41 protein-coding genes and 1 pseudogene are annotated in these 47,897 nt (G+C 41.6%); 22 read left to right on the top strand and 20 right to left on the bottom strand.

Annotated features, from left to right (window positions below):
• Positions 1 to 13: 13 nt before the first annotated feature.
• Positions 14 to 1,333: an IS4 family transposase gene (locus tag F7734_RS33560; protein WP_155748861.1), complete on the bottom strand. Its 1,320-nt coding sequence runs from the start codon at positions 1,331 to 1,333 to the stop codon at positions 14 to 16.
• A 340-nt stretch (positions 1,334 to 1,673) separates the two neighbouring features.
• Here F7734_RS33560 and F7734_RS33555 point away from each other — a divergent pair, with 340 nt between their 5' ends.
• From F7734_RS33555 to F7734_RS33545, 3 genes are all read left to right on the top strand, one after another.
• On the top strand, positions 1,674 to 2,156 hold the full coding sequence (locus tag F7734_RS33555; RefSeq protein ID WP_155748860.1) for a hypothetical protein: 483 nt from the start codon (positions 1,674 to 1,676) through the stop codon (positions 2,154 to 2,156).
• A 167-nt stretch (positions 2,157 to 2,323) separates the two neighbouring features.
• Positions 2,324 to 2,965, top strand: a complete 642-nt coding sequence (locus F7734_RS33550) for a ParA family protein (RefSeq protein WP_155748859.1) — start codon at positions 2,324 to 2,326, stop codon at positions 2,963 to 2,965.
• Positions 2,958 to 3,335 carry a hypothetical protein gene (locus F7734_RS33545; protein ID WP_155748858.1) on the top strand — a complete coding sequence of 126 codons (378 nt, stop codon included), beginning with the start codon at positions 2,958 to 2,960 and terminating at the stop codon, positions 3,333 to 3,335. The genes F7734_RS33550 and F7734_RS33545 overlap by 8 nt, the downstream gene beginning before the upstream one ends.
• A 64-nt stretch (positions 3,336 to 3,399) precedes the next feature.
• Here the strand turns inward: F7734_RS33545 and F7734_RS33540 are convergent, their stop codons facing one another.
• The 8 genes from F7734_RS33540 to F7734_RS33505 all read right to left on the bottom strand — a co-directional run bounded on the left by F7734_RS33540 (position 3,400) and on the right by F7734_RS33505 (position 7,432).
• Complete coding sequence (locus tag F7734_RS33540; protein ID WP_155748857.1) at positions 3,400 to 3,726, bottom strand: type II toxin-antitoxin system RelE/ParE family toxin; 327 nt, start codon at positions 3,724 to 3,726, stop codon at positions 3,400 to 3,402.
• The gene (locus F7734_RS33535) at positions 3,710 to 3,997 is read right to left on the bottom strand and encodes a type II toxin-antitoxin system Phd/YefM family antitoxin (protein WP_155748856.1); all 288 of its coding nucleotides are present in this window, start codon (positions 3,995 to 3,997) and stop codon (positions 3,710 to 3,712) included. Before F7734_RS33535 ends, F7734_RS33540 begins: the two co-directional genes overlap by 17 nt.
• Before the next feature lie 153 nt (positions 3,998 to 4,150).
• Complete coding sequence (locus F7734_RS33530) at positions 4,151 to 4,474, bottom strand: type II toxin-antitoxin system HicB family antitoxin (protein ID WP_207714279.1); 324 nt, start codon at positions 4,472 to 4,474, stop codon at positions 4,151 to 4,153.
• Positions 4,461 to 4,730, bottom strand: a complete 270-nt coding sequence (locus F7734_RS33525) for a type II toxin-antitoxin system HicA family toxin (protein ID WP_155748855.1) — start codon at positions 4,728 to 4,730, stop codon at positions 4,461 to 4,463. Before F7734_RS33525 ends, F7734_RS33530 begins: the two co-directional genes overlap by 14 nt.
• Positions 4,731 to 5,251: 521 nt before the next feature.
• Positions 5,252 to 5,641 carry a hypothetical protein gene (locus tag F7734_RS33520; RefSeq protein WP_155748854.1) on the bottom strand — a complete coding sequence of 130 codons (390 nt, stop codon included), beginning with the start codon at positions 5,639 to 5,641 and terminating at the stop codon, positions 5,252 to 5,254.
• A 19-nt stretch (positions 5,642 to 5,660) separates the two neighbouring features.
• Positions 5,661 to 6,083, bottom strand: a complete 423-nt coding sequence (locus F7734_RS33515; protein WP_155748853.1) for a restriction endonuclease fold toxin-2 domain-containing protein — start codon at positions 6,081 to 6,083, stop codon at positions 5,661 to 5,663.
• Between the two features lie 198 nt (positions 6,084 to 6,281).
• Positions 6,282 to 6,833 carry a DNA cytosine methyltransferase gene (locus tag F7734_RS33510; protein WP_347566333.1) on the bottom strand — a complete coding sequence of 184 codons (552 nt, stop codon included), beginning with the start codon at positions 6,831 to 6,833 and terminating at the stop codon, positions 6,282 to 6,284.
• Between the two features lie 392 nt (positions 6,834 to 7,225).
• Positions 7,226 to 7,432 carry a hypothetical protein gene (locus F7734_RS33505; RefSeq protein ID WP_155748852.1) on the bottom strand — a complete coding sequence of 69 codons (207 nt, stop codon included), beginning with the start codon at positions 7,430 to 7,432 and terminating at the stop codon, positions 7,226 to 7,228.
• A 237-nt stretch (positions 7,433 to 7,669) separates the two neighbouring features.
• Between F7734_RS33505 and F7734_RS33500 the strand changes: the two are divergent.
• Positions 7,670 to 8,896: pseudogene (locus F7734_RS33500) on the top strand (NAD(P)/FAD-dependent oxidoreductase); the annotation flags it as partial.
• 429 nt (positions 8,897 to 9,325) lie between these two features.
• On the opposite strand, the gene F7734_RS33495 reads toward F7734_RS33500, so the two are convergent.
• The 4 genes from F7734_RS33495 to F7734_RS33480 all read right to left on the bottom strand — a co-directional run bounded on the left by F7734_RS33495 (position 9,326) and on the right by F7734_RS33480 (position 17,820).
• Complete coding sequence (locus F7734_RS33495; protein ID WP_155748851.1) at positions 9,326 to 10,813, bottom strand: ATP-binding protein; 1,488 nt, start codon at positions 10,811 to 10,813, stop codon at positions 9,326 to 9,328.
• Positions 10,813 to 13,632, bottom strand: a complete 2,820-nt coding sequence (locus F7734_RS33490) for a TnsA endonuclease N-terminal domain-containing protein (protein ID WP_243147227.1) — start codon at positions 13,630 to 13,632, stop codon at positions 10,813 to 10,815. Before F7734_RS33490 ends, F7734_RS33495 begins: the two co-directional genes overlap by 1 nt.
• A 325-nt stretch (positions 13,633 to 13,957) precedes the next feature.
• On the bottom strand, positions 13,958 to 15,607 hold the full coding sequence (locus F7734_RS33485; protein ID WP_155748850.1) for a PfkB family carbohydrate kinase: 1,650 nt from the start codon (positions 15,605 to 15,607) through the stop codon (positions 13,958 to 13,960).
• A 275-nt stretch (positions 15,608 to 15,882) separates the two neighbouring features.
• Positions 15,883 to 17,820 (bottom strand): hypothetical protein, encoded by a 1,938-nt coding sequence (locus F7734_RS33480; protein ID WP_155748849.1) that lies wholly within the window; start codon positions 17,818 to 17,820, stop codon positions 15,883 to 15,885.
• Positions 17,821 to 19,166: 1,346 nt separating this feature from the next.
• On the opposite strand from F7734_RS33480, the gene F7734_RS33475 reads away from it, so the two are divergent.
• Positions 19,167 to 19,439 carry a hypothetical protein gene (locus F7734_RS33475; RefSeq protein ID WP_155748848.1) on the top strand — a complete coding sequence of 91 codons (273 nt, stop codon included), beginning with the start codon at positions 19,167 to 19,169 and terminating at the stop codon, positions 19,437 to 19,439.
• Here the strand turns inward: F7734_RS33475 and F7734_RS60970 are convergent.
• From F7734_RS60970 to F7734_RS33465, 3 genes are all read right to left on the bottom strand, one after another.
• A complete protein-coding gene (locus F7734_RS60970) occupies positions 19,426 to 19,596 on the bottom strand; it encodes a hypothetical protein (protein WP_166482305.1) in 171 nt (56 codons plus the stop codon). The genes F7734_RS33475 and F7734_RS60970 overlap by 14 nt on opposite strands.
• 177 nt (positions 19,597 to 19,773) lie before the next feature.
• On the bottom strand, positions 19,774 to 21,375 hold the full coding sequence (locus F7734_RS33470; protein WP_155748847.1) for a helix-turn-helix transcriptional regulator: 1,602 nt from the start codon (positions 21,373 to 21,375) through the stop codon (positions 19,774 to 19,776).
• A 14-nt stretch (positions 21,376 to 21,389) separates the two neighbouring features.
• Positions 21,390 to 21,746 (bottom strand): HNH endonuclease, encoded by a 357-nt coding sequence (locus tag F7734_RS33465; protein ID WP_347566332.1) that lies wholly within the window; start codon positions 21,744 to 21,746, stop codon positions 21,390 to 21,392.
• Between the two features lie 284 nt (positions 21,747 to 22,030).
• Here F7734_RS33465 and F7734_RS33460 point away from each other — a divergent pair, with 284 nt between their 5' ends.
• The 4 genes from F7734_RS33460 (at position 22,031) to F7734_RS33445 (ending at position 25,684) form a co-directional block, all read left to right on the top strand.
• Entirely contained in the window at positions 22,031 to 22,171 is a 141-nt protein-coding gene (locus F7734_RS33460) for a hypothetical protein (protein WP_155745917.1), read from the top strand.
• Positions 22,172 to 22,715: 544 nt separating this feature from the next.
• Complete coding sequence (locus F7734_RS33455; RefSeq protein ID WP_155745916.1) at positions 22,716 to 23,087, top strand: hypothetical protein; 372 nt, start codon at positions 22,716 to 22,718, stop codon at positions 23,085 to 23,087.
• A gap of 36 nt (positions 23,088 to 23,123) precedes the next feature.
• The gene (locus F7734_RS33450) at positions 23,124 to 24,830 is read left to right on the top strand and encodes an IS1634 family transposase (protein WP_166481969.1); all 1,707 of its coding nucleotides are present in this window, start codon (positions 23,124 to 23,126) and stop codon (positions 24,828 to 24,830) included.
• A gap of 461 nt (positions 24,831 to 25,291) precedes the next feature.
• Positions 25,292 to 25,684 carry a hypothetical protein gene (locus tag F7734_RS33445; RefSeq protein WP_155748846.1) on the top strand — a complete coding sequence of 131 codons (393 nt, stop codon included), beginning with the start codon at positions 25,292 to 25,294 and terminating at the stop codon, positions 25,682 to 25,684.
• Between the two features lie 34 nt (positions 25,685 to 25,718).
• On the opposite strand, the gene F7734_RS33440 is transcribed toward F7734_RS33445, so the two are convergent.
• Genes F7734_RS33440 through F7734_RS60965 form a run of 4 tightly spaced genes read right to left on the bottom strand, consistent with a single transcriptional unit; the run spans position 25,719 to position 32,109 of the window.
• Positions 25,719 to 26,042, bottom strand: a complete 324-nt coding sequence (locus F7734_RS33440) for a hypothetical protein (RefSeq protein ID WP_155748845.1) — start codon at positions 26,040 to 26,042, stop codon at positions 25,719 to 25,721.
• Entirely contained in the window at positions 26,035 to 28,521 is a 2,487-nt protein-coding gene (locus tag F7734_RS33435) for a CHASE2 domain-containing protein (RefSeq protein WP_155748844.1), read from the bottom strand. The genes F7734_RS33440 and F7734_RS33435 overlap by 8 nt, the downstream gene beginning before the upstream one ends.
• Before the next feature lie 29 nt (positions 28,522 to 28,550).
• Positions 28,551 to 29,492, bottom strand: a complete 942-nt coding sequence (locus tag F7734_RS33430; protein ID WP_155748843.1) for a DUF1822 family protein — start codon at positions 29,490 to 29,492, stop codon at positions 28,551 to 28,553.
• 31 nt (positions 29,493 to 29,523) lie between these two features.
• Positions 29,524 to 32,109, bottom strand: coding sequence for a HEAT repeat domain-containing protein (locus tag F7734_RS60965; RefSeq protein WP_166482304.1), 2,586 nt, complete (start codon positions 32,107 to 32,109; stop codon positions 29,524 to 29,526).
• 306 nt (positions 32,110 to 32,415) lie between these two features.
• Here F7734_RS60965 and F7734_RS33420 point away from each other — a divergent pair, with 306 nt between their 5' ends.
• From F7734_RS33420 to F7734_RS33365, 13 genes are all read left to right on the top strand, one after another.
• On the top strand, positions 32,416 to 32,556 hold the full coding sequence (locus F7734_RS33420) for a hypothetical protein (RefSeq protein ID WP_155748842.1): 141 nt from the start codon (positions 32,416 to 32,418) through the stop codon (positions 32,554 to 32,556).
• Between the two features lie 719 nt (positions 32,557 to 33,275).
• A complete protein-coding gene (locus tag F7734_RS65580; protein WP_279239791.1) occupies positions 33,276 to 33,398 on the top strand; it encodes a hypothetical protein in 123 nt (40 codons plus the stop codon).
• A gap of 258 nt (positions 33,399 to 33,656) precedes the next feature.
• Complete coding sequence (locus F7734_RS33415) at positions 33,657 to 34,976, top strand: IS4 family transposase (RefSeq protein WP_155748861.1); 1,320 nt, start codon at positions 33,657 to 33,659, stop codon at positions 34,974 to 34,976.
• A gap of 3 nt (positions 34,977 to 34,979) precedes the next feature.
• Positions 34,980 to 35,558: a hypothetical protein gene (locus tag F7734_RS33410; protein ID WP_155748841.1), complete on the top strand. Its 579-nt coding sequence runs from the start codon at positions 34,980 to 34,982 to the stop codon at positions 35,556 to 35,558.
• A 158-nt stretch (positions 35,559 to 35,716) separates the two neighbouring features.
• Positions 35,717 to 36,904 (top strand): hypothetical protein, encoded by a 1,188-nt coding sequence (locus F7734_RS33405; protein WP_155748840.1) that lies wholly within the window; start codon positions 35,717 to 35,719, stop codon positions 36,902 to 36,904.
• Positions 36,905 to 36,909: 5 nt separating this feature from the next.
• Entirely contained in the window at positions 36,910 to 38,361 is a 1,452-nt protein-coding gene (locus F7734_RS33400; RefSeq protein ID WP_155748839.1) for an NB-ARC domain-containing protein, read from the top strand.
• Complete coding sequence (locus tag F7734_RS64120; protein ID WP_243147226.1) at positions 38,355 to 39,611, top strand: hypothetical protein; 1,257 nt, start codon at positions 38,355 to 38,357, stop codon at positions 39,609 to 39,611. The genes F7734_RS33400 and F7734_RS64120 overlap by 7 nt, the downstream gene beginning before the upstream one ends.
• A gap of 318 nt (positions 39,612 to 39,929) precedes the next feature.
• Positions 39,930 to 40,289 carry a hypothetical protein gene (locus tag F7734_RS33390; RefSeq protein WP_155748838.1) on the top strand — a complete coding sequence of 120 codons (360 nt, stop codon included), beginning with the start codon at positions 39,930 to 39,932 and terminating at the stop codon, positions 40,287 to 40,289.
• 394 nt (positions 40,290 to 40,683) lie between these two features.
• Entirely contained in the window at positions 40,684 to 42,018 is a 1,335-nt protein-coding gene (locus F7734_RS33385; protein WP_155748837.1) for a radical SAM protein, read from the top strand.
• Positions 42,019 to 42,285: 267 nt separating this feature from the next.
• Positions 42,286 to 44,352 (top strand): hypothetical protein, encoded by a 2,067-nt coding sequence (locus F7734_RS33380; RefSeq protein ID WP_155748836.1) that lies wholly within the window; start codon positions 42,286 to 42,288, stop codon positions 44,350 to 44,352.
• The gene (locus F7734_RS33375; protein WP_155748835.1) at positions 44,349 to 45,716 is read left to right on the top strand and encodes a hypothetical protein; all 1,368 of its coding nucleotides are present in this window, start codon (positions 44,349 to 44,351) and stop codon (positions 45,714 to 45,716) included. Before F7734_RS33380 ends, F7734_RS33375 begins: the two co-directional genes overlap by 4 nt.
• A gap of 9 nt (positions 45,717 to 45,725) precedes the next feature.
• Complete coding sequence (locus F7734_RS33370) at positions 45,726 to 47,240, top strand: hypothetical protein (protein WP_155748834.1); 1,515 nt, start codon at positions 45,726 to 45,728, stop codon at positions 47,238 to 47,240.
• Positions 47,241 to 47,252: 12 nt separating this feature from the next.
• Positions 47,253 to 47,897 (top strand): hypothetical protein (locus F7734_RS33365; protein WP_155748833.1); only part of this gene is annotated, 645 nt, incomplete at its 3' end.

Genomic DNA, 47,897 nt, shown 5'->3' with positions numbered 1-47,897 from the left:
CATTTGTCACAAGTTAAGGCTGCAAGGCAGTTGTCAAGGGGCTTTTAGAAGAAGCTTGGAAGAAAAATTGGTCAGTGCCTCGCTGTTTTTCAGGAAAGGATGCAATGATTAACTTAATATTTGGTTTTCGTTGTCGTTTAACAATCCCCAAATCTTGATTTTCCGGGGAAGCAAAATATTTAACTGGGTCAGTAGCCTTACCTTTTTGATAAGCAACGTAAAAATGATAAAGACCGCGATAAATCATCTCTAAAGAAATTTGGTCAAAGGGTAACTCTAGCTCGTCAGCTACAGCATCGCCTAAATCAACTAACACAGCATAAAATAACCAAGTACCCCAAATTTGCAACTGAATACCGTTAAGAGAACCAGTCCATAAATAACTTAAACCTAAGAGACGTTTGACAGTATTAAAAGCATCTTCAATTCTCCATCTTCGTCGATATAAATCTGCCACGACGTAGGGAGGTAAAACAGTAGGGTCAAGTACGCTAGTTAAATAAGAATGCCAAGCTTTCTCTGAACGAACTTCAACCAGACGTAAGGTAATAAATGGAGTTGTTTTCGTGCCAGACCCCAAACGTATCAAACGGTCTTTGAGAGCATAACTATCCGTAAACACTTGCTCAACCTTAATTGATGCTCCCTTTTTCAAACGAGTAATAAAGTGAACTTCTTGTTCAATTAATTGTAGCCAAAAGCTAAAATGATAAAATCCTCTATCCAGTAACAGTAACGTCTTGGCTGTAACTAAATTTAAAATATTTGACTCAAGTTTAATATCAGAAGCTCTCGGATTTTCATTAAACCAAACCTCGATGGGTAATCTGGTCATTAAATCTATTACTGTTCCCATTTTTCCTGCTAGTTGCCCTTTGGGAACATTGTCTAGGCTTTTGAGCTTACAAAATAACGCTTCTAAAGTTGAACAGTCTACTATCCAAATCTTCTGAAACTTAGACAGGGTAAATTGAATACTTTCAGGAATTGGACGGCTATTTCTGGTATACCAAGCTGCTTTTAAATCTGGCAATAAATCCTTAAAAACTTTCTCGAATAATTGAGCAGGAAATGTTAAAAACCGTTGGGATATTGCTTGTTGACTAACAGTCTTGGGACTACACCACAAAAAACCTTCTCTAGCTAACATTCTTGTCAGTTCTGTGACTCCCGCTACGTCTCGCCACAGTAAAGTTAGCACCGCAGCTACCATAAACGGTAAGTTGAGAATTCTGTCTCTTAAACTCAATTGACGATAGTAATTTTCTTGTGCGGTGATGGCTGGAGTAAGTAACGCTTCTAGCTGCTGGGCAATTACCTCATCTTGCACCATTGGTCGTTGTGTCTTTTTTGCGTGATCTCGATTGGTCTTTCGGCTTTGGCTCATGGTTTTCTACAATCACTCAATTACTTGTCTTAACTGAGTTTCACATGATTTTTTAGATTGGCAAATATTGCCGGAAGAATTATCAATAATGATAATCAAATAAAGGGTTGGGGGAAGAGGCGAGAAACGCTCACCTCTTCCCCCAACGACACGATTATCATTTTTATTTAACTTTATTTCTACTCAAAGACGTATTGACAAATTTTACTTACTTTTAACTTGTGGCAAATGATTTCTGCCCATAGCTTTGTTACTGAAGGAAGTACCGAAGGAAGGTAAGCAGAGGATGTTAGATGAGTTTTGGGAAAAAGCCAAAGAAAAGTCAGTCCTGTTAGAAATGCCTGGTTCCAAAAAACTCGATCGCTTGCGTGGAATTAAGCCAGAGTCAAGTGCTTTTAGAATACTGGCTTTTTTGGCACAACAAATGGAAAAGCAGACCCCGGTCATTATTCGGGAGCACGATTATAATTACTCACCACGTCAATCGAGAAAACAGACAAGCGAACTTCCAGAATACGATGCTTTGGCGGTTCAAGATTATACCTTTGGTTACGAGACAGATGGTAGACGTGGCTTGCGTTCTGGAGTGCAAATTGAGGGAGGGATAAACCAAAATTCCCCTCTTAAGGTAGCAATACACAGGTTAAGTCAGCAACTCAGTAAGTTTAATGTAGGTCCTGCGAGTAAGTTATTTAACTATGAACCAGAACATGGAGGATACCGTCCTAACTTTGAACTGGGGATTGTTCTCTATGCAGTAAATACTTGAGACTTTACTGATAGTGTCTTTGATTTTCACCACTTGTAGCAAGTTGCGTGAAATTTTTCATGTATGGGCAAAAACGTTCCAGCCACAGCCTACAACAAGTGCATCTTTCACTGCATAATATCTGTAAGTGACAGATTAACAAACTCACGAACTTACAGACTTACAAACTGACGAGCGTGAAAATCCTGACCATAGCAAACGGAAAAGGTGGCGCTGGCAAGACCACAACCGCTGTCAACCTCGCCGCCATCCTCTCAAAAAAATTCAACACTCTGCTAGTAGATGCCGACCCGCAAAAATCTGCATCATGGTGGGGCGATCGCGGCGAAATGCCGTTTGAACTCTCCACCGAAACTGACCCCAAACTCCTAACCAAGCTGCGTCAAATTCAAGGATACGACCTGATAGTCGTAGACACCCCACCAGCTTTGCGGTCTGATGCTTTAAAAGCAGTCGTGCAAGCATCCGATTATTTGGTTCTACCCACTCAACCCGCGCCAATGGATTTAACAGCGCTGATTGAGACAGTGAGGTTAGCGATCGCACCCATTGGCGTCACCCATCGCGTACTCCTCACCAAAGTTGACCCCAGAAGCCTTAACGATGCGCTTGATGCTCAAAAATCCTTAATGGAATCAGGCATTCCAGTGTTCAACGCCTTTGTCCGCGCTTACAAAGCCCACGAACGCGCCCCCCTAGAAGGCGTACCCATTACCCAAGCCAAAGGCAAAAACGTCAAAGAAGCCGCATCCGATTATCACCGTGTTGCCGATGAACTCTTGCGCGAGTGGAGAGCAAATAATGACTAAGAAACGAAATCTTTCCGATTTGGTGAGAGAAGAAACTCAACGACAACCAGAAGAACCAACCCCACCACAAGCCGCCCCCCCATCACCAGTAGCATCAGTTCCGACTCAACCAGAACCAGAAACTCCAGAAAGCAATATCCCCAAGTATTTGCAACTGGTGCGTAAAGAAGCGCGACTTCGAGAAGACCAAATTGAGCAATTGACAACCTTAGCGAGGAAAATCAACCGACGCCGTAAAGGAGGAGAGAGGATAACAGAGAACACCCTCATCCGAATTGCTGTTGACCTATTGTTGAGCAAACAGCAGGAGTTAGCTGGTATCAATGAAGCCGAACTTTACCAAACGCTAGGTCTGGAAGTACCAGAGTAACAAACTTACAGAGTTACAAGCTAACAGAGTTACAGATACTTTCCAGATGACGTGAAAAGTCAGGTTATAGGGTCTCTTCTAAATCCTCACTTTCTAAAGGTTTCCGCGCTGTATGGCGAACGGCCAAGACATATACCGTTTCTTCTTCATCCTGAACCAGGAAAATGATGCGGTACTTTTTTTGGTAAATCAGGTGGCGAATCTCTTGGGGAAAGTTGTCTTGCTCTGGTATTCTAGCACAACGCCCTTGAGAATCCTTTAGCGAGTAAATCGCGGTCATCAAGCCATTAAACCATCTGTTAGCCGCAACAGGGTTTCTCTCCGCTAACCAACAATACGCTTCTTCTATCTGCTGGCTGGCCCGTTCAGTGACGTCAACCTCGAATGCCATGTTTTTGCCGCATTCTCGCTTCAAACTCTTCTAGAGCAACGGTCTTACCCTCTTCTACATCCTGTAAGCCCTGCGAGATCGCTTTAACCGTTTCCAGGTACTCAATACGGTCAAGAAGGGACTGATATGCTTGGGCGTCCTGCACCACCAGCTCTGCCTTCCCGTTAATGGTCAACACTACAGGTTCCTTTGTCTCTTTCATCTGCTCAAGAAACTTCGGCGTATTCCGTTTGAAGTTGGAAAGCGAATCGATGTCTCGGCTAATATCCATATCCTACTCTTGCACTAAATATGATGCAAATTTAATGCTAACTGATTTCGAGGGGATAAGCAAGCTCCTTTTCCTTTACCAAGCGTTAAGTCTGGAAGTACCAGAGTAACAAACTTACAGAGTCTCAAGCTAACAGAGTATGAGTTAACTCATTTAACTAACATATAGGGACAAGCTTTTTTCAACCAATGAGTTAAGGCTTTGCCCCTCTTTTTTTGCTTTAGCCACAATTTTTTTGTGTAACATCGGGTCAATCCTTACCATGAATTTACCTGAGAATGGTTTATCGGGCTCCTCACCGCGTTCTCTACAAAAATCTAAATAATCTTCCACTGAATCAGCAAAAGCTTGCTTTAGTTCGTCTACACTACGACCTTGAAAAGTAATCACGTCCCGAATATTAATGACTTCACCGTGAAAAATTTCTGCCTCATCATCAAATTCAACAATTGCCTCATATCCTTTATACTTCATCATTTTGAATCCCCGCTTCTGTTAAAAACCGCCGCATCGACTTAACAGCACCTTTGTCAGTTTCTTTTTCAGGGTGTGGTCTGTGAAACGTAGCTCTTACATCATTAAGAGCAAATCTGACTCTCGATCCTCTTCCCTCTGATACCTCTGCACTAAGAGCAATTAGGAGAGACTCGATATCACTCCATAAAATATCGGATCTGATGGGGTTTTGAAAAAGAGCATCAAGAGTTTTTTGGTGTTTACTGTTAAGTTCCATTCTTATAGTATCACTAGATGATACTATAATGAACTAAATTGGTTACATTTTGCACGCATCTTAAAGATTAAGGTAAGGAGGGGAGAGGATAACAGAGAACACCTATCACCGAATTGCTGTTGACTGGGGTGTTGGGCAAACAGCAGGAGTTAGCTGGTACCAATGAAGCCGAACTAACCCGTAGCACTAAGTCTGAAAGTAACAGAGTAACGAACTTACAGAGTTTAAAAAGCGAGAAGACTAAAAAAGTCGCCGTCTATTGGCGACTAGTCATGTAATAAACAAAATTAAGCATTTCTACTGCTAATTTTGTTTAGGCTTCTTAACAAACTCAACTGTTATTAGCCACAAAGACATCTCTTTTTTCTGGTACTGCTGGTACCATTTTGCAAGCACGAGCAGAATTCATCTCCATTTTGAAATTCCCGAAGCTTGTTGTAACGTGCTTGCCTAGTAAAGCTGTTGTGGACAAATGACCAATGACGAGGACTGACTAGTTCACTTTAATTGTGACGACTTACTTATAGCAATGGCTGGGGAGTACTAATAAATGAATTAATAATTTCTGACTTTGTTGTGTTTTGCTTTAGTTCAATATGGACATTATATCCTTGGTCATAAAACACTAACTTCTGATTTTGAGTCACGAGTGAACGCAGCCAAACTGCAAAAAATGCACAATCTTCTAAATAGCCATCTAGGCTTACACCTTGCCTGTCTCGGTGTAAAGCCACTTCAAGCATTTGCCCATCACCAGCTACTGAGATCGATCCTTCAAGGCAATAATAGTCATCTGGGTTAGTGATTTGCTTTAGTTGAATATTTGACCATTTTTTCAGAAGACAGTTAGCAAAATCTGACTGATTAATTTGCCAATCCGTTTCTTCTGGCGGGGTGATTAAGTATTCCATCGACTAACCTCTTTACCTATTAAAATCTGACCACAACATGACCTTGTATATTATATTTTTTGAGTAAATTCTCAAAAAATGGCACTGCTTCTTGAATATTAACAATTACTTGTAGTGACTCTACTGGCGTATTCGGGTCATTAATCACTGCTGCATAACGCCTAAATTCGTTTTCTACGTCATTAACTATTTTAGTACGGATAAAGGGCGGAATGTTAGACCCACTTACATAAGGGCTATTTGTAGGGTTATCAACAAATTTGGCTTCAAGTAATTCTCCGGTTTGAGTGTTTATCCCATCAGCCCATATTTGTTCTCCTCCGTCTTTAACTTGAATTTCTTCGGTGCCACAATATTTAATTTGAAATTGATAACGTTGACTGTAGGTGGGGGTTGATCTTTTGGGTAACGCTTTTATCCAATTTTCGATACTTTCACTCATTAATTGCCCACATCAGCTATGGTATATAAAGATTTTAGTACTAAAGTATTAATATTACAGTAAATAAAAAATTATTAAATTTTGATTCTTGGTGAGTCGATAGGCGGTCTTATCCTCTCTACTTTTTCCGCCGACTTCTTACCAGAAACGTTTCGGGTAATTTTCCCTTTCTGGGACTCTTGGCATGAGCAATTATAACTAAACAGCACCTATCATTCTCCTGCCAACTGTCTGAGGAGTGCAAATTTTGAAGTCATTAAGTTTAAAGCTTGCTGGCATCTCTGGACGGTCATGACTGGAAATACCGTGCCTCTCCCAATACTCAAGAGTCACCCACTTGTGCCAAATGAGTGCTTCAGAGGTATGGGTTGGTTCGGGAAAAGACCAATTAGCATTTAAATCGGAACGGAAACCCACTATAAAAACCCGTTCTCGCTTTTGGGGTACACCATAATCAGCCGCATTAAGCAACCTAAAAATCACCCGATAACCAAGGTCATCGCTGACACCACTGTTGTGATGGCGTTCCAGCCGAGCCAAATGGTCAACCCAAAACTCATCCGGTTTGGACTGTAGTTCGGGGTGGGCAAGCTGCAAAGTAATATACTCAAAATAATTGAGAAAATTTTGACGCAGCAACCCCCGCACATTCTCAATTAGGAAAGCTTTAGGACGTAACTCGCGCACCGCTTGAAAAAACCGGGGAAACATATCCCGCGAGTCTTGATGAGCACCATGTCTACCACCAATGGAAAACGGCTGACAAGGTGGACCACCAGCCAGTAAATCTATTTACCCATTAACAGTAGAAAAATCACGCATCTGCAACATCCATTTCATGGACGTGCCAATCCCTAACAACACACATCCTCCGGTGTTGATTTTCCCGGATGGTGTGACAGCTGTGCTTATCGCTTTGCTAACAACGCCATCCCTATCGCCCACCTTACACTCACCTTCTTAAAAAACTTTTTATGTTATAACAAACTACCGAACTCACAAACTTACAGAGTTCCAAATTAACAGAGCCAGCCGGATTTATCCGTAGAGTGTCCCCGCTTCCGGTATGGACTCTTGAACTCGTATCTTTATCTACCTGTTATGGAGCCTAAGTTCTGTGAGGAATGCGATCGCTCAGCTAGTTAGGGCGAATTGTCTACAAAGCTTCTTGATTCTTCATTTTGTTGGTTAATAGCTTGTCGTACTACCTCAATATCTAGTTCAAGTACCCGTGCTATTTGTTCTACGCTTAATCCTTCTTTTGACAGTTTTGGAACTGTTTCTAACTTTGTTTCCTCCCTAACTTCTTGATAAAATCTGGTTTGTCGCCATTCTGTTAATCCAAACATCGCTTCCAACTCCTTTAGTGCGGGGTGTTGACGTTTCTATCCGGAGAGACGAACCGCCAATGTGTAGCTGATAACAACTCATGCGAATCGCAACACCGAACTACACAATGCTAGTTATTGGCGATCTCCTGAGGTAAAATCCTTCGCACAACTATAACCGTCCTTCCTAATAACATATATAAATATATTTGTCAAGTTACATGAAAATGCATTTGTCCCGTTAAAATAAACACGATAGACAAGCTGTGCAAGTTTATGACCGTGTTTGAGGAAAGCAACGCCAAAATGAATATTGATGGCAAAGTTATCCGCATGAAAGATGCACCGAGAGTGCTGCAACAAACGGAAGGCGGTCTGTTGACTGACACTCGTTACAGCGAAAAAACTCGTCTGTTTGCGGCTTGGCTCAAAACCATCATCAATACCATCGCTCCTGGCAATCTTCGTTCTGATTTTGAGCGCGATTTGCAATCTCACTTGATGGATGAGTTGGAGCGCTTGGATTTAGATCCCTATTTCAGTGAAGATGGTGAAACTATCGATCTGCACTCCTTCCTGACTCAAAATCCTAGCTTCCGTGCAAAGTGTTCTCAAGGATTGGATATCTTCCTTGGCGACATCATGACCGAAACCAGTCACGACTTGTTGCAACTCAAAGGCGGAATGGATCAACTGATTCAGCGCTTGGCAACTTCCATCAAAGCGGACATCCAATGCAATGCTGAAGTGGTTGCTTTGCGTGTGGAAAAAGATTATATCCAGATCGCTTGGAAACAAAACGGTCAAATCCACATCAAGAAATGCGACTACGTATTATGCACCATTCCCTTCAGTGTACTTCGTAAAATGGAATTGAATGGTTTTGACGCTCGGAAATTAGACTCCATCCACAACACCGTTTACTGTCCCGGTACAAAGGTAGCATTTCATACCAAGGAAGCTTTCTGGGCAAAAGAGGGTATCAAGGGCGGTGCTTCCTTCAGTGGTGAAGGCGTGCGTCAAACCTACTACCCAAGTGTGAAGTTCAATCCAGAGCGTGGAAGCGTCATGTTGGCAAGCTATACTATCGGTGATGATGCCGATCGCATGGGCAAAATGTCCGAACTTGAGCGTTTTGACTACGTACAAAATACTGTGAGCAAACTTCACCCAGAACTGAATGTACCAGGTGCGATCGTAGACAAAGCATCCATTGCTTGGGGTGAGTATAAGTGGAGTGCTGGCGGATGCACCATTCATTGGGATGACAGCGAATCCAATTACTTGGCAGCGCAAAGACCCCAAAACACCCTATTCTTTGCGGGAGAACATTGCTCTAGATTCCCCGCTTGGTTGCAAGGTTCCATTGAGTCAGCACTGGAAGCTGTCTGCGATATCGTGAAGCACAAGCAAGTTACCAAGTCCACTGCTGTTACCGCAGCTAATACCATTTCTCGCACCAACCGTCAGTTGGTAACAGTTTAGCAGTGACCAGTGAACAGTGACCAGTGACCAGTAATCAGTGACCAAAGCCCAAAGCCCAAAGCCCAAAGCCCAATGACCAAGATGGAGGTAAATATTAAGAAAATTTAACAGTTTGTCTATGTTTTAAACCCTTTGGTTCTTACCCGCCACGTGCGGGTTTTTTGATGAGTGGGCATAAGACTGTAGGAAATATAGCGGTTCTCACTGTGATTTGAATCATAATTTGACCAAACGGACACGATATGCTTCAAAATCACTTAGGACAAGATATGCTTCATAACTTGAAAAATGAGTTTTAAATAAAAATGATAATCGGATAGGGGTGGAGAGAGGGTTGAGCGACGCTCAACCCTCTCTTATAAAAAAGAAAAAGGGAGAGCAAGCCAAGGGCATCCTCTCCCCCTCGCCTATGATTATCATTCTTGAGAATTAAAGACTCGTACTTTTTCCGACCGCATCTCGTTGAGGTTTGCGTTGTCCAACACGCGTACCCGACTTTTTCTTGATGTTTGGGGAAGCTTGCTCTTGTGCTGTGGGCTGTACAGCAGGGGCTGCAGCACCGTTCGTCAGCTCCGTTGCAATTGGGTCAGGAATCTCTTGTTCTTGCGGCTTGAGGGTAATTTCCGACTCCTGTTTTGATGCTGTTTTCTTGCTCTTGCTGCGAGTCTGCTTTTTCTTTGGGGCGGGTTCTATCGGTGGAACGTGGAGTGTTGCGTCTGTATTTAGAGGCGGTGCGGCTGCATTGGTTTTTTTGCGGGTACGCTTTGCTGGCGGTGGCGGTGGCTTTTGGGGTGAGTCAGCTCCAGTTTCAACGGGCGAGGTTTCATTGGGGGCTGCACTGGTGGGTATATCTTTTGAAGGATCTCCGATTTGTAGTAAATGCCACAAGTGTTCCCGTCGGCTTTCCATGTAACTGAGTTTTTGCTCCCCTTCGGTAGCGTCTAGAGCCATGCGCTCACATTGGGCTAAAGTTAGGGTGTGTTCGTGCAATCTTTGTAAAGTTAGTGCGTTACTTCCATCATCTAAAGCTGCTGCTACGGCTCGAATCAGCCAATCTTTAAGTACTCCAACACAACCAATGGAATGTTCGTAGAAATAAAGCCAACGCTGCATTAAGTCAGGAATATCGGTTTCCATTGGTACTTGTTTGAGGAGCGCCAGTAGTGTAGCTTGAAAATCCAGACGGTCTGTTTCGTTTTGGTACAAGTAGCGCTTAAAGTGGAGATCCAAACCGCGTCGGGATGCCTGTCCGCTTAAATTTCGGAAATTAAGAAGTTCGTAAGTACCAATCAGAATGTGCAGCACGCCTGTAACATTCGTCATGGATTTAATCCAATCCAGCTGGTCTAAAAGTTTGCCAGCGCTACTGCCAGTACCAATCTTCATCAAATGTTGCGCTTCATCGAGAATCACTGCACGCACGCCACGTTTGACCATAGCTTCTTCCAATGCATGACGCAGTTCTGGGGAATCATTAAATTGCGCTGTTTTGCTGCTGCGTCCGCGTCCTTTCTTCTCCCATGTCTCGGTCGCTTCAATGTCTACGAGCATTCGACGCTCGTAGAATGGCTCGCCCAAAAACTTCAACGCCGTGCGGTAGTAGTCAGTTCGATTAAATACTCCACCATCTGGTGGTCGGGTTTCCATAACTAATAGAGGCAATTGAGGTATGTGACGGTTTATGCCTAAATCGTTGGATGCTGTATAGACAATCTCGTTTTCATTTAACCGCTTGGCAACCTGCCGTATCATGGTCGTTTTTCCAACACCAGAAGGACCATAGACCAGTACGTGAGCGAATCCCGCAGGTTCTCTAATCGCACGCAATAGATGTGCGTCAACTCTTGCCAACTGTGGATGTAAGACAGCATACTCCTTAAATTGTGTTAGCAGTCTTTGCTTGTCAATCTCGGGCATTAGCGGTATTCCTCTAATATTGGTATTTGTGTTACATCCAACACTTGTGTATTTAACTCAGACTTAGAAGCAAATGTTACCTCTTGGGCATTTGTCATCAAAAATTCTGTCGGATACAGTTGGTTGGATTGCGGTACAACTTCTATTGAGTTGGAATTTTCAACCAAAACTTTACTTTCCAAATCGCGCAATCTTTGCACAAGTATTGCTTCATGTTCTTGAGCCGACGCAATAAAGTCGGCTAAACGTTTGGCATTCAAATTCGTAGAAACTGCGTTGCGTTTGGAATTTTGTCTGATTTCTTGTGCGGCTAAAAGTATTTCTTTTTCTGTACGTCCGTTAAAAATACCGTAATATTGCGAGATGCATTTCACCCAGCGTCCCTCAACATAAGCATAGGCTATCCCCATATCAAAAGGGTCGTAGCGCACTGGTACGTCAGTTTTTTCTACGGTTGGGTTGCGGAAAGCATCGCTCCAATAGTAAAGATAATTAACTTTAATCCCTTGTCCTGGCTGAATGCGTGCCTTACCTTTGGTTGTACCCGGACGCGTTGTCATCAGGAAATCCTCGTCATAGGTAACTATAAGATGCTCGCGTTCTCCAGCGATTGATAATCCTTCGTTATAAACAACACACGGGGATGCGCCTAACCCCGAATGGCGGTGGTCGTCGTAAATTTCGTAAGCCCACTTGCACAGGTAAGTATATAAATCTCCCAAATTCCAAACAGCTAACTGTTTTGGGTCAACAGTTTTGGTCAGTTGCCTCGGCTGCTTGCTAGCTTGAGTGTTACCCAGTAAGTTGTAGATAAACTCAGTATTGGTTGTACCAAATAATCGTTCAATTACTGAGCCAAAACGGGGTTTGCCACCAGGACGTACCTTTTTAGTGCAGTGATAGCGGGCAAGTAGAGCGTCAAAATATATACTATTGAATTCTTTGGCTCCATCGACCACTAGTGTTGAGGGAAAACGACCAAAGCGCTGGACTAAAATACGCAGACCCATCATGCAACTTCGGTAAGATGGAGGGTCAAATGTCAAATATATTGCAAGTATCCGACGACAATATGCGTCGGTTAATAGGGTGAGCCAGGGCTTGCCGAGCAATCTTCCTGTAGCGATTGAGCGTAATTCGATATCAAGCTCCGTATGGTCTATATGTACTATTTCAAACGGACGTACACCGTGAGGATGCGTGTTTTTTTCTAGGAACCATACAAAAGGCTCTATTGCATATGCGGCTTTTGCACCTTTACGCTTTAAAGTTTGTTCGTGGATTGGGCGTTTTTTTAGACGTTGATAAAAAGTACGACTGCTGAGAGGTTGTATGCTCAAGTTACTACAAGCTCGGGCATATGCGCGATATACTGAGGCTGCTGTCGCTTGTCTTGGTGTCTCAAAATGCTCTTTAATAAATTTATCTAATAATTCACTTGAGGGAGTTGGTGCTTTTGGTTGGCGATTCCCTTGTTTGGTTTTACGCGGTAGCAGACCAACATAGCCACAACCATAGGTCGCTTCTGCATCACGAAACTGCTGCGCCCATCGACGCAAGGTACGAGGGTTGGTGTCAGAATAAATATCAGTATGTCCTTGAAAATATGCTTGTACTATATTAAATTTTCGATTTGCTTCCTTTAAGTCAGCAACAGAAGCGGTATCCATTAAAGCACGTACAGCTTCATTTGTTGTGCGCTGTGCTTGGTCGTGAACTTTTATCGTGCCACTGTCAAATAACTGGAGAAAAAATGGTGTTGGTAACTGTATTGGAAAGCCAGACTCTGGTATTAACGTCGTTGTTTTCTCACCTTTATTAGCTAGAGTCCACAACTGTGAATCCCACATCAAAAGCGTATTCGGCAAGAGTTTTGCCGGATGTATGCTGCCTACTAAAGTAGTGTCCGATACAGTCGTAATGTGCGTATAAGCATCATGGGTTTGTTGGTCGGGCCACAATTGCGTCCGCCAATGCTCAATGATGTGTACTGACGATAAATTTACGTATATCTCCTGGGTTGCCATCATTATATATACATCATTGGCACATACTTCTACCAACTCTCCTAGCAATGCTGCAATTGTGATTCCAGGGTTTTCTTGTACTAAGGAACGAATTGGTTCTGAGTAAAAAGTTATCAAAGAGGATTTGTTTCCATAGTAATCCTCCAAAAAAATCAGGTTTTGGGTGAATACGGGATTTAACTCGGCATCAGTGCGGACACAATATTTTAGACCAAATTGTGATGCGTAAGCCTCTCCTGGGGGACAGCGCCAACAACCAGACTGTGTTTTTTGATAGCGTCCGGGGTATTTTTGTCCTAACTTCTCTAATTCCGACGCTGTTTTCCACTCCTCCCAAATTGCGCCATCTGAACGCAATACAAAAAAATCTGGAGTATGAAAGTGCCCTATGTTACGCCCTGAGGAGTTTTTATACTGGATTTTGAAGGGTGGTGGTTGGTCGTAGAACTCTAAAACTTTGGGGTCGTGTTCCATGTGGTAAATTGCCCACAATTCCACTGTTCTGCTCTCGAATTGAATTGTCACACCCATCTTTCTGCTGGGGTACACGCCACTGACATTTTTGTTTCCGGATTGTACTCTACGCGACGGTGGGGACGACCGAATGGTGGCAATCAAATCAATTGTTTGTGCCGAATAATGTTGTTGGCACAACCAATACTCAAACTCATCTGAATTCATCGCTTCTTCACTCTTGAGTACCTTTAAACGTTGGTCAACAAGCGAGTTTTCAACCCACGCTTGTTGACTAAAAAACAGTAATAAAGCGTTTTTTGAACCATAACTTGTCAATTTTGAAGCATATTGCGTCCTAAAGTTGACGAAAAACGAGGTTTTTACGCTGGTACTTTTCTTGGGCTGGGTTTTTCAACTCTAGGACACAGTATGATTCACAATTTCGACAACGGTCACGATTTGATACAAAATGTAATTTGGCGATGCACGCTGTAACCCTTGATGTTACGTTGCGTTGGTCAAGGTATGGTTCAAAATTTTGGTCAGGAGGTGGTTCAAATCACACTCACTTGAATGAAGTACAGATTTATCTGTGTTCATCTGCTACAGACTGCGGTTCCTTAATTATTTGATGTATTGCATCCAATTGAAAACCGCTATATTACGCGATGACTTTTTGTGACAAATAGTCTCTTAATAAATATTGATCGGGGAGATTTGATCTGGCTCCAAATTTCTTTGATGCCTCTCTAGACATGATAAACCCAAAGTCAGCACATGTCTCAATGTCTTCTCCTTCTAATATTCCATATAAAAAACCAGCTGCGAGTGCATCACCAGCACCCGTAGTGTCTTTGGAAAACTCTGTTATATTTGACACGTTAAATCTCTGAGGTAGATGACAAAAATGCCTTGTGCTAGTGTTTTCGATACTAGCTACATAAATGCGGTTTTGATATACGTTGTTCGAGCGCTTTTGTGAATAATCTTTAATAACAATAATCATAGGGTGTGTTATACCTCTTTTAATCATCCAATCTAAAAAAACCGGGATTTCTTCCTCTAAAGACATATTTGTTCTAAATTCCTCTATTTCATTCTTTTCCTTAGCACGCTGTAATAGTTGATTTAGTTGTTGAGCATACAAGAACATTATGTGTGTCCTTGCTAAAATTTCACTTAGTTGATTGAGACCTTCTGCAACATATATAGCTCCTGGTGTGAAAGATACTATTATGTCGTCTATTTTTTCCTCCTTAATTCGTCTCAAGATACTTGACTGCAACTCCCTTTCAGGTGTCCCAGTAAATGATGTTAAATGAAGAATCTTCGCTTCTTTAACTTGCGCTACCACCTTTTCTAGTTCTTTTTCATTATTGGCTCTAAGTATTCTTGATAAATGGTCGTTAATACCTGGAGTTACTGCGATTAGCCTTTTCCCAGTAAACCTTTCAACCAATATTAATGTCTTGCCTGTTTTTAGATCGGGATAAGATACATCATCTTCCATAATGAGTAGTTTGCTATCCACAGAAAATTCCTGAAAAGACTTTTTTATTTCGTTGCCCTCAACATCATCCTTTATACAACCTACTATAGCCGTTTTCTTACCTAGTCTTGATAATCCACAAACTGTATTTGCACCAGAACCTCCAGCTGAAGAATGTCGATTTGTAACTACAGACTCATGCTCTGCCACAATTCTATCTACTTCTAGAAAAGAGTCGTAATTATTTGCACTTATAGTTATGACATCAATTTTTTTATTTTTTTGTTCTTTTATTATGTCAATGATTCTTTTGAAGGCATCAAGTTGCTTTGACTCATCCATTGGTTTATATGGTTTATCTTTAGTTTTTGTTTGAATAACCGGAATTTGACCTTCAGAAAGATGTTCTAGTTGAATTGCAACTTTCCCTTCCTCAAAAGCCCTTTGAAACACGTCTTGATTGTCTGGAGTTGCGTAGCCCAATCCATCGTAAAACCCAATAGCAAATGAGATCGCTGCCTTATCCCCAATGGGCTGATTCATTCCAATCGCATAATTAATATATTCACTGATTGCAATAGCTGGTTTAGCAGAATGACAGGCATTAAGCAGTACGCATTCTACATAATCTGCGTGCAACTGAAACAGTGATGCTAGTCCTTTTGCTGGAACGGGCTTGTTTTCTCCTGAGTCGTCTTCTAACAGCAAGCTGCCATCTTCGAGCCCGTGTCCGCAAAAGTGGACGATTTGCGGTTGTTCTTCTGCAATAGCGCGGCGAATATCCTGAGGGCGGACAGCAGTCCTGACTGTACGTTCGCTCATTTTGTGAGGGGGGGACGAATTAAAACCTTACACACTAAGGTTTTAATTCGTCCCCCCCTCACAAAATGAGCGAACGTACAGTAAAAAAGTCCCAATTGACTACCAATGGATAATCAATTTCAATACCAAACTGTAAAGAGAATTTTATACAAGTGTTTTTTGTTACATCCATGGTCAGAACCTAGATTTTTAAGCGGGAAAGGGGAATATTTGAGGAATAGGTAGGGCGAGCAAGCGAGCGATTACGCCGTCCATGCGCCCAAGCGATCGCTACGCTACGAACCGCCTCGTTCTTGAAAAGCTGTTTCCAAAGTAAACGGTAAGCAACCAGGATTAGCAGCTGCCCACTCCAAGGCTTCTGCAATTAAGCTATTGCACTCTGAATCAAGGTAGAATTGCATTTTGGCAATCTTTAACAGACTAGAGCGTTCAGAGCCGCAAATAAATCTTCCTGTCATCAATCTGTACTCTTGCAAAACCTTGTTGGCGTATGCTCCCGCTTGGAGCCGCAACCTCGTGGCTCGCTTAATCTCCTCAATTGCTGCATCAGATAGTGGATCTGCATTGATGATCGCACTGGGAGTTGTTTCGCTCTGTTGTGGTTTGCCATTCAAAGTAGGGGTTTTTACAGCGGGTGGTGGCTGCGTTCCCCTCTCGGACTCTCCCCTAAATTCAGTTACCTCAGCCGCCACCCGCCTTTGAGGGGCGGTGGCGGCGGGAGGTAAACATAAAACCTTCATATAGGGGGAATGCTCGTACTCATCGATTTGGCAAGGGTTTTGAGCATTCTTCAATTCATCAGTCATGGCAGATGTACCTGCACAATGCGCGTAATCGCCCATCTGGCAATCTTCGCAGCTATTTTCTATCCAAGGATCTGCTACATACCGTGTTGGATGCCATAAGTGTAAATATTTGTGTAAAGTCTCTTGACTGAGAGACTTGTTGAAGCGTTGTTTGTAGGCTTCGCGGATGAGTTTCGCCCGGTTTGTGGCTCCATCCGGCAACCCACCATTCCATTCCAGGGTTTGTACTACCACTTGGATGCGCCGTTGGGCTTTGAGGCTGCGCTCTAAGTTCATTTCCTGGCGGCGATCGCAGCGCTCAAAGGTGACTATATTGTTTTTGGTGTTGGTGTGACCGCGAAAAGCGATCGCTTCTGCGAATGTGGCAGAAAATGTACCCTCCAGTCGTTGCGGATAGGATGGGTAGGCAGAATAATAATCATTACGCTCGCTGCATCGCATCCAGTGGAGGACTCTGGTTTTGATTTCGTGCTGGTGGCGGCAATACTGAAGATAACCGGGGGCGTTGGTTGCTGTGGATACAGCATAGTCAACTAAATCATCACCTGACAAACGCAAAAATACTATGCCATACCCAACAATAACTGGCAGGATTTCGTTAGTCTGCCCGAAACCAGTCCATCCAGTGGCGATGATTTTCTCCCAATCTCTGCGCCATTTTTCTGCATCTTGTGATGTCTTTTTGCGGTATTTCTCTTTTACATGGCGCTTATAAGCTTTTTCTATCGCTTTGTTTAGATGCTTCAAGTCTTGCTTATAGGCAGCGCGATCGCAATGGTCTAGGAATGTAGAAACATCATTACCAATTGCTGAGAGTTCGTCATCCAGCAAGAAAGATTTGCAGCCCGCTTGCAGGGGAACTCGGATGGCGTTGAAGTCCGTCGGGCGATCGGGACAGTAGGCTTTAACATTGGGAAAGATTTCCAAATGCCCTTGGCGCACCTGAAATCCCGCATCTGTTAATGTTTGTTGCAACGCACAAGCCAGCCCAAAGCTGTGTACGGGTTCTTCTAACGGCAGAACTAAATGGTAACCCCCGCTCTCGCTGGATTGGCTAGGCACTACATCGACTATGCCAATATTTTCTAGCGCTGCTTTAATTTTCTTTACAGATTCCAGGTTGTGGTAGTCGCCGCCAGTATCGAGGTCAATAGTGGCGTACAGCGTTGTTGTATCGAACCGAATACCAACAAGTTTGGTATTATCTTGGTGAAGTTCCCACAGTTGGGATGGCTGTAGGCGATAGTTAATTGTGCGCCAATCAGGCGAAGCTCCAAATAGTGGTACGGGCGCGATTATCGCATGGAATCCGTGGTAGAAGCGATTGACATATCGCTGTCCCACTGGGTCTGCTGGTAATTGCCCCTTAATTGCTGGCTGAGTCTTTACACGTCTTGTACGTTTCATCTTTAGCTATCCGAATATTTGTGGCAAATTTCGGATAACCACTAATTGCTTTGGAGATTAGAAAGCTATAGCCTAGAATTGATAAAGAAATTTAAATTAGTTTGTTTTGCTGTTGGTTGCCCAACTAGCTAAGACGATTAGCAGTCGTCTTTTTTGGCTCGGTGGTTATCCCTTCTAGCAAGCGGGTTCCTTTTGGTTATCCCTTCTAGCTAGCGGTGAGACCAAGCACCTAGCGGTTATCTATTCTAGGCTTTAGATTCTGAGACCAAGCACCTAGGGGCTATCCAACTTTTTTTTCTTTTTGGGTAAATAATGTCCCCGAGTGAGATGACGGGCAGTAAAGCTGACAATTCATACACAAAACCCCTTAATAAATGCATTTCAAGCAAGTTTACCCCCGCTACAGCCTGGGTCTTAAGCCCCACTTGTTTTGACACAGGCGGACGTGGGAGTCGTTCTAAATATCATGCCATATTGTGAAAACAAGCTAAAATTGCCGTTTTTAGTACTTTTTCCGGGTATAAAATGCTGAAACCCTTATGGAACAAGGATTTTTTAAAAGTTTTTGTTAGGGGATTCTAGAGTTTTTGTTAGGGGATTCTAGAGTCTTTGTTTTAAAGCTCAAACATATACTGGGCAAGGTTTTGAAGCCAATTTTTTGAATTTTTTGGGTTAAAACAAAACTAGAAAAAAAACCAGGCGTTCACAGTCGCTCCCTGGGCATTGGTAACAAGTTAAAAACGAGTTACTTTTGTCAATACGTCTAAGTATAGATATTAAGTTACATATTAATGATAATTACAAATAAGAGAGGGAGGCAGAGGCATCCGCAGGCTGCCTCTACCCCCCCCGATTCACGATTCTTATTATCAAGAACTATCTTAATCTTGAAGTCTTCGATCCTTTCTGTGGGACTGGAGCTTTTCTTGTGGAGATGGAATTCGTTGGAAAACTAAATATAAGAGATTCAAAGCTTTTGTTTTTTTTAGAAGGGAGCTAATAGCAGATCTAGAGAGTTGCTTAAATTTCGGGTTTTGTCGTTGAAACATCAACGTTTAAAAACTGCCCGTACATGAAATGCTAATTTTTTGTAAGTCGAGGAACTCTAAGTTTTGAGATTAACTGCGTGGAACTCTATCACCAGGTATCCCCCAGAACTGAGGATTTTTCATTACAGGAGGTGATGTTTAACCAACAATCGCGCCGGGAATGCCCTTTCAGCAGAGCGAAGTGAAACCAATTGGTGACTCTAATATTGCCCACTGTTTTGGTACAGAATTTTTGAACACTTTGTTCTGTTTGTATTTAGTTAGAAATTTTGCAACACTAGTTTTGTAGGTGTGAGTATGGTTTTTAGAATAAAAGTTGATCGTGAAAACTTTGACGCTGCCGAGTCTAATGGAGCGGTTGATGGACTTTTTCAAGGGCGGCTGGGGTTATTCGCTTATGTTGAACTAGGCTCAGAAATGGATTACATTCCTCAACCTAGGGACAATCCCAGAACTGAGTACAGAGTTTTCCGAAGTTGCAATATATTTTTCGCTGCCAGTGTTGAGCAGCTAGATGCAAATGAATTTGACGGCGAGACGTTCAACGTCACAGTCATTATCTACTGCTAATGCTGGCAGCATCATTACTGGGTATAGTGCCCTTGCGTTCCCGGCGGCGTTGTACCCGAATAGGTTGAATTTTCTCAATGTTTGCATAAATGAAATCTTCCAGTTCCTCTGGTCGCACCTGGACGATTTCTCCGGTTTTTAAATAAACGGTTACCATATGTATTCTAGGTCTAGTAATTTCATTTTACAGCTGCTGCACGGGCGAGCGCCAATCACTGTAAACCAGAATTTAGAATCCCCGGATGGTCGTTAAGATTCCTTGAGTATTAATACTTAATATTTGATGTTTAAGAGCTGACAATTCTGGTAGAAACAAGAATTGTTGAAGGATGTCTTAGGATGTCTGGTTAATAAAGAGCAGTGCTTGGATGAGGGCGGCTTGTTGTGAATTGATAGTGCGATCGCCTCGTTCAATAAGTGAGATAAGATTTTGGGAGACACCCAGAAGACCAGCCAGCTTAGCTTGGGACCATCCCTTAGCAATACGTGCTTCTCTCACTTGGTTGCCAGTCAAACTAATGTCTTTTGGTAGTGTATCCTTGGTTTTGGGCTGTACTCGTTTTGCTTTGGGTTTTACTGGGGATGCTGTTAGTTCGGGGATAGGGGCTGGGGGTTTGATGGTAAGCTTGGCATCCAGTAACTTATTGAAGTAGCCCTTAGGTTTTTTTTCCTTACAGTTTGGTCTTAACCGTTCGGGGTAGGTTTCCGCGTCAAATACAATTTGCCAACCCAGTTCGAGTAGTAGCTTCAAAGCATTATCCCAACGCTGCTTTAGGCTAAAAGCTTTGGCTCGGTCAACTTTGGCTTGAGCAATAACCGTTGTGGGTAATGCAATTTCCAATAGCTCCAAGACAAAGTATTCTCCATTAAGCCGAACGCGACTATTTAATGTCAAATATATAGCCAGCCTTAATGCAAGTTCTTCATGATAGGGGTCAATTTTCAAAACTTGCTGAGCTAAGTAGCCAAACTGATATAGAGCTTCCCTTGATTCGGCTCCTGCTTGGTTTAAAAAAAGTTTAGTCCAAGCCCCTGGTTGGACAATGAGCTTAACTTCCTCAGGCTCCTCTATTTTTAAGTGTAAATCTACCTGACCGTATGATGCGATCGCGATATTCCACATTCGCCCAATAGGTGTACTGGCATTTATACCACCTTTTTTGTTTCTGCCTTCTATCCATACTGCTTTCACTAACAAACAATCCAACGCAAACGCAGTTTTTGCTATTTCTAAAAGTTTTTGGTGTTTGGGTAAATCAGTTCGCTTATCCCAACCCATTTCTTTTATCAAATCGCTAGCGTTGAGAACAAATAAACTTTCCCAAGGTCTTTCCTGCTTCATTGTATAAGCAGCAAAGATTAAGTGCAGTTTGGCACTGGTAAACCCAAACTTATCGATAATTTGTAGGGCTTCATTCCAAGGAAGTAAGGTTATATCCCCAGGTGTTGTAATATAATGCTCAATATAATTTTTAGAATTCTCTTTAGCTTTATGTTGTGAGTAGGCTCTTCCATCTTCATTTGGTTGCCAAACCTCTTCTTTTTTAATTTGAGAGTTAATGCTAGAAAGCATAAGTGCTGCCGTAGGTATAGCTTCAAATGATTGTGATTGAAATAGAGAGCAGGAGTGAGTTTTAAAATTTTGAATGTTGTTATTTATTATATCATAGATATTTGGTTGGAGACCTTCGGGAAATTTATCGGATTCTAAACTTATTAAAGAAATGTTGCTCTGGAATACTTGATTAAAGATATTTTCAAAGAAATTTGAAGTAGAATCTATTTTTTCTGACGAGTCTTCCGGATAATTTGTATCGGTATGTTGAAGAAAATGTAAAATTTTATTAGATAAATTTTGTCTGACATCATCTTTCAGATCGAGAAATAATTGAATGATTTTTTCATCCAGACTATCGCTATTAGAATGACTAGACATTTCTTTAAATATCCTTAAAATAAAGATAGTTGACCGGGCGAAACATTACTTCTTCTTCTAGTATGGTAGGCAAGATGACAAGCGCTGCACAAAGCACGCAAATTCTCTAATCTATTGTCCTCTGGTGTGTAATTTTGGTGGTGAACTGTTAGCATTCGTGCTGCTCTTTCCGAGCGAGAAAGTTGTGAAGCATCATCGCTTGGACGCAAGCATTGCAACCCGCATTTAGTACATCGCCAATCGGATTTCTCTTTAATTGCAAGGGCGATTTCATCCCAATTTTGAGGATAGCGATCGCCCAAGGAACACCGCCCATGGTGATGCTCCCTCTGGTAGCCGCCTCTAGGGCGATCGCGATCTTTAACAGCCATCAATACAAGTCCTCGTATATGCCGCTCCAAAAACATTTGTGATTATACCTGCTTTTGACAAGCGATTATTTAAAAAAGGTTGGCAGTGCAAAAGTCTACCTAACCATTAGGAACTGTACGTTCGCTCATTTTGTGAGGGGGGGACGAATTAAAACCTTACACACTAAGGTTTTAACGTGATTCTGGATCTGACGATCGTGATACCGTGTAATACTTGGAAAAAGATTTGTCAGCTTAACGGTGTATTACGCGGTACGAGGGAAATCAAACGTTCCGTGTAATACATGGAAATACAGAGAATTCACAAAAAAGACTGCGATCGCTCGATCGCGCAAGCCTCCCCCGGCTTATCGCTTCGGCGCAAGCCGCTCATGGTGCTTATCGCACTGACTTTCGGTGTAATACACGGTGTAGAGAAACAATAATGTTCTAAGAGTGGTATTACCCAGAAACCTTGATTTTACGTGCGCTGTACAACCTGAATTGACAATAAAGTTTTACCCTGAACTGAACTCACACCTTTTTTAGGGGGATGCCAATGACAATAAAGTTATCACCTAGATTTACCGGAATTGCCCTTTAACAAAGGGTTTTCTACCCAAAAGCAGCGGAGCAGTGTCTTTTTTAGTAGGGTTTCAGTGTCAGACTTTATTGCTGTGCGTTTGCTCCTGGTTGAAAGGGTGAGAGGAATTAATGCCTTACTGTGTAAGGTTTCAACGTGATTGTGGATCTGATAGTGGTGATACCGTGTAATACTTGGGGAAGGGTTTGTCAGCCCAACGGTGTATTACACGGTAAGAGGGGTCAGGTCTTTCCGTGTAATACATCGAAGGAGGCGATAAGCGAAGCTTAACGGCTCAAGCCGTATCGCGCAGAAATATGCCCTGGGTGTAATTCTTCATATTACGTCCGAAAGATACCGATTAAGGGTTAAAATTACGGTGTAATACACGGGAGAAGAGTAGAGTAATGTTGAAGCGGGACATTCAAGGGAAGTTCGCGCTCAAGGACGATGATTATCGTCAAGTGCGCTCACTAAGATTAACTGATGATACCTGGAAAGCTTTGGGGATCGCAGCTGAATGTTTTGGTATGACTAGATCTGATTACTTGGAACAGGTGCTTAGGGACAATGCTAGTCCAAGTATTACATGGGAAAAAGAGCCGATAAATCAAGCCAAAACTACTGTTGTTGAACTTGCGACTACGCCACTGTTGGTGGCAACACTTGAAACCTTACGTGACCAAGTTTTACTACAATTGAAGTTAGGTAAGCAAGCTCCAGGCTACAAAGCAGCACTTAAAGCCCTGAATCATTTTATTGCAGCACTAATTAGCTAGTATACACAAGAATCCGAATAGATTAGAGGAAAAACAGTGGAAATAAGTTCCGAGCGGATAGACGATATTCCGTTAATCGTGGAATGGCTCAAACAGATGGATCTAGCCAAATGTATTGACCAAAAACTGAGGGAACCCCACGGAAACCACAAAGGACTGAGCTACGGACAATTGAGTGTATTGTTATTAACATATATCATCACCGAGTCAGACCATAGGTTGTCTGCTGTGGAACCTTGGGTGCAAACACATCGAACGATTTTAGAGTTAAGTACGGGGTGGTCGATAGGGGAAAAAGATGCCAGTGATGACCGATTAGCAAGGGTAGTCGAAGAGTTAGGGTTGCAGTCACAAGCCAGGTTGGAAATAGAAGTAAAGCTAGGACGGCATCTAATTCGTGCCTACGAATTGCCGACTGTTGTGGCACGAGCTGATACAACTAGTTTTAGTGTGAATCATCAACAGGGAGAATCGCCAGAAGAAAGTCTACTGCGTCATGGGTACTCCAAAGATTTTCGCCCAGACTTGCTGCAATACCGTCAATTACTAGCAACCCTTGACCCAATGGGAATGCCTTTGGTCAGTGCCACCCTAGAAGGGAATGGAGCTGATGATCCATTATATTTTCCTACCTGGCAACAAATGGTAAAGGTGATTGGACACAAAAATTTTGTCTTCATCGCTGATTGTAAAGCAGGCTCGATTGCAACCCGCGCCACCATTGCAGCAAACCGAGGGATTTACTGCGTTCCTGTACCCATGAGTGGGCAACACCCCCAATATCTGAAGCAATGGGTACTCTCCCCGCCAGCAGAAACTGTGGAGATTCGTTTACCGCGACTTGATGAAGAAGAACCTGCTGTGGGAAAAGGCTTTGAAGTAGAGTTAGGCAAGTTTTGGTTCAACGAAGAAACTAACAAGTGGGTACGTTGGCATGAACGCTACTTAGTAGTTTATTCCCAAAGCCTTGCAGCATCTATTATCCGTGGTCAACAGCAACGCATTAACAATGCACAAACTGCTCTGGATAAATTAGCAGCCAAACCAGGAGAGGATCGCTTTCAACTCACCCAGAAAGTAGAAAACATTCTCACGCGCTATCGTGTCAACGATTTTTTCTCAACCACAATTACAGAAGAAATCACTCACCAAACTCGCCATGTCGGACGGGGACGACCATCAAAAAACTCTCCAACTGAGTGCGTGACTAAGATATGTCTTCAACTTCATATACATCCGATTGATACTGCGATTAAGGAAGCAGAAACCTTGGCAGGATGGCGATTGTATGTCACCAATGCCCCGACCACTCGACTGACCCTACCACAAGCTGTAATGTATTACCGGGATGAATGGCTTTTGGAGCGTGGGTTTCACCGTTTTAAAAGAGGTTCTTTGCCAGCCTTACCCATTTACTTCCAAAACGAAGACCGAATTACTGGCTTAATGTTCATTTTGAACATAGCTTTGCGCGTATTTACAGTAATGGAGTTTGTGGTACGGCTGGCTCTTGAGCAAACTCAACAATCTTTAGCTGGTCTTTATGATGGCAATCCAAAGCGAAAAACCAATCGCCCATCTGCGGAGCGAATGCTTAAGGCTTTTTGCAATTTAACTCTCTATTTTCTCCCTGATTCTACCATCTTCATCACGCCTCTGTCCGATCTGCAAAAACAAATTCTCTCCTTAATAAAAATGCCTGAGTCCCTTTATCAGCTAGAACAAGTGCAAAGCCCTACATAATTACGTCTTCCCCCTATAAAATCAGCACTCCTTGACAATAAGACACGGAATTGAATGTCCCATTTCAACATCAGCCCCCACCGTGTATTACACCGTAAGTCCTATTTGAATAGCGCTCTTCTTCCATGTATTACACCGAAGAGCCTGTACTCTTAAAATCTTTTTTGTGCATTCTCCGCTCTCCATATATTACACGGATAATCTGCTTCCTTTGTTCCGTGTGATACACCGTTAAGCTGACAAATCTTTTTCCAAGTATTACACGGTATCACGATCGTCAGATCCAGAATCACGTTAAAACCTTACACACTAAGGTTTTAATTCGTCCCCCCCTCACAAAATGAGCGAACGTACAGTTTTTAGTTGAAATCTTTATTTGACAAACCGAGTTCTTACTGTACAGTCCACTGTACAGTCCACCGGACAGTATTGAAGACAACAGTAGATAGAGTGCGAGTTGTATGGTGGACAAGCCACAAGACAAGGTCAAAAATTTGACTGGACAACCCGAAGAAAAAAATATTTTTGAAAAATTTTCTATAGAAGATTTTCAAAAAAAATATGGAATTAACAAGCGATCGGTTTATTCTCGCATGAGATACTTCCACATTACAAGTTGGTTGGAGTATTGTAAGGCGTATCTTGACGAAACACAAGTACAGTACATGGATGAACTGCACCAACACTCCGTACATTCTGAAAAAATGGATAGTTACTTTATGGACGAACCATCCGGACTGAGTGAGAATGAGTCTGCTATTACAGTCGCCGAACCGCAAGGTGTGCCAAATAAAGTACTAAAAAATACATTTTTATACGTAAATCAAGAAGTGCGATACGGCTGTACTTCGTAATCGCACAGCGAGAGAGCGCCCACCTACCCCCCCCCTACAAGACGAATGGCAGACAAATGGGTAAACAGTCCGAACATATCTCCATTTTCATAGTGAGGTTTAATGTACTGACTGGGGAAGTCAGACGACCCCCTGTATCAGTGCGCCGACCAGGTTTTCCAGTGTCGGGGGGTGGGGGGGGCGGCGCTTGGAATATCAATTGTCTGTTTAATTGTTTGCTTGGGTTAAGAGTTGAGGTTTGCACAAGAATGACAGGTTTGGCAGACTGTGCCTGTCTATGATGTGCAAAATCCACCAGTGCTAGAGCGATCGCGAAACCAAGTTTCATTTTTTTAAGAGGTAACTTTATCTCAGTCATGGTTCAAAATTACAGATGTATGCTGCTGTCGCTGGCTCTGGGAGCGAGTATAGACTAACACACTGCTACCTGTGACAACTATTGCCAAAGCTGACGGGACGAGAGGTACCCAAATACCGTAGGTGAAGAGACGAAAACAAAGAACGTACAAAACCAAGAGCACCCCTCCTCCCGCCATTCCCAAATGTAGTGGTGACCGATAGCGCCAGACGAGGATGCCTCCCACTACCGACCAGCCCCAGACCCAAAGAACTTCGCCCCAAAAAGGCCAAACAGATAATAAAGGTCGCTTATCCAAAACCGCACTGAGAATTTGACTCACCATCTGCGCCTGAACAATTACGCCTGGTATTTCCTGCTTAAACCCCTGACTATCCCTATAAGGGGTACTTATATAAGCATCAGCGCTTCGGGCTGTGATACCGATGAGGACAATTCGGTTTTTCACTTCTTCTGGCTTAACTGCACCCTTAAGAACATCTGTAAGCGTGGCTGTTGGTGCGATTTCTTCTGGTGAACGACCGTAAGAGCGGTAATTGAGCAATATTTGATAGCCCCGCGCATCCACTTGTTGATAGCCACCCATATGCGATCGCAACCGTTTGAAAACGACGTTGCCTAATTGTAAATCCCCTTGAGGGGTATACTTGGCAGAAATGCCATTTTTTTCCAGGTAGTGGAATGCTAGTTGAGCGCTGAGGGCGTAGGGTGCAGTACAAGGGGATGTGAGACTTATCATTGCTAATAGATGGCGACGAAGAATGGCATCGGAGTCTCTCACTGACTCACTAAACCCTTGGCGTTGTACTGGAATTTTAGGAGGCGGTGAAATGCCAGGGTTGTTAGCCTCAGAGTCGCTGACCTTGCATATGGCAAAAAAATTCTTATTTTGCTTAAGACGAGTATCTAACTCTTCCGGCGTAGAGTTTACTGAGGGGAAATCGCGATAGATATTTAAGCCAATGGCTCGCGGTTTATACGTCTCCAGTTTCTGCAAAAGTCGATCAAGTGCGCTATCTGATAGTGAGCCTCGCCTCTCCATCCCCGAATGGTCTTGATACTGAATATCTTGTTCATTAACAGTAATTACCAGTAGCCGTGGGTCTTGCGGTTCATCTGGTCGCAGTTGCATTAACTGGTCGAAAGCCTTTAGCTCCAGTGTTTGTAGCATCCCTAGGTACCGCACCCCCATCACCAAGCTGGCGATCGCTACACTCGCCTGGAGCGCTGTGCGGAAGATACGCCCGAATTGAAAATAGGGCATAGGGCGTGGGGCATGGGGCATAGTAAGAAATAATTTATTGCCCATTGCCCCTTGCTCATTGTCGATTTTTATACGTCCTGGTGTACGCAGTTCATGATGGCTACTTAGTGAAAATTGATATTTGGACTCAGTTCTACCGCACAACTCCTGCCAGGTTAGAGGTACTTCTGCCGGATTCTGGCAAATCACTGGACACCAGCTGGCACAGGGAAATTCATTCTCTAAACCGTGCAACCTTTCTCGGGAATCGCGTACCGCCAAATAGAAAGACTCGCCATCGGCAAAGGTCGTGAGAAAGTGCTTTAAAAATTCCTGTGCCACTTTATCTGGTACTGGCTCTCGCATGACAATTATTTGCGGGATGTGCAAATCAAGTAGTTTTCGTGCTAAGCCCAATCCATCACAGGAGTTAAAAATGGCTAGCTCTAACCCGCGAGCAACGACTTTCTTTAAGGCATACTTGAGTTCTGAAATTGTTAAGCTATCCGTTTTATTAATGTAGATTCGACCTGTGTCACCTTTGGTTGAACTATGACCGGCGAAAAACAGTATGTCCCAGGGTTGCTTCCATAACTGGTCGTTAATCTCCTCAAGTTTAGGCTCTACTAAAGAGGTTGTTGCTGCATTGGGTAATTTTTCTAGCAACTGCCTGTCTTTCTCAATATCAATGTCAGCACTATTGCCCAAAATGGCTAAGATTCTAACTTCCTCTCTATGGGTGACTACCTTAGATTTTAGTCGTTCGTACTCTAAAGCACTTAGGACGACTTCAGCTCTAGGGTATATTTCAAGTAAATCCCACAGATGCCAGGGAAGTTTCTGTAGCTGGCTAATTTTGGTGCAAACTAGCACCCGTATTTCGTCAGAGGGCATTAATTGTTTGAGCCATTGCTCTCGAATCGGGCGAAACGACTCGGAGTTAAGCCAGGTGTTCAGGCGATCGCGCAACACTTGAGCTGAGTCGTTACAGGTCTCTAACCGCTTGTCAACGGAACCATCGTAAATAACTTTTTCAAGTTTCATTCTGGCAGATACCATTAGACTGCGGTAGTTTGACTGCCAACGTTCATAGTAGGTTACTAGTTCTGGTGCTGGAGGTAACAAGCCAGTGATTGCTGTTGAGGGGCGGGCTTCTTCTTCTCCAATCTCCAAAGTAACCCGAAATCCCAGCGGAGCAAAATCACCATCTAGTTTCAAAACAACTAACTTCGCCATGCTCGGTACTGGTATGCTTACTGTTCGCCTCAAATTAAAAATGCTTCGGTAATGCTGACATTATCCAAAGCAACTTTGACGTTGAAACGTTCTCCTGGTTCACCACTGAACTTGAATTGAATATTCCTGTTGTTTCTTGCTATGGCTTCTCCTACAACTGCCCCCTCCTCATCTAAGACTATCAGCTCGAGAGCGTGTGGCAGATGGGTTTGATATTTATTGGGATATACCTCCACCCAGACGTTCATTCTTGAATCGGCTATAGGTATCAGCTTCACAACAAGAACTACCTGCTCTCTAGCACTTTGCTTCCTCAACTCAATCAGCTTGGCTCGCCTAACACCAGCTGCTGAGTTGTCAGGTTCATTGACTCTCAACTCCCAAGTACTACTACAAGCACTTCTACAACAAACAGCTAACTCGTTTGATTCCAGATTCAAAAGTGTTTCCACCGTATGCCAACACGCGTCAAAAACATTCTGCAACCATTGGCTCAAGTTCACGGGTGTGAGGAGTTCAATTAAATATTCCAGAGATTGCAATTCGTTTATTCTTAAATTGCCCGATAATGGAGTTTGGGAAAATCCCAGAATTCTTGCCTCTTCAAGTGAATCACTAATCTGTACAACTACATAACCAATCCTGTTTTCCCTGACTTCTATTGGAACCGGGCATACCTGTGCCTCTGGCCATACCGGGCGGCACTCTAACCTCCCCATATTTGTTACCCATAAATCAGCAATATTCATGCAACTCTGTATACTATGGTTCCAACTGTCACTTGCCTCCAAATCTGTCTGAATACCTAGCTTTTGCAAGTATGAATGCACTGTAAAAACTGCTAAAGTATTTAACAATACCTCATTAGCTTTCTGGAAATTGTCATGATTTTCCCAAAACTCTTCAGCAATAATATGAGCTTTGGGAGGCAGAGGGAGGGTTGCACTTAAGTGTTCTTTTGAGTAAGTCATGAACTATTTACTTCATTTAATATAGTCATTATTACTTATGCCAGGAGTCCTTAAGGGTGGGAGCGAAGTGTTTGACACAAAAATTGTAAAAAGTATTCAGTTTTGAAATTGGAATTCTCCAATCTTCTGAAATATCTTTCCAAGATTCTCCGGCATCCCGTCGTTTCGCCAATGCTTGAAAGTTTGCTTCTGGATGACCCGGTATGTGTTTGCTTTTAATGTCTTCAAATTGTACTAATGTATCTATAGCATTAGAAGACAATTCTCGCTCCTCTCTTGTGGAAGAGGAAGTGAGATACTTTCTTAGCAGGAAATTTACCCATGTTATTACGTTGTCCTGTTTAGAATCGTCATTACGAATTTTCTGACAAATTTCTGATAAAACTGCATCAAGTGCCCGATTGTAAACATCAGGGGAGACTTTATCTTTCCCATAAAGTCTGCTTGATTTCGTAATTCCATCAATCAGTTTTGTTAAAGCTATCCTTTCCTCCTTACTATGCGGTGGATGAAGTTTTACTTCAAGCAGCAGAGCGTTTAGCTCTTCGCTGTTCTTTGGATTGACTTCCCCGATTTGCCCCAAGAGACTCTTGGTAGCTTGCTCGCGGGTCCACTCATCCTGACTCGTACTTAATAAGTTAGTTAAAGCTTTAATGGCGTCGGAGTTGCCAGCCCCAATTTGCTCTAAGCTCTCGGCAGCTTGCTGAAGAAGCCACGGGTCTTTACTATTAGACAGCAGTTCTAGCAAGGTATTGATAGCGTCTGAGTTTTCTGGGTCGATTCGCCCCAAGCTAGTCGCTGCTTGACAGCGGGTATAGCTATCCTGACTGTTGTGCAGCAGATCGGTTAACCCGTTAACGATCTCCTTGTTATTTGCACCGATTTCACCCAAGAATTTAGCAATTTGCCAACGGGTATCATCTGTATTAGTGTACAGTTGTTTGGTTAATGCATCAATAAAGTTTTCCTTTTGCTGCTTTGGTACATCTTCTCGCTCCAGCCAGAGAAAAATTAGCTCTAGCCACTGCGGCTCAAAAAATAAACGGCGGTTATCTGATTTGAGGAACTCTTTAAAGTCCTGTATAGCTTGGGCTGCGAAGTACTCTTGGAAGGTGGGATGAAAGAAGGCATAAACTTTTTCATCGGGATTTTCTGCCGCAACTCCCACCTGATTCAGCCAACCTAGCTGTAGCGCCAGATGAAACAGGGAACTCTCATCATCGGGTTCGCCTAGTTCCGACGAGATGAAGCGATGCTGCAGTCGAAATTGGGATGATTTTTGGGCGATCGCTCTTCTTGCCAATCGTCCCAGTGCTGCGTTCAATTCCTGGCGTTGAGTCTGGTTGAGCGTCCATCTTTCTTGTTTCCATTCATAGAGTGCTTCAGCAAACTGCTGGTAAAGTGCGACTTTGGTATGGGGTAATTTTCCTTGTCGTCTAGCCCAAGTGCGGCACAATAGTGCTAATCGCAAGGGATTTTTGACCATATCTTTGAGGCGCTCTTGTCCCGGTTGGTCTAACTCGGCTCTTAACTGTTTCCCTAATTCTGGGTTTTCATTGAACCAATGGCGAATAAACTGCCCTACCCGATCTGTTGAAGGAACATCGCCATAACTAAAATTTAAAGTGCGATAGGCATCAAAACTTTCTAAGGCATTCTTACCTGCGTCCCAAACATTTAGCCGACAGGTTAAAACTACTCGCGCTTGGGCGACCCAACCAGTCAACTGGTTTGCAATCTCAGCTAACGGGTTGGCGGTATTTATAATCATTTCATCTAAACCATCCAATAGCAGCCATACCCGACCTTGGTTGAACTGTTGCGAGAGCGCTTCCTGCATGGCTTCCGTAACGCGCACTTTCCGGGTAGCAGTTCTCAACCAATCTTCTAGTAAATAAGCTTCCAAGGTTTTCCCCTGCAAATCTGCCAAGGCGATCCAAATGGCTATGTCCTGCTTGGTGTTTTTGAACACCCAATCTGCAATTTTCTGCAACTGAGTCGTTTTGCCAGCTCCTGGTTCTCCAAGAATGGCTAACCGTCGCCCTTGGCTTATGGGGCTTTGCCTTCGGCGCAGAATTTGCTCAAAAAACTCATCCTGCTGAAACGTTCTTGCTACTTCGTACTGGCGTTCCGGCTGATATAACTGCGACCCTAGCTCTGGAAGAACATTGCCACTACGCCTAGCTTGTTGCTGTCGCTCCACCAATCCCAGAGGGACAAAAATCTCATCTATATTAAATGTCAATCCATCTCTAACGGTTAAAGGATTGGTGGTCAGCCGAGTGCGATCGACAAGCATTTCTTGGGCTAATTGCCGCCAGTCAATGTTAAGGGAGGAAGATAAAGACCTTACAGGTTGTAGACTTTGTCCTTGGTCTTCAGGTTCAGATTCGTTTTGCAACTCGGCAGCTTGCAGCCAGTCTACTCCTACAGCTTTACAAATCGCTACAAAGGTATCTTTATTAATAGGGCGTCCTAGCCAAAACCTCTTCAAGCTAGCTGGTGCAACTTGGGCTGCCTCACGCCATTCCACACTCGCTTTTGTCCAGCCCCGCTTGCGCCTAGCTGCATCTACGAGTTGTAGTCCTTGCTCGGAAGCTTTGAGAGAAACTGCCATTCTTTTTCTTGAGATAGATTATTACTTTAGATAGACGGATAGATATCAAATTTAGTGTGCTAGAGTCAAGGTACTTTTTACTCAGTTTTTATGCACTAACTTTAAACGGCAATGGTCAACCAAGGAGTATACTATACCTGGCGATAATCAGGTAAGATGAGAACACAAAACCGTTAGCACATCAAAACTCACTTTCCAAAGTTAACACAAATTGACAGACACTTTAGTTAGGACTACAGCCAAAAATGCTAAAAAAATGCATAACTTTTGTAAAGACTTGACGTAGTTGAGCATTAAGAGAACTTTATGAACACAGAACAGGTAGGAAAAAAATTTAAAGAGCTACCCTTAAGACGTCGGATGGTACTGGAGAAACTGGTGCAAGATTTCGCAATTAGCGGTGGAGCGTCTAAAATACAGTGGAAGCAAAGAAAGCGATACGGATGAGTGCCGTTAACTTCGCTACCGCACGTTAACCGATGAGCCTTGGGCTGATTATTGCAGAAAGTGCGCTTTTAGCTGCATAGTATCTGTAAGTAACAGATATACGAAATACCGAATTTACAGACTAACAAAGCAACAAAATATTAAAAGTGCGTCTGTTAGCTGCATAATATCTGTCAGTGAGAGCACAGAGTTGCTTCAAATAGCAAAGATTACGAATACCAAAGAATTTGGGTTACATCATAATCTTTTTGATGGAAAGTATGAGTTTTAGTTTTGACATTCCTAAAACAATGATTAGAGGGAGAAATATCAATATTTTCAAATAAAAAACATCTGTAACTCAGTTTCAAATATCTAAAAGTTTGATAGGTAAAAACTCTTGATTTTGAGCCTGTTTTAAATAGGCAACTTTACAGAGATCTTGCTTGAAACTTCTAACGATTAGCAATGTTGATTATTAAATTTTTCAGTATAATTGTTTGAGCTAATTATAGCGATTCCTGTTTTGGTTAAATATACTAGGGCAGGTAGGGATACCCACTCCACAAGAGTTTTATATTTCTCTTTGTACCTCACTCAACTAAGAACCGCTATAAACATATCCTGGAAAAAAACTTATATTTTTAAACACTGAGTAGGAGAATTTTCAAATCTTTTAAAGGCAAAGATTAGCAGTACCTTTAGTATTCCGATCAAAACTGTTATTCTGGGGAATCCTTATGCAGAAACATCCAGTTCTAATTTTAGACGATGATGAGTATTGGTTGGCGCGACATGAACGACGGCTGAGAAATGCTGGTATTGATTGCTATGCCCATTTGCCACAAGTTAAAAGTAAGTAAAATTTGTCAATACGTCTTTGAGTAGAAATAAAGTTAAATAAAAATGATAATCGTGTCGTTGGGGGAAGAGGTGAGCGTTTCTCGCCTCTTCCCCCAACCCTTTATTTGATTATCATTATTGATAATTCTTCCGGCAATATTTGCCAATCTAAAAAATCATGTGAAACTCAGTTAAGACAAGTAATTGAGTGATTGTAGAAAACCATGAGCCAAAGCCGAAAGACCAATCGAGATCACGCAAAAAAGACACAACGACCAATGGTGCAAGATGAGGTAATTGCCCAGCAGCTAGAAGCGTTACTTACTCCAGCCATCACCGCACAAGAAAATTACTATCGTCAATTGAGTTTAAGAGACAGAATTCTCAACTTACCGTTTATGGTAGCTGCGGTGCTAACTTTACTGTGGCGAGACGTAGCGGGAGTCACAGAACTGACAAGAATGTTAGCTAGAGAAGGTTTTTTGTGGTGTAGTCCCAAGACTGTTAGTCAACAAGCAATATCCCAACGGTTTTTAACATTTCCTGCTCAATTATTCGAGAAAGTTTTTAAGGATTTATTGCCAGATTTAAAAGCAGCTTGGTATACCAGAAATAGCCGTCCAATTCCTGAAAGTATTCAATTTACCCTGTCTAAGTTTCAGAAGATTTGGATAGTAGACTGTTCAACTTTAGAAGCGTTATTTTGTAAGCTCAAAAGCCTAGACAATGTTCCCAAAGGGCAACTAGCAGGAAAAATGGGAACAGTAATAGATTTAATGACCAGATTACCCATCGAGGTTTGGTTTAATGAAAATCCGAGAGCTTCTGATATTAAACTTGAGTCAAATATTTTAAATTTAGTTACAGCCAAGACGTTACTGTTACTGGATAGAGGATTTTATCATTTTAGCTTTTGGCTACAATTAATTGAACAAGAAGTTCACTTTATTACTCGTTTGAAAAAGGGAGCATCAATTAAGGTTGAGCAAGTGTTTACGGATAGTTATGCTCTCAAAGACCGTTTGATACGTTTGGGGTCTGGCACGAAAACAACTCCATTTATTACCTTACGTCTGGTTGAAGTTCGTTCAGAGAAAGCTTGGCATTCTTATTTAACTAGCGTACTTGACCCTACTGTTTTACCTCCCTACGTCGTGGCAGATTTATATCGACGAAGATGGAGAATTGAAGATGCTTTTAATACTGTCAAACGTCTCTTAGGTTTAAGTTATTTATGGACTGGTTCTCTTAACGGTATTCAGTTGCAAATTTGGGGTACTTGGTTATTTTATGCTGTGTTAGTTGATTTAGGCGATGCTGTAGCTGACGAGCTAGAGTTACCCTTTGACCAAATTTCTTTAGAGATGATTTATCGCGGTCTTTATCATTTTTACGTTGCTTATCAAAAAGGTAAGGCTACTGACCCAGTTAAATATTTTGCTTCCCCGGAAAATCAAGATTTGGGGATTGTTAAACGACAACGAAAACCAAATATTAAGTTAATCATTGCATCCTTTCCTGAAAAACAGCGAGGCACTGACCAATTTTTCTTCCAAGCTTCTTCTAAAAGCCCCTTGACAACTGCCTTGCAGCCTTAACTTGTGACAAATGGCTATGCCACTCAAGATTCACGTGAAGCTATTGAGTTTGCAATTGAACACCAAATTAAAATTGCTCTCATTGATGAAATTTTGTTTGTCCCCCCTATTTCTAATTCTCAAGAAGGAGAACTTCAACGCTGGCAAGGAAAAGGAGTGATTCGCAAGATTGTAGAAGCTGGGCTAGTTGATACTCGTTTCATATTCATCACTGCTGCACCAGCTAAACGTAGTGGTTGGAACACGTCAGCATTTTTACAAGAAGTATTTTTGCAAGAAGTTACAACTTTAAGGATTCCGGGTGTTATGAACATTATTAACAAGTCAGAAATTGAATCCAATCCAGAAGATTCATATGCTCACCTAATTGATTTTATTAGGAGGGTTAACAGAGACACTGAAAACTCGGTTCAGCTTGTACAGACAGAATCTTGGTTGAGTAATCTTCACAAGCAGTTAGCTCTGATTCGCATTAATATAAGTTTTGCATTAATCAATGTGAATATAGGAGCGATAAACGCCAACAGTAAAGTCCAGGGAAATCAAATTGGAAGCCAGCATAATCAATTAGGAGAAGAGTAAACCAACAGATAAGCCACTTTAAGAAGAAAAAATGGTGTACTCATGTTGGTTTCAAAGTCTTGAATTTTCTCTTTTATTGTATGGTAGTTTATCCTAACCCTGGAGTGCTAATATTCAGTTAAGCTGTTATTAAATAATTTCAATATGTTTAAAAGGCAATGACAACTGTAATATTTATACATGGTACAGGAGTGCGAGGGCGCGAATACGAGGAAACCTTTAAAACAATAGAGAAAAAAATTTACGCAGAACGTCCTGATGTTAAGATTGAACGCTGTCTTTGGGGTGACAAATTAGGGACAAGTTTACTTGCTTCTGGCGCATCTATTCCCAGGTATGACGAAACCCTAGCGCTTGATGAGGAAGAGGAAGAGGACAAAGAAATTCTTCGATGGAAGCAATTATATTGCGACCCGTTGTATGAATTGCGGTTGCTGTTACTCAAACCGGGCGAAGAAAGAAGTGATAACCCTTTTGCAGAAAGTCCACTAGATGAACTCCGTTCTCGTGTTGATAACTTTACCCCGTCAGACAAACTGCAAGCCAAGTTAGCCGAAGCGGGAATCACAGAGGTGTTTGGTGAAGCGCGAGAAGCAGTGATACGATCTAATGCTTATAACGAAGCATGGGACAATGTATCGGCAGAATCTTTAGGTGAATATAGCAATGTCATCTCTAGAGCGATCGCAGCTCAAGCAATGCTAATTTGCTATCAGCAAGAAAAATATGCGCCCGTACTTACCAACGCAAAATTGCGAGATCAACTTGTGGAGTTACTCAGTTTGGATTTGGCTGAAGCTGAGCTGGGATTAGGTGATTGGGCATTGGAACAAATTGCTAGACTAGCGCTACCTATAGGAACAAATTATGTGGTAGGAAAACGTGGGGCTGTAACAAATAAAATTTCGCCCATGCCCTGTGACATTCTACTGTATCAAGCGCGAGGTGGAAAAATCCGCGATTTTATCAGAGAAACAATCGCAGAAGCAGAACCACCAGTTGTATTACTTGCTCATAGCTTAGGTGGTATCGCTTGCGTAGATTTACTAGTAGAACAGTCTTTACCTAAAGTCGCACATTTGGTGACAGTTGGTTCCCAAGTACCATTTCTATATGAGATTAACGCCCTTTGTAGTTTAGAATTTGGTCAACCACTGCCAGAACACTTTCCAGAATGGTTAAACATCTACGATTTAAGGGATTTCCTTAGTTATAAAGGAAGTCAAATCTTTCCCAAAGTTAGGGACGAATTGGTCAATAGCAAACAGCCATTTCCACGTTCCCACAGTGCATACTGGGAGCAGGACAAAACTTGGGAATATATCATGGAGATTCTCCCGAGGTAGCAATAATGACGGAAATAACCGCCAAACCAGAGCGAACATTCGGGCTAATTGTAGGTATTGAAAGGTATCAAAATTCAACTTGGAACGTCAAAGGTGGGGGACCAGTCAACGATGCTCTTAAGTTCGCTGAGTGGCTGTGTTACAAGCGGGGTGTACCTCAGGAAAATATTAGGCTGTGTTTGTCGCCAGTAGAAGAAAATCAGGAACTGGTGAGACAATGCCAGTTACCAGTAGCAGGAGCTACCTTACCAAATCTTGACGACATCATTAATAATTTTCTTTTGCGACAGTCAGGAGATTTACTTTTTATTTTTTGGGCAGGACATGGTTTAATTACATCAGAACGCGATCGCAGATTACTTTGTGCTGATGCCACCTATCAAAATTGGCAGAATATAGATTTAAACACACTACTACAGTTGTTAAATTCAGATTGGTTTGAAATTCGCAATCATATTTGTCTTCTTGATGCTTGTGCCAATTGTTACCTTGACCTTCCTAAAAGACCAACTCACCTAGGTGGTAAAATATTTAATAGCGGTAAACCTAGGCAAGACAGTCAACAATTTATCTTGCTTGCTACTAGAGATGGAGAAAAAGCCAAAGTCAGTCCTCAGAAAACAGGATACTTTTCCCAAGCAGTGCGGGAAGCTTTAGAACAAGCACCTGCGGAGATTTTTCCACCGAATATGAAAGACGTTGCAGAACAAGTCAAACAGCGTCTGGAAGGGTTAGAGAAAAAACAACTTCCGACCTATTGGTATTATCGCAGTTGGAATGGAGACAAAGAAGAACAACATTTCAATCCCTTTGACATACCGCACAATATTCCTCCAAGCAATGCCAAAATATTCGTTGGTAGAGAGAAACAGCTAGAACAATTACATCAGCTATTGCACGAGAAGGGTATTGGGGCGATTACCGATGTCACTGGCGAGGGAGGAGTGGGTAAAACAGAATTAGCGATTCGCTACTCTTTGGAGAACTTAGAAAATTATGACGGTGGGTGCTGTTGGTTGAACGTCGTCAAAGCAACTGAAATAGGAACGCAGTTGACAGAGTTTGGCAGAATCCATTTCCCTAACTTCAATCCCTCAGGACTCAGCCTTGACGGTCAAATTCAGTATTGTTGGAAAAACTGGCGATCGGGTAAGGTATTACTAGTGTTTGATAATGTCACAGACTGGGAGGAAATTAAAGACTATCTACCACCACACGGTTCTCAGTTTAAGGTATTAATCACCACTCGCCAACAAACTTTACCATGTTCCTCACTTGCGTTAGGTGAATTATCACCAGATGCAGCGTTAGAATTATTAAAAGAGTTATTGGGAGAGGAGCGGGTTAAACAAGATCCAGAGTCAGCAAAAATACTTTGTAAACATGTGGGCTACATACCTTTTGGAATATACCAAATAGCAGCTATTGCCCGAAAGCCAAGGGGAGTACTATGCTAGCAGACATCCTCGCACAGTTACAGCAAAAGCAAGCTTCCGTTGGCGAATCTGGTGTAACAGCAGCCTTTGAACTCAACTGGGAATGTTTAGAACCAGAGGCGCAAAAGTTGGCTTGTCTATTGAGTTTGTTTGCCCTAGCTCCTATCCTTTGGTCTTTGGTAGAATTAGCAGCAAGCGCTAGCGATTTGGAATTGGACATCAAAGCAAGCTGCACTATCTTAGTTCAGCGATACTTGCTGCAACAATTAGCTTCAGACACTTACCAAATTCACGAACGCATTCGGGAATTACTGCGCCTCAAACTAGAAGATTTAGAGGAAGCCTCAAAACTCAAGCGCGGCTTTTGTCAAGCAATGGTAGCAGTAGCGCGAGATATTCCTCCGACACCCAATCAGATACAGATTGCTAAAGCTAGCCTTGCCATTCCTCACCTTACCGAAGCTGCTACAGCTTATCAAGATTGGTTAAGCGATGAAGAATTAACCTCGGTTTTTGTTGGTTTAGATAAATTTTATAAAGAACCTCCAGTTCTAATTTTAGATGATGATGAATACTGGCTAGCTCAACATGAACGACGGTTAAGAAATGCTGGCATTAATTGCTACGCCACTCAAGATTCATCTGAAGCGATTAAGTTTGCGCTCAAAAACAAAATTAAAATTGCTCTCATTGATGAAATTTTGTTTATCCCCCCTATTTCTAATTCTCAAGAAGGAGAACTTCAACGTTGGCAAGGAAAGGGCGTGATTCGAGAGATTGTGAGAAATTGGAGCGTTTTAGACTTTCAAAACTTAAAACGTCGGCAAAGAAATGGCGTGATTCGAGAGATTGTGAGAGCTGGCTTAATCGATACTCATTTTATATTCATCACTGCTGCACCTGCCAAACGTAGTGGCTGGAACACGCCAGCATTTTTACAAGAAGTATTTTGGCAAGAAGTTACATCCTTGAGAAAGATTTTGGGTGTTAACGTTATTAACAAGTCAGAAATTGAATCCAATCCAGAAGATTCATATGCTCACCTAATTGATATTATTAAGAGGGTTAAGAGAACTAAAGACCCAGTTCAGCTTGTACAGAGAGAATCTTGGATGAGTAATCTTCGCAAGCTGTTAGCTCTTATTCGCATTAATATAAGTTTTGCATTTATGAATGTGAATATAGGAGCGATAAACGTTAGCAGTAAAACCCAGGGAAATCAAATTGGAAGTCAGCATAATCGGTTAGGAGATGAGGAAACCAACAAATAAGCCACTTTAAGAAGAAAAAAATGGTGTACCTAAGTACCTAAATTGGTTTCAAAGTCTTAAATTTTCTCTCTTATTGCATGGTGGTTTATCTTATGTCCTTATAAGTATACTCTGCAAACAAATAACCACTGTATGCCTGCGCTTCTATAAAAGAAAAAACTTGTAACTCATTTACAAGCTTTTGATAGGGGTAAAAAAGCTGAAGGTTGGATGAGATAAAGATTTGATAAGCGAAGCCCGAACAAAGAACTTTAATTGTAACTCTTATTAATTATTGGATGACTAAAAGTTTGTAGTGATTTTTTAGGAGAAACATTTATGTCTGGAACCAGTTGGAATTTAAATAATTTAGGTGGATTGAACGTTCGTAGTATTGTTAACGGCGATCAAATTGGAAACCAGTATAACTACTCTCAAAAGCAAAACTTGATAGAAGCTGCTTCAGAAATTCAGAAACTTCTAGATAACCTTTCTCAAAAGTACCCAGTGACAACTGATGCTCAAAAGCAAGTGATTGCTGCTGAGTTCAAAAAAGAAGTTGACCAGAAACCAGAGCTTCGAGCTAGGATTATTGCTGCATTACAATCGGGTGGCGCAGAAACTTTAAAACAACTTTGCAACCATCCTGCAGCAGAAATTGCGATCGCTGCTTATGAAGGGTGGCGCAACCCTCAGTAGCTGTTATTTCACTGGATAATATTCCAAAAACGCAAAATCGATGGTTACAAGTACCAATTATCAACTTAGAATTTTAGCAATTTTGGAATACGTCTTACTCCTGTAAAGGCAAGTCTACGAGGCGTTATCTACAGATAAAGTGCTTGTAACTGGGTTACAAGCATTCTTATTGGTAATAGCTTTGAATGCAGGATAGTGTGAGCATTTGACCGAAATCCTGTGGGATTAGGCTGTTTTAGTAACTCATTTCATTGTTGACTAAATTCTTACTAAATTGACTAAATAATTAATAAATTTGCTATTAGTAAGCCAAATTGGCAGTTAGTAAATGTAGTTTATTTTAACAATGAAGGAGGAAAAATAAACAACCTATATCAAGGAGGTCTATGTTTTCATGTCATTAGCAGCTAGTAAAGGTGGAATATATGCCAAGTATAGTGACCCTATTGGTTATGATATTAGTATTGTCAGACAGTGGTTGGCTTTAGGTCGCAAACAAATGACTGGCGATCGGCTGTATCAAGATTTAGTTCTCAACTCACATCCCGTGCAGGTGGAACTAGGTATAGGCAATACGTGCGGGCTGGAATGTCAGCATTGCTTTTTGGGATACGATAGTGGAGCCATGATTAGCCCGTTGATTCCTATGTCTGTATTGCTGAATGCAGTGACAGACATGGTTGAAAAACTTGGTACGCGGACGATCGCGATCGTAGATAGAGATGCTCTAACACCCAAGCGGTCTATACCATTCTTTGAACATACAGCAAAGCTCCGCGAAAAATATCCTGAAATAAAATTTGGAGGTGTCACCAACGGATTAGCGATCGACGGATATGCTGATGATTTAGAACGAATTAGATTAGATTACTTGGATATTTCAATAGAGGGTTTGCGTAATGAACACGATAAAATTCGAGGAAAAGGTAATTTTGATTTAGTGTTGAAAAACTTAAGAATTGCCATAAAACGACAGCTAGCAGAAAGGGTAATCGTTGCGGCTACACTCCATCGCTTTAATGATGATTCAATTATTCGTATGATTCATCAATTTATTCTTGAAGAAGGAGTGCAATGGTTTGATATTGGTCTTTTGATGGCAGTCAAAATGCAGCAATATCAGCTACAACAGAGGGATATAGTAGAGTTTTTAGATAGCTTATCTCAATCGCTTGTCCCAGTAAAAGTTTCACAGCCAGTGACCATTTTAGTTGAGATTTGTGCCTACTGTGCTGCTTTTATTCCTGCACTGATAGATAGTGGTTGGTTAATTCCAGAACAAATTCGACAGGACAAATACGGTCATCTGTATCAAAACGTTAGTGTCAATGATTCTATAACCATCACTCTCCGTCCAGAGCTCATCCCTGAATACTGGCGACATACCTTGCGAATTTCATCGGACGGTTACGTAGTTGGAGGATGTGAACCTCTAACCCAAAAAGATTACACTAAGCTAGCTGTAGGTAATATCCAGATAGAATCCATCCAGGAGATTTACCGCAAAGCATTATTACCAGAGTCGCCTTTCTATCATTCCATGGTTGCTTACAGTAACTCAGAATGCCGCCAGAAAGTTTGTTTTGCTTACTGTCTGGGTGGTGATTCTCTCTTGGCTAAGTCAGTTTATGGCAATTACAACTGCAAAGATCCTAACTGCGTTTGGAACGAGTATAAATTTCAAAACGCATCTATGTATGTAAACGGCTCTAGTCTTTCTAGAGGTTGAATTAACAGCAAAGTTACTGCGTGTAGAGTTAAGTCTAGAATTTATAAATTTAACATATATGCGCTCGCCACTGACTCTAGCAACAGTGGCAACTTTGCCTCAATAAAGCTACTCAAAGCTAAAGAAAGTATAAATTTATCATTGCTTCATAATTGAAAGATTTACAATCTTAACTAAATATGCTAGACGGGTAAACGTGTGATGACCTCCAACCCATACTTTGTAAGCTATGTTGAGAGGGTTCAAGAATCCTTAGCGGTTTTCTCCATGAGTGACACAGACGCCGCAAATTATGTAACCTTGAGCGAACCCAGTAAGACTTACAAACCAAAATTTCTAATATTTGAAACTTTATTTAATTGTAGATGTGAAGAAAACGGGAAAACTATTATAAGAAGAAGATTTGACCCACAGGTTTCTGATAAACTGCTGGACGCTTACCAACCAGAGTCATTTTTGGAAGACTTAAAAAGATTATACGAAAATGCAGAATACCTTAGTTTGGACTGGCAATCAGTCAGGTGGGCAAGTCGGGAATCAGATAAACTGGGTTTGTCAGACTTAGGAACGGAGATGAAGCTTCTTTCAGAAATTTATGACACAAAAGTACAGCATTTAAAGCCTGGAGAACTTCCTTCTGATAAAGACTTGCAAGAGATTGAAAGAATTATTAGAAAATTAATCCAAAGATATGAAGTAGAGTATATTCCGACCAACTTTGGAGCTAGTGCCATTATCTATGAAGCTTGGAAGTTAGGAAAGTTATTTCCTTTAGGAGACCCGCAAGAAGATAGAGAACGTTTCTTCAGAGTTATCAATGGATTATTTATTCAAGAAAAGAGTATACGTACCAACAACCTATTGTTGGAAATATCTCAAAATTTAGGTTTAGACCATCTAGCAGAATTAGAAATCAGTCAGTTAAAAAATGGCAAAACTTGGACTAGAAAATTATCTGACGATCCCCATCATCGCTGGTTTGCTTGTGTAGAACAGTCTTTAGTCCATAAAATTAAATACAGTAACTATCAACGTCAAGATATTTCAGATAGATACTTGATACATTACCCATTAGTAATTGATACTTATTGGTTTGCAGGCTTTGCCTACCTATATGCTAAAGACGATAGCAGAACGGTAGCGAATCCGCTACAGAAAAAGCCTGAAATTTTTGATAAGAAGAAGTATTGCAAAATTTACAATGTTATTCAAACAGTTTCAGAAACTTTAAAATTCTCCTTGAGGTTTGATGCCTTATCAAGAGTAGAAGAGAGACTCAAACAGCAATTGAGTTTTGAGGATTTATTTTTAGAAACTGTAAAAGATTATTTTGTTTGCTTCAATGTTTCTAAAACAGGAGAAAAAGCTAATACGTCAGCTACAAGTAACACATTGGTTTATCGCAAATACGGTATTGATATTTATGCTCCAGAATGGCTGTCAAACAAACATAAAGAATTAATTCGTCAAGAATTAGATGGCGAGATGCAAATAGTAGGCGTTCGGATTCCTGGTTTGTACGAAGAACTACAAGCCAAGAAACATGAGACAGAAAAAATTCAGATGCGGGGTAGAGAAGAACAATCACGTCAAATAGCGCATCAAGCAGCAGGGCTAGTTGCTGAAGTTTGGGATGACCCCGTGAGGAGACAATTAGAGCAAAGAAAAAAAGCATCTCTTTGGCAGCTTAAATCTTTAGTTGATGTTTGGGGGAATTTTAACCTCAACCCAAATAAAAATATTTCTGAAGACCCAGAACCTGATTTTCCTGAATGGGAAACCCTAACAGACAAACGGGTATTTCAGGAACTGATTGATATTAGCTTATGTCATGCACTGAGACGTGCAACTTATACTCGAACCTCAGAAGAGATAACTGACGTTGAGACACAAGAAGCTGATAGGAATACAGTTGATAGAGCCATAGAAATATTGATGAATTCAGAAGAGCCAACAGCTGTATTTAGAGATGAAGTGTTTGGAGCTTCTACAGAAGAAGCAATTGAATGGATAGACAGAGAGTGTCCGTCTTGGCTGAGATGCCGAGGTTTTGCTATCTGTTTTCATCATTGTTTTTGGCAAGCCGCATATCACGCCTTTCGTGCTAAATATGCCGCTCAACCCAGCCCTTATCTTCGCGTTCAGGTGAATCAAAAACAAGTGATAATTAAGAATAGAAAAGAATTCAACAAAATGCCTTATGGAGAACAACCAAGAGATGCGATATTTTTTAAGTCTTTAACTAAGCGTATGCAGGGGGTTTTTGAGATTGCTGGACCTGAGATGAAAGATGGTTTCTGGCACACAATTATTACCAGGAATGAGCCTTTATGAAAAAACTGGAAAGATACAATTACGAAAATAAGTGGTTAGGATACGTTTGGAAGCAAGATAGCGGTCAGAAAGTTATTGTTGTTGTTGATGACTGTTTTAAACTAGCTGTATCTGATAATCCTCCTAATGCACACGGTTATGGTCTGAAAGTTATTTTCGATAAGGTTAGTCTTTTGAATGACACACTAGGTATCGGTTTTTTTGACTTGCCTCAATCATGTCAAAAACAAGATATCGAGTTAATTGTTGATGCTATAAAATCCTGGATAGATGAGTTAAAAGACCGAAACATCAAGCTGTACTTATTAGTAGATTATTTTCACGGTCTGCAAACTCTGGAAAGTAAAGCACACGGTCTAGAATTTGTCAATTACTGGCAAGAACACCGACCTTTACCAACTGAAAAAATCGCTCATCTAAGTATAGGTGGTGCAGATTTACGTAACCCTCATAAGTTAGAGTGTTTTCAAAAAACACACATTCATGATTGCAAACAAGATTATAAGCTATTACCTGAAGAATTTTTGAATTGGTTGGATGTTGACGAACATCCTCTTTGCAGGTTGTGGCGCTACTCAGACAGATGGTTTTCAAGCGATAGCGATACAGTCTTAGTTAAGCATAACTTTTCAGAAGTTAGTCAATTTCTCTATGACACTACAGATAGTGATAATACTTTCCTAGCTGCTGAATACAAAAGAAAAATTTCGGCTGCTTTAGGTGTCAACTTACCTGATACATGGTGGGACAATGAAGAGTCAGCTAACAATATCCATGAGTCTCTAAAGTGCCTTTGTGGTGAGTTTTTCTGCGGTCAAAATTATAGTAATGCCAAGCGACATCTTTCTGTTGGCGCTGCTTATCTAATAGCCTTAATGGCTTATCAAAAAGTTTACAATAATGTCAATCTATTTACGAACGATGCCGAAACTTGGGTGGAAGCAAAGCAAGCAACAAGTCCAATTTTTGCTCTACAGGATAAAGCAACGGCACGTGCTTCAGCTATAGCTCTTTATGATTTTTTTATTTGTTTATTTACTCCTCGAAATGAGGAAAATTCTCGTCAGAATAAATCCGGAAAGTCTCAAGTCAAAAGTGTATATTTCTATGAGTCAGGCAAAACATTGAAATTTCAACTTAGTTGGGATACTCGGTATCCATCCTCAGATCGTCAAGAATCTTTAGCTCAAACTATTTCTACAATATTTAAGCAAGAGACGATCGCCATTCCCAAGTCTGCTGAAAACACGAGAAGTGCCATTTTACGTCTATGGCGTCAAATGGCAATAAGTGAAAGTGGATTTATGGGTCCGGGAGTTATCTACATGGAAGGAGACACATTAATAGTTGCATCAAGAAAGTAAAAGGAAAATATGAATACGACACAATCATCAAATCAACCTTATCTCACTGTATGTGTTATTTGCAGAGATGGTAGAAGTTCTCTCTGGACACAAGTTTTAATCAATTATTTTGCTGAGGTATATGTCATTGTATCAAGTAGTGATTACAGGAAATTTACTATCAGCGATACAGAAGGAGTGATTATTCCTGAAAGGAAATTACCTTCTTCTTTTAATGCTATCTTTTTTCATTCTAGTGATGAATATATTTGGCGCGATAGTCATGTAACTTCTGACTGTGTTTTTGAATTCAATACCCCCGGAACTCCTGCTGCTAAAAAAGGTATACTTCCAATATTACGGCAAACTTCACCTAATTTTGCAATTGAATCCAAAGATGTTGAGGAAATAGTTAATTATTTAATTGGAGAGAGAGAAAGTTTACCCTCTGTCTGCTATCAATCTCTTGAATTTTTGCCTGCTTTATCACTACTATGTCAGGCTTACATATCAATCTATTTTAAAGATAAAAAAGTTTGGCATTCCTCTTGGTGGCTCAAAGCCTTGGGAATCTCAAAAGGCGATCGACAACAGTATCACTATCTTGAAGAATTCTTGAAGAATGAGTGGATGATAGCAGGTATAAAAAATGGTTCTAGATCTGCTGTTGATACTTTAATGAAAGATATTTTTAACAGTCCTTCATCTTTGCTTTCTGAGGGGTCGATAACACCACAGACAGTAACATCTGCATATAAAATTATAGTGGATAAACTAGGGTTACAACCAATCAATTTAGTGGCAGATTCAATTCAAACACCATTTTCCTTGATTGTAGCCATCAAAGGTAGTTTGATTAGTACTTCTGTAACAGCTGCTTTATCTACATTCCTCGGCATACCGCAACTCTTTATTGAAGAAAACGAGCATCGGCACAATTTGAAATTCCTCAAGCAAGCTATCTTTGTCATTCCCGAAAACCAAATAGCACTCTTACCAAAACTTCGTCTGAAAGGTTTTAATGGAGCCGTTTTAGTATTATCTTCCATCCCCTTCTCTACTTTAAAACAGCAGCACCGAGTTTTGCGCTTTGGACAGGGTGCCCATGATAGCTGTGAAACTCCTTGGATGCTTTCTACATTGCTGGAGAAGATAAAAGAACTCGTGCCTTTAGAACCAGAAAATTTGAAATTGTTACATAAGGAGCTAAGGGCATCTCAAAAGCTTTGCGACCAACAAATCACATCATGTCTTGAAGGTATTAAGGATCTCAAAAAGTCACCCCAGGAAGATAGCGAAAGAATACAAGAGATAGAAAAAACTGTGGAAAAGTTGCGAGCAGATGCGCGTGTCGCCTGTCATACAGTTGTAACTATCGATCGCGAGAGTCGGCAACTGCAACAGCATTTTCAAGTAGCACTAGATGAAATTAATATTTATGATAATGAGCAACGCCAAAAAGCAATTAACCGATTGGAAGAAGCTTTCAATCATTTGAAAGACCTCTTGCAATCTACTGGTGAAAAATATTTTCCGTCTTTTTAGGAGGAAGAGTGTGTGACTGACTTTAGTGTCCTAGTGCTAGATGATGAAGAAACTTGGCTTGCACGGCACGAACGCCGTCTAAGACAAGCTATGCTTCTATGCCATGCAACTCAAGATGCAAAAGAAGCTATTAAGATTGCTAAAACAAACCCATCAGTCAAATTTGCACTTATCGATGAAATCCTCTATGTCACACCAATTCCCGTAGTCGAGGAACAACGGGAATTGCAGAGGTGGCAAGGTAGCGGTGTGATCCGAGAGATTGTTGCTCAACGCTCTGATATCCAGATTATTGTGGTTACGGCTGCACCTGTATCTCGTAGCGAAGGTAATAACCAGTTATTTAGACGGGAAACAGCAAAACTGCGGCGGCAAAAGGGAGTTATTGATATTATCCACAAATCAGATATTGAAGAAGACCCAGAAGGTTCCTATCAATGGCTAATAGATTTACTTAAAAAACCACCCCTCTCTGTCAAAGCCGATGTAGTCACGCCAAAAGTTGTCATTGGCTTGGGTTATACAAAAGAAGTACACAAGGCTATGGCTGAACAGATGGGTATAGCCAGGAAGCAATTTCTCATTTGTCACAAGTTAAGGCTGCAAGGCAGTTGTCAAGGGGCTTTTAGAAGAAGCTTGGAAGAAAAATTGGTCAGT

Source organism: Scytonema sp. UIC 10036 (assembly GCF_009725235.1).
This window is presented reverse-complemented; position numbering and strand designations above follow the sequence as displayed.

Excerpts from the sequence above, each read along its gene's own strand:
- F7734_RS33560 (WP_155748861.1), bottom strand. The coding sequence starts at position 1,333 with ATGGTGCAAGATGAGGTAATTGCCCAGCAGCTAGAAGCGTTACTTACT.
- F7734_RS33555 (WP_155748860.1), top strand. The coding sequence starts at position 1,674 with ATGTTAGATGAGTTTTGGGAAAAAGCCAAAGAAAAGTCAGTCCTGTTA.
- F7734_RS33545 (WP_155748858.1), top strand. The coding sequence starts at position 2,958 with ATGACTAAGAAACGAAATCTTTCCGATTTGGTGAGAGAAGAAACTCAA.
- F7734_RS33540 (WP_155748857.1), bottom strand. The coding sequence starts at position 3,726 with ATGGCATTCGAGGTTGACGTCACTGAACGGGCCAGCCAGCAGATAGAA.
- F7734_RS33535 (WP_155748856.1), bottom strand. The coding sequence starts at position 3,997 with ATGGATATTAGCCGAGACATCGATTCGCTTTCCAACTTCAAACGGAAT.
- F7734_RS33530 (WP_207714279.1), bottom strand. The coding sequence starts at position 4,474 with ATGATGAAGTATAAAGGATATGAGGCAATTGTTGAATTTGATGATGAG.
- F7734_RS33525 (WP_155748855.1), bottom strand. The coding sequence starts at position 4,730 with ATGGAACTTAACAGTAAACACCAAAAAACTCTTGATGCTCTTTTTCAA.
- F7734_RS33520 (WP_155748854.1), bottom strand. The coding sequence starts at position 5,641 with ATGGAATACTTAATCACCCCGCCAGAAGAAACGGATTGGCAAATTAAT.
- F7734_RS33515 (WP_155748853.1), bottom strand. The coding sequence starts at position 6,083 with ATGAGTGAAAGTATCGAAAATTGGATAAAAGCGTTACCCAAAAGATCA.
- F7734_RS33505 (WP_155748852.1), bottom strand. The coding sequence starts at position 7,432 with ATGTTTGGATTAACAGAATGGCGACAAACCAGATTTTATCAAGAAGTT.
- F7734_RS33495 (WP_155748851.1), bottom strand. The coding sequence starts at position 10,813 with ATGCCCGAGATTGACAAGCAAAGACTGCTAACACAATTTAAGGAGTAT.
- F7734_RS33485 (WP_155748850.1), bottom strand. The coding sequence starts at position 15,607 with ATGAGCGAACGTACAGTCAGGACTGCTGTCCGCCCTCAGGATATTCGC.
- F7734_RS33480 (WP_155748849.1), bottom strand. The coding sequence starts at position 17,820 with ATGAAACGTACAAGACGTGTAAAGACTCAGCCAGCAATTAAGGGGCAA.
- F7734_RS33475 (WP_155748848.1), top strand. The coding sequence starts at position 19,167 with ATGGTTTTTAGAATAAAAGTTGATCGTGAAAACTTTGACGCTGCCGAG.
- F7734_RS60970 (WP_166482305.1), bottom strand. The coding sequence starts at position 19,596 with ATGGTAACCGTTTATTTAAAAACCGGAGAAATCGTCCAGGTGCGACCA.
- F7734_RS33470 (WP_155748847.1), bottom strand. The coding sequence starts at position 21,375 with ATGTCTAGTCATTCTAATAGCGATAGTCTGGATGAAAAAATCATTCAA.
- F7734_RS33465 (WP_347566332.1), bottom strand. The coding sequence starts at position 21,746 with ATGGCTGTTAAAGATCGCGATCGCCCTAGAGGCGGCTACCAGAGGGAG.
- F7734_RS33460 (WP_155745917.1), top strand. The coding sequence starts at position 22,031 with ATGGAAATACAGAGAATTCACAAAAAAGACTGCGATCGCTCGATCGCG.
- F7734_RS33455 (WP_155745916.1), top strand. The coding sequence starts at position 22,716 with ATGTTGAAGCGGGACATTCAAGGGAAGTTCGCGCTCAAGGACGATGAT.
- F7734_RS33445 (WP_155748846.1), top strand. The coding sequence starts at position 25,292 with ATGGTGGACAAGCCACAAGACAAGGTCAAAAATTTGACTGGACAACCC.
- F7734_RS33440 (WP_155748845.1), bottom strand. The coding sequence starts at position 26,042 with ATGACTGAGATAAAGTTACCTCTTAAAAAAATGAAACTTGGTTTCGCG.
- F7734_RS33435 (WP_155748844.1), bottom strand. The coding sequence starts at position 28,521 with ATGGCGAAGTTAGTTGTTTTGAAACTAGATGGTGATTTTGCTCCGCTG.
- F7734_RS33430 (WP_155748843.1), bottom strand. The coding sequence starts at position 29,492 with ATGACTTACTCAAAAGAACACTTAAGTGCAACCCTCCCTCTGCCTCCC.
- F7734_RS60965 (WP_166482304.1), bottom strand. The coding sequence starts at position 32,109 with ATGGCAGTTTCTCTCAAAGCTTCCGAGCAAGGACTACAACTCGTAGAT.
- F7734_RS33420 (WP_155748842.1), top strand. The coding sequence starts at position 32,416 with ATGAACACAGAACAGGTAGGAAAAAAATTTAAAGAGCTACCCTTAAGA.
- F7734_RS65580 (WP_279239791.1), top strand. The coding sequence starts at position 33,276 with ATGCAGAAACATCCAGTTCTAATTTTAGACGATGATGAGTATTGGTTG.
- F7734_RS33415 (WP_155748861.1), top strand. The coding sequence starts at position 33,657 with ATGGTGCAAGATGAGGTAATTGCCCAGCAGCTAGAAGCGTTACTTACT.
- F7734_RS33405 (WP_155748840.1), top strand. The coding sequence starts at position 35,717 with ATGACAACTGTAATATTTATACATGGTACAGGAGTGCGAGGGCGCGAA.
- F7734_RS33400 (WP_155748839.1), top strand. The coding sequence starts at position 36,910 with ATGACGGAAATAACCGCCAAACCAGAGCGAACATTCGGGCTAATTGTA.
- F7734_RS64120 (WP_243147226.1), top strand. The coding sequence starts at position 38,355 with ATGCTAGCAGACATCCTCGCACAGTTACAGCAAAAGCAAGCTTCCGTT.
- F7734_RS33390 (WP_155748838.1), top strand. The coding sequence starts at position 39,930 with ATGTCTGGAACCAGTTGGAATTTAAATAATTTAGGTGGATTGAACGTT.
- F7734_RS33385 (WP_155748837.1), top strand. The coding sequence starts at position 40,684 with ATGTCATTAGCAGCTAGTAAAGGTGGAATATATGCCAAGTATAGTGAC.
- F7734_RS33380 (WP_155748836.1), top strand. The coding sequence starts at position 42,286 with ATGAGTGACACAGACGCCGCAAATTATGTAACCTTGAGCGAACCCAGT.
- F7734_RS33375 (WP_155748835.1), top strand. The coding sequence starts at position 44,349 with ATGAAAAAACTGGAAAGATACAATTACGAAAATAAGTGGTTAGGATAC.
- F7734_RS33370 (WP_155748834.1), top strand. The coding sequence starts at position 45,726 with ATGAATACGACACAATCATCAAATCAACCTTATCTCACTGTATGTGTT.